The organism is Streptomyces sp. NPDC033229 (assembly GCF_055576875.1).
Window position 1 is genome coordinate 1 of sequence record NZ_JBVIQR010000047.1, and the last position, 42,777, is coordinate 42,777.

Below are 42,777 nucleotides of genomic sequence, written 5' to 3' on the forward strand. Positions count from 1 at the left end.
GGGTCGCCATCGCCTCCTGGGCCGTCGAGCGCAAGGGTTGATCAATAGGGCGCGGGGGGGGGGGGTTCCCCCCCCCCCCCCCCCCCTCCCCCCCCCCCCACCCCCCCCCCCACCCCCCCCCCCCCCCCCCCCCCCCCCCCCCCCGCCCCACCCCCCCCCCCCCCCCCCCCCCCCCCCCCCCCCCCCCCCTCCCCCCCCCCCCCCCCCCCCCCCCCCCCCCCCCCCCCCCCCCCGCGCCCGGCACGGGGCTGCGATTGGCGGTGCGGGGGCCGGCCCCCGAGGTAAGGCAGCAAACGTCCGAATCCTCATGCTTGTCACTCTTCGCAGGTACGAGCCCACCCATGGTCACATGACCAGTGTGGCCGACCGGACTGACATCCGTGAGACGTCGCGCCCCGAGGGGCAGTTCCCGGCTCCGTGCCGGGCCGTACGGCGCGTCTCAACTCGCCTCCGGATGGCGTCCGGTGCCCGCGGCGAGTTCGAATTCGGCACGGGGGTGTTCCAGCGAGCCGAGCGAGACGATCTCACGTTTGAAGAGGCCCGCGAGGGTCCATTCGGCGAGGACACGCGCCTTGCGGTTGAAGGTGGGGACCCGGCTGAGGTGGTAGGCGCGGTGCATGAACCAGGCGGGGTAGCCCTTGAGCTTCTTGCCGTAGACGTGGGCGACGCCCTTGTGGAGGCCCAGGGAGGCCACGGAGCCGACGTACTTGTGCCGGTATTCCAGGAGGGGTTCGCCGCGCAGGGAGGCGAGCACGTTGCGGGCGAGGACCTTGGCCTGGCGGACGGCGTGCTGGGCGTTGGGCGCGCACTCGGTGCCTGCTTTCCCGGCGGTGAGGTCCGGCACGGCGGCTGCGTCGCCCGCGGCCCAGGCGTGCTCGGCGCCGTCCACCTGGAGGGCCGCGGTGCACTTGATGCGGCCGCGCTCGGTGAGGGGCAGGTCGGTGGCGGCGAGGATCGGGGGCGGCTTGACGCCGGCGGTCCACACGAGCGTGCGGGTGGGGAAGCGGGAGCCGTCGCTGAGCTGGGCGACGCGGTGCTCGCAGGAGTCGAGACGGGTGTCGAGGCGTACGTCGATGTTGCGGGCGCGTAGCTCGCGGACGGCGTATTTGCCCATCTCCTCGCCGACTTCGGGGAGGATCCGGCCGGTGGCCTCGACCAGGATGAACTTCAGATCGTCGGGCTTGAGGTTGTGGTAGTACCGGGCGGCGTAGCGGGCCATGTCCTCCAGCTCGGCGAGCGCTTCCACGCCCGCGTAGCCGCCGCCGACGAAGACGAAGGTCAGGGCGGCGTCGCGGACGGCGGGGTCGCGGGTGGAGGAGGCGATGTCCAGCTGTTCGAGCACGTGGTTGCGCAGGCCGATGGCCTCCTCGACGGTCTTGAAGCCGATGCCGAACTCGGCGAGGCCGGGGACCGGGAGGGTGCGGGAGACGGAGCCCGGGGCGAGGACCAGCTCGTCGTAGTGGAACTCGACGGCGCCGGTGCCCTCCTCGTGGGTGGCGAGCGTCTTGACGGTCGCGGTGCGCTTGGCGTGGTCGATGGCGGTGGCCTCGCCGACGATGACCTGGCATTTGGCCAGGGTGCGGCGGAGGGGGACCACGACGTGCCGCGGCGAGATGGAGCCGGCCGCGGCTTCGGGGAGGAACGGCTGGTAGGTCATGTAGGGCTCGGGATCGATCACCATGATCGTCGCCTCGCCCCGTTTGAGCTTCCGCTGGAGTCGCAGCGCGGTGTACATCCCTACGTAGCCGCCGCCGACAACCAGAATGCGCGCCGGTTCCTTCACCAAGGCCCCTCCTCGCGTGTGGCCCGGCCCGAGGGTCGTCCGGCCGGGGTGCCGGGTGCCCCCGGCCGAGCACAGCTCCTTCCCATGACGCACTGCCGACGAGCGTTTGTCCACAGGCCCGGCGGATTGTGTGACCGGCCGCGGAGCTGATCCCTCCAGGAGGAGTGGCGCATTCCGTGGGGAAAGTGCCCAGGTCAGGGGGGATGCGGTGGGGTGCCGCAGTGGTGCAGAATCGTCAGGGATGGGGGCCGTACTCCAAATGGGGGTGGCCTGTGCGGAACTACCCCCTTCTTTCTTGACCGGGGCTCAACTATGTTCGTACTCCGTCGGGGTGTCGAGACGTGCCCCGGCAGTCAGGGCGGGGAGTCTCCGGGGGGAGACGTCATAACCGGGGGAAGTCTTATGCACATTCAGAGCTCTCATTGGTCGGCTGCTGTCGCGACGCCGGACGGCAATGGTGGCCGCAACACGCCGTTGCGTGTGGATGCTCAGCGCAATCTCGAACATGTTCTGCGGGCGGCTCGCGAGGTCTTCGGCGAGCTGGGGTACGGGGCGCCGATGGAAGACGTGGCGCGTCGGGCCCGGGTGGGTGTGGGGACGGTCTACCGCCGGTTCCCCAGCAAGGACGTCCTCGTTCGGCGGATAGCCGAGGAGGAGACGGCGCGGCTGACCGAGCAGGCGCGGACGGCGCTGGGCCAGGAGGACGAGCCGTGGTCGGCGCTGTCCCGGTTCCTGCGCACGTCGGTGGCCTCGGGCGCCGGGCGGCTGCTGCCGCCGCAGGTGCTGCGCGTCGGCGTCGACGTGGACGCCGAGGAGCCGACGGCACGGGTCCCGCATCAGCGTCAGCCGGGCGCCACGGGAGGCCAGTTGCACGAGCTGCGGCTGGTCGAGCAGCGGCCGGTCGTGGTCGAGGAGCGGGAGGACTCGGGTGCGGCGGCGCTGCTCGAGGTCGTCGGCCGACTGGTCGACCGGGCACGGGCGGCGGGTGAGCTGCGGGCGGATGTGACGGTCGCGGATGTCCTGCTGGTCATAGCCACGGCGGCTCCTTCGCTGCCGGACGCGGCTCAGCAGGCTGCGGCGTCCTCGCGGCTGCTGGACATCCTGCTGGAGGGGCTCCGGTCCCGTCCGGCCGTGGGCTAGTTCTCCGGGTGGTTCTGCTGATTCCGGGTCGGCGCCTGTCGGGGCCGGCTCGGGATCCGCTCGGGGCCGGCCCGGCTTCGGTGGTTCCCGGGGGCTGGTAGGTCTGTCCTCCGTCGGGTCGTTACGGGAAGGGTCAGGCAGTCCGTTCGGGCTGTCGGCCGGTTCTTGCGGCTTCCGTGCCTCCTGCGCACTTGGGGCTCGGGAGTACGCCCGAACGTGGGGGTTGTTCGGAAGGCTGCCTCGTTCGGATGACGGCCAGTGGTCCTGTGTGCGAACTCGCCCCGGACGAGTGGTTGCTGGTCCGGATGGGGTCGTCGCGGTGTGCTGTGTGCCACGCTGGCCGGATGTCCGGGTGTGCCTGCGTGTACGGGAGCCTCCGCTATGGGCGTTGACGGGCGGGACGATCCCCTCGGGGACGAGCGTGCGGGTGCGCTTCCGGCGCGTCATGTGCCCAGTCAACGTGATCCCTCTGCGGTCGGCCGGCCCGTTCCTGGTCCGGCCGCCGCCGACTCGTCGGTCCCTAGGCAGGGTGGTTCCAGCTCTGCTGCTTCCGGCCTTGCCGCTGCCGGCCCGGACACTCCCGCTCCGGAGGCTGCCGGTCCGGACGGGCGACCTGGCGTCCGCTCCTCGCGCGGCCGGTCTCATGGGGCCCCTTCGCACCGGGCGCCCTCGCGTGGCGTTCCGGGGCTCGGTGGCGGTCGTCGTGGCTCCGCCGGGCGCGATACCGGACGGGAGGGCGCTGACCGTGACGCCGACCGTCCGGACGCCGATCCTCGTGACGCCGACCGTCGTGGCGCCTCCGCGGGTGGCTCCGGAACCGGCCCCGGTGGCGGTTCCGGGAGAGGTTTCGACGAGCTCGGCGCGTCGGACGGCGAGGGTGCCGCCCCGCTGTCGGACACCGAGTTGGTGGCGCGGATGCGCGCCGGTGACAGTGGCGCGTACGAGGAGCTGTACCGCCGGCACGCGGACGCGATCCGCCGCTACGCCCGCGGTTGCTGCCGTGACGACCACACCGCCGAAGACCTCACCAACGAGGTCTTCACCAGCACGTTGCAGGCGGTCCGGGGCGGGGCCGGGCCGGATACGGCGGTGCGCGCGTATCTGCTGACCACCGTCCGGCGGGTCGCCGCGGCCTGGGGGAAGACCGCCAAGCGGGAGCAGTTGGTCGAGGACTTCGCGGTCTTCGCCTCGTCGGCTGTCAGGGCGGCCAGGGCGGCGGACGACGACACGCTCGACCTGGGCGCGGATGTGCGGGCCATGCGGGAGGCCGAGGAGTCCATGGCCGTGCAGGCGTTCCGCAGCCTGCCGGCGCGCTGGCAGACGGTGCTGTGGCACACCACGGTCGAGGAGGAGTCGCCGAGCCAGGTCGCCCCGCTGCTCGGACTGACCGCCAACGCGACGGCGGTGCTCGCCCACCGGGCGCGCGAGGGCTTGAAGCAGGCCTATCTGCAGGCCCATGTGAGCACGCAGCTGACCTCGGGTGGCGACTGCGCCCGGTACGCCGACCGGCTCGGCGCGTACGCGCGCGGGGGCCTTCGACTGCGGGCCGAGCGAGGACTGCGCAAACATCTGGAGGACTGCGCGAACTGCCGTACGGCGGCGCTGGAGGTCGCGGACGTCAACGAACGGCTGCGCACGGTGCTGCCGGTCGCGGTCATCGGGTGGTTCGCCGCCGGGTACACGGTCAAGGCCATCGCCGGGCTGGCGGTGGGTGCCGCCGGAGCGGGTACGGCCGCGGGGGCGGGGGTCGCGACCGCCGCGAGCGGGGGCGCGGCGGGTTCCGGCGCGGGCGGCAGCGCGGGGGGCGCGGCCGCGAGCGAGGGGCTGGGGGTGCCCGCGAAGATCGGCATCGCCGCCGGCGCGGTGGCCGCGGCGGGTGCGGTGGTCGCGTACGCGCTGACGGGCAGTTCCCCCGCGCCACCGGAGAAGCCCCGCGCCAAGGCGTCCGCCCCGGCGCTGCCCGCCCCACAGCCGACACCGACGCCCTCACCGTCCTCGCCTCCACCGCCGGACCCGAAGCCGCTGGCCGCCTCCCCCAAGCCCCCGGCCCCCACGCCGGCACCGCCCTCGGCCCCGACGCCGTCACCCTCGCCGTCGCCGGAGCCGAAGCGGCCGGTTCCCGTACCCAGTCCCCCGCCGCGCCCCTCCCCCACCCCTCCGCCGACGCCCAGTCCCCCACCGCCCCTCCCCCCGGCCGTCTACCAGGTCAATCAGCTCGCCTACCGGGGTGTCGGCGACGGCAGGAAACCGGAGGTGCGGCTCCTGGAGAGCAGCTGGCTGTGGCAGCGCCACGGGCTGCGGATCGGCGGCACGACGTACCGCCATGGGGTGAGTGTGCACGCGGCGTCGTCGGTGACCATCGACCTGAACCGTTCCTGTACGTCCTACGACGCCATGGTGGGCGTGGATGACATGACGCTCGGCCTCGGCGCGGTGCGGTTCTCGGTCTACGCGGACGGGCAGCAGCTGTGGAGTTCGGGTGTGGTGCGGGGTGGGGACGCGGCGGTGCCGGTCCACGCGCCGCTGTCGGGCCACCGGACCATCCGGCTGGTCGTCCAACCGCAGTCGCCCGCCGACCGGGTGGCGGTCGCGGACTGGGCGCAGGCCGGGATCAACTGCTCGTAGCCGCGGGCGGCAGGTGCCCACGGCAGGCGGCGCTGGGACGTGGCGACACGTTTGCTCGACCCTGACAAATTTTGATCAGCCCCTGCCCGGGCCCGCCGGGATCACCCGGCCGGCCCTGCCCGCCCGTCCCGCCGGGTCCGCCCGTCCCGCCTGGTCCACCGGCCCCTCACAGGCTCGGTCTCGGCACCACCCCGCCCGCCACCGCCCGCTGCCGGGGCGCCGCCGAGCCCGTCCAGCAGGTGCCGCGCCGCGCGAGCAGGCGGCGTAGCCAGATCTCCGTGGAGACCAGCTCCGCCAGGCCGTCCAGTGGGAGTGCTTCGCCCTCGGCCGCCGCGTGGAGTGCGGCCCGTACGACCCTGGCGTCGATGAGCCCGGCGTCGGCGAGCAGGGGCGCGGCGAAGAGTTCCATGAGCGGCTCCACGGAGGCCCGGAGTCCCGCCCGTGCCGCCGCCGCGTGGGCGGCGTGCGAGGTGGCGCCCCAGCCGGGGGGCAGTTCGCGGATGCCGGAGCCGGCGAGGACGGTACGCAGGACCGAGGCGCGCGCCCCCGGCTGTACCCGGAGGGCCTCGGGGAGCGCGCGGCAGGCCCGTACGACCTGGTTGTCGAGGAAGGGGGCGTGGAGGCGCTGGCTGCGGATCTCCGCGGCCTGTTCGAAGACGCGATGGTCGGCCGCGTGGCGGGCGAGTGCGGCGGCGGCGCGGCGTTCGCCGGGGCGTTGCATGAGTCCTGTCGGCCGCACCGCGGCCGCCTGGAGGCGAACCGATACTTCGGCGAGCGCCTCGCCCGTGAGCCAGCGCGCGGCGGGCCCGGGCCGGCACCAGGTGAGGGCGGCCAGCGAGGCGTCGACGGCACCGACGGCACCGCCCATGGCCGCCTCGTCGGCCTGGTGTGACGCGGCGAAGCCCGGGCGGAGCAGTCGGCGGGCGAGCTCCTCCAGGCCTTCGCAGTAGGACGTGCGGGCCAGTCGGCGGGCGGCGCGGTAGACGGTGAAGGGGACGAAGAGGGACTGCGCGGTGGACCCGTCGGCGCGGGCCAGGGCCGAGACGGGTCTCAGGAGGTGGCGCCGCCGCCGGTCCATCAGCAGGTCGGCCAGGCGGGCGGGGTGCGCGTCCAGCACCTGGCGGGCGCCGTGGCCGACGAGGTGGTCCGCGCTGCCCGCGGCCAGCCGGTACCGGTGCCGCTCGGCGGTGACGAGGGCGGGGCCGGGTTCGTCGGTGAGCGGGCCGCTGGTCAGGTCGGCGTACGGGAGGGCTTCCGGGCCCGCCGCGACGACGATGTGACGCAGCCGGGGGTTGGTGGCGATGGCATGGGCGCGGGCCAGCTCGGCCTCGCGTGGCCGCCCGGCCTCCGCGGCGAGGTCGTTGAAGGTGACGGCGAGGAGCCGCTCGCCCGCGCCCGCGCCGAGGCCCGGGGGTGTACCGGGCATGCCGGGCAGCCCGGCGGCGAGCAGTGCCAGCGTCGCGGAGGCGCTGCCGCCGGAGAGGTCGGCGCCGATCCCGGCGGCCGGGGCGCCGCGCGCGGCTCGGCGCTGTGCCGGTCCCATGCCGGGTACGGGGCCGGGGTCGAGGTCACCGAAGCCGTGCTCGGGGGCGTGGCGGGGGGCGGCGAGCCGGGTCCGTACGGCCTCGACGAGGGCCTCCCGTACGCCCTCGACGGCTTGGTCCGGGGCGAGTTGGGGGGCGGCGATGGCGAGTGAGGCCATGGGTTCGTAGCCGGAGATGTCGCGGGAGCCGTCGCGCAGGATCAGCGCGTGGCCGGGCGGTACGCGGCGTACCCCTTTGTAGGGGGTGCTGTCGCCCAGGGCCTCCGGTGAGTCGGGAAGGGCGAGCAGTGCGGCGAGGTGGCCGACGTCGAGCTGTGCCTCGATGAGGTCGGCGAGGGGCAGGGCGGCGGTGGCGTAGGCCGTGCCGCCGGCCCAGGCGGTGTGGAAGACGGGCCGGGCGCCGGCGAGATCTCCGGCGATGGTGACGCGCCGGCCGACCTGGGCGACGGCGGTGTAGCTGCCGGGCCAGGCAGTGAGGTGTCTCAGGGCGCCGCCGCGGGCGGCGAGCAGGCCCACGCGCAGTTCCTCGTCGCTGGCGCCGCAGCGGCCCAGGACGGCGAGGCGGGTGGCGGAGTCGTCCCGGACGACGCGCACCTCGTCGGGTCTCCAGTCGCCGACGGCCCAGAGGGGGCCGGGGTCACCCCACAGCAGCTGGGCGCCGACGGGGTGGACCATGGGCGCACCCGGGTCGTCGGGGTGATCCGGGCGGCTGGGATGATCAAGGCCCGGGGAGTCGATGCCGGAGTACGCGGCGGTGCGCGGACCGGTCCCGGCGGCGGTGCTGCTCCACCCCACCAACCAGCGCATTGCCGCCTCCACAGGCTGTGGACAACCAACCGATAGCAGTCATCATGCACAGTGAGCCACTGGTTGCGACATCGAAACAGGCAACACATCGGTCGCGTTCCGTCCCCCAACTCGCCTGATAGCGGGGTGAAGTGGCGTGCCCGTCACCTCTCCCGTGGCGTGCGTGCGGATTCATGCTGCCACGGGGGAGTGACACCGACCGGGATCGACGTCCCGGAGTCGGGCGGCGTGGCGCACCTGGGGCGGCAGAGGGCGAGCCGGGGCGGGAGCAGCATCCCCGGCACGCACGCGTGGGCGCAGGTAACGGCCTGACGCGCGCGTGGAGTTGGCGAGGGCCCGGATCGCGTGAGCGACAGCGCGAACACCGCCCGGGAGGCATCACGCGCGGCCACGGAAGCCTCAACAGCCGGGCATACGCTCGAATCCGGCCAAACTCCGACCGTCCGCTTCAAGGGGGCGCACTCGCGCAGTGCTTCCGCTCGTACGTCCCCGAACGTCACAGTCCGGGAGGCGCTGACCGCCTCCCGGACCGTTCCGCCGCCCGCGGGGAATGAGGCGGCGGCTTCCCCCAGCCCACTGGATCCAGTACAGCGGGCCAACCCACGCATGTTCCATGGAAGCGCTCCCGCAATGGCCCGGACCAGAGCGCACGGGTGGGCGCACGGCCACACACAACCGGAGCACGTGCCCCTCAATGCACGTACATGCGGACCAGAATCTCGCCATCCGGGACAACGCCCCTTAACGGTCGGGATGCGGGGAACTACGCTGGGTTTACGAATGCCCCGTGCCTATGCCGGGGCGGGCGTCACTGTTGTCGAGGGGTGCGCATGTCCAGGGAGCCACGCGGGCCGAACGAGAAGCTGGGCACTGTCCTCGCCCTCGCAGGGATCAGCAACGCCGGTCTCGCGCGCAGGGTCAACGACCTCGGTGCGCAGCGGGGATTGACGCTTCGCTACGACAAGACGTCGGTCGCCAGGTGGGTCTCCAAGGGAATGGTGCCGCAGGGCGCCGCGCCGCACCTGATCGCCGCCGCGATCGCCGGCAAGCTCGGCCGACCGGTGCCGTTGCACGAGATCGGTCTCGCGGACGCCGACCCCGCGCCCGAGGTCGGGCTCTCCTTCCCGCGCGATGTCGGCCAGGCGGTGCGCTCCGCCACGGAGCTCTACAGGCTGGATCTCGCCGGTCGGCGGGGCGGAGGCGGCATTTGGCAGAGCCTGGCGGGATCGTTCGCCGTCAGCGCGTACGCCACGCCCGCGTCCCGCTGGCTGATATCCCCCACCGACGCCTCGGTCGCACGCGAGGTCCCGGCCGCGGCCAAGGACGGTGAGGCGTCCGCGAACGGCTCCGGGAGCGCCAACGGCAACGGCACCTCGGGGGGCGGCGGCCACGCCGCCGGCAGTGCGGACAGTGGCTTACCGCAGCGGGTGGGGCACAGCGATGTGGCCAAGCTGCGGGAGGCGGCGGACGATGCCCGGCGCTGGGATTCCAAGTACGGGGGCGGTGACTGGCGTTCGTCGATGGTCCCGGAGTGCCTGCGGGTGGACGCGGCGCCCCTGTTGCTCGGTTCGTACAGCGACGAGGTGGGGCGCGCCCTGTTCGGGGCCACCGCCGAACTGACCCGGCTCGCCGGATGGATGGCCTTCGACACCGGCCAGCAGGAGGCGGCGCAGCGCTACTACATCCAGGCGCTGCGGCTGGCCCGCGCGGCGGCCGACGTTCCGCTGGGCGGCTATGTGCTGGCCTCGATGAGCCTCCAGGCCACGTACCGCGGCTTCGCCGACGAGGGCGTGGATCTCGCCCAGGCGGCCCTGGAGCGCAACCGCGGCCTGGCCACCGCCCGCACGATGAGCTTCTTCCGTCTGGTCGAGGCACGCGCACAGGCGAAGGCGGGGGACGCCCAGGCCTGTGCGGCGGCGCTCAAGGCCGCCGAGGGCTGGCTGGAGCGGGCGCGCTCGGGCGACGCGGATCCGCCGTGGCTGGGCTTCCACTCCCAGGAGCGCTTCGCTGCGGATGCCGCCGAGTGCTACCGCGATCTGCGGATGCCCCGGCAGGTCCAGCGCTTCACCGAGCAGGCGCTGGCCCGGCCGACCGAGGAGTTCGTGCGCTCGCACGGGCTGCGGCTGGTGGTGTCGGCGGTCGCGGAGCTGGAGTCGGGCAATCTGGACGCGGCGTGCGCGGCGGGGACGCGGGCGGTGGAGGTCGCGGGGCGGATCTCCTCGGCGCGGACGACCGAGTACGTGCGGGACCTGCTGCACCGGCTGGAGCCGTACGGGGACGAGCCGCGCGTCGTCGAGCTGCGGGAGCGGGCGCGGCCGCTGCTGGTGGCGCCGGCGTGACGGCGGCGTGATGGCGGCGTGACGGTGGTGGCGGCGTGACGGTGGCGGCTCCGGCCGTGGGGCGGTGAGGGTCCGGCGCCGTGGGCACCGGCCCGGGGCCCGGGAGTCCGGACTCCGCGGTTCCGGTCGGCCCGACTACTGGGGCAAATCTGGCAATCCCCGCTGGTGAAGCCCCTCATCCGCTCGGGTTTCGGGCCGTTGTCAGTGGCGCAGGTCATGATGGGGACCGTGGGTGAGGCGCTGAGGGTGCCGAGTGTTCCGGTGCCGGCTGTTCCAGGGAGCGTGCCGGCTGTCCCGGGGAGCGCGGGGAGGTGACGTGGTGACGGCGTACGACTGCGATGTGCTGGTGGTCGGGGGCGGGATCGTGGGGCTGTCCACGGCGTACGCGATCACGCGGGCCGCGCCCGGCACGAGCGTCATCGTGCTGGAGAAGGAGTCCGGGCTCGCGCGCCACCAGACCGGCCGCAACAGCGGGGTGATCCACAGCGGGATCTATTACCGCCCGGGGTCGTTCAAGGCGCGGTTCGCGGTGCAGGGCGCGGCGGAGATGGTGAAGTTCTGCGCCGAGTACGACCTGCCGCACGAGGTGACGGGCAAGCTGATCGTCGCCACGGACCACGCGGAGCTGCCGAGGCTGCACGCCCTGGCCCAGCGCGGCCGGGAGAACGGCATCCCCGTGCGGGAGCTGGGCCGCGCCCAGATAGCGGAGTACGAGCCGCGGGTGCGCGGCATCGGCGCCATCCACGTCGGCACCACGGGCGTGTGCGACTACGGCGCGGTGGCCGCCCGGCTGGCCGGCCTGGCCCAGGACGCCGGGGCGTCGGTGCGTTACGGGGCCGAGGTGCGGGTCGTCGGTCGGCGTCCCGGGGCGGTCGCGGTGCGTACGGCGGGGGGCGAGGTGCTGCGCGCCCGGGTGCTGGTCAATTGCGCGGGCCTGTACAGCGACCGGGTGGCCCGGCTGGCGGGCGACGAGCCGGGCATGCGGATCGTCCCGTTCCGTGGGGAGTACTTCGAGCTGGCCCCGTCCCGCGCGGACCTGGTGCGCGGTCTGGTCTATCCCGTCCCGGACCCGGCGTTCCCCTTCCTCGGCGTCCATCTCACCCGCGGCATCGACGGCACCGTCCACCTGGGGCCGAACGCGGTCCCGGCCCTGGCCCGCGAGGGGTACGCCCGGGGGACCGTGCACCCCGGCGAGCTGGCGGGGACGCTGGCCTACCCCGGCTCCTGGCGCATAGCCCGCCGCCACTGGCGGTACGGCGCGGGCGAGGTGCGGCGCTCGCTGTCCAAGCGCGCGTTCGCGAACGAGGTGCGCAGACTGCTGCCGGACGTGACCGAGGCCGACCTGATACCGGCCCCGGCGGGGGTGCGGGCCCAGGCGGTCCTGCGGGACGGCACGCTGGTGGACGACTTCCTGTTCGCGGAGTCGCACCGGATGGTGCATGTGCTGAACGCACCCTCACCGGCGGCGACGGCGTCGCTGCCGATCGGCCGGGAGGTGGCGCGGAGGGCGTTGGCGGCGATGGGGTGAGAGGTGATCGTCGGGCTGATGGTCGATAACCCCCGCCGGGCCGCCCGCGCCGGCTCGCCCGCACGGCGAGAACCCTTGGCCCACCCGCCCCCTGCCTGCCCCTGTCCCGACACTTTCCGCCGTCCGCCCCACCCCCCGTAGAATCGAACCACTGTGTCCGAGAACCTCACCTCCCCAGAAGCCGAAGCCCAGCCCGGTCGTGACCGGCGCGAGCCGATGTTCCCCGGTGGCCCCGCCGCCGACCCGGCGGGCTCGCACCACGAACGTCGCATCCGTTCGTTCCAGCCGCGCCGCAGCCGGGTGACCACCGGCCAGGGTGAAGCACTGCGCCGTCTGTGGTCGCGGTGGGGCCTGGACATCGACGGCCTGCGCCCCCTCGACCTCGGCGAGCTGTTCGGGGACCCGAACCTGCCGGTCGTCCTGGAGATCGGCTTCGGCATGGGCGAGGCCACGGCCCAGATGGCGGCGGCCGACCCCGGCACCGGCATCCTGGCCTGCGACGTGCACACCCCCGGCCAGGGCAACCTGCTCGGCCTGGCCGAGCGGAACGGCCTGGAGAACGTCCGGGTGGCGAACGGCGACGCGATCATCCTGCTCCGCGAGATGCTCGCCCCCGACTCCCTCGCCGGCATCCGCGTCTACTTCCCGGACCCGTGGCCGAAGGCGCGGCACCACAAGCGCCGCCTGATCCAGCCGGAGTTTCTCGCGCTCGCCGCGACGCGCCTCGCGCCCGGTGCGCTGCTGCACTGCGCGACCGACTGGGAGCCGTACGCCGAGCAGATGCTGGAGGTCCTCACCGCCAGCCCCGACTTCGAGAACACCCAGCCCGACGGCGGTTTCGCGCCCCGACCCGAATTCCGTCCGCTGACGCGGTTCGAGGGCCAGGGCCTGGACAAGGGCCACGTCGTGCACGACCTGCTGTTCCGCCGCAAGGCGTCGTAGGCACGGGCGGGCGGGGGCCGCCGGGGCCTGGCGTAAGCGCCCAGGCGGCCCTGACCTGCAAAAACATCAAACGGTACGGAACGGCACGATCGAGACGATCATGCCGTCGGGACGGGCGGAAAACCGTCCGCTCCCCACTCCACCCCTTCGTTAGGGTCATCGAGTGCACGAGTCCCCGTCCCCACAGCAGTCGCTTCCCGGGCCCATGCCGGCCTACGGGCAGCAGTCGTACGCTCGGCCGGTGCCGGCCTACGAACAGCAGCCGAGCTTCGCCGCCGTACCCGCCCCGGCGCGCTGGCGCTACAAGCCGCGCCGCGCCCTGTGGGACAACAAGGCGGTACGCGCGGGGGCGGTGATGCTGCTGCTCGCGCTGTGCGGCCTGATCATCCTGGCGCTCGTGCGCGAGCAGACCGGCACCGAGGGCTTCCTGGTGGGCCTCGGCCTCGCCGTGCTGCCCGTCCCCCTGCTCATAGCAGCGTTCCGCTGGATGGACCGCGTCGAGCCCAAGCCCTGGCGGAACCTGATCTTCGCCTTCGCCTGGGGCGCGTGCGCGGCCACCCTCGTCGCCCTGCTGGCGAACACCTTCGCCACCAAGTGGCTCGTGAACACCATCGACGTCTCTCAGCGCGCCGACGCCTGGGGCGCCACCTTCGTCGCACCGGTGGTGGAGGAGAGCGCCAAAGCCGCCGCGATCCTGCTGCTCTTCGTCTTCCGGCGCCGCGACTTCAACGGCATCGTCGACGGCGTCGTGATCGCCGGTCTCACCGCCACCGGCTTCGCCTTCACCGAGAACATCCTCTACCTCGGCAACGCCTTCGCCTCCGACCAGAGCTTCGGGCACTCCGGGCTGGGGTCGACGACGGTGGCGACGTTCTTCATGCGCGTCCTGATGTCGCCGTTCGCCCACCCGCTCTTCACCTCGATGACGGGCCTCGGCTTCGGCATAGCCGCGACCTTCGGCCCCCGCCGACCCGTCCTGCGCGTCGTCATCCCCATCGCCGCGCTGCTGACCGCGATGGTCCTGCACGGCGTCTGGAACGGCTCGGCCACCCTCGGCGGCCTCGCCTTCCTCGCGGTCTACGCCCTCTTCATGGTCCCGGTCTTCGGCGTCCTGACCTGGCTGACCATCTGGTCCCGCCAGAACGAGCTGCGCACCGTCCGCGCCCACCTCCCCGCCTACCAGGCCGCCGGCTGGCTCACCCCGCCCGAGCCCGTGGCCCTGTCCTCCATGCGCGCCCGGGGCATAGCCCGCGACGTGGCCCGCCGCCACGGCGGCAAGCCCGCGGCCCACGCGGTCGCCGAGTACATCTCCTTCGCGACGTCGCTGGCCTTCCTCCGCCAACGCGCCTACCGCGGCACGGCAGGCCCGGACTTCACCGCCCGCGAGCAGGAACTCCTCCACCACCTCTGGCAACGCAAGCACGTAGCCCAACCGGCACTGGCGAGCGCGGCGACGACGGTCCCGATGCCGTTCGTGCCCCCGCCGAGCCCGTGGGTGGGTGGGTACCCGGGGTACCCACAGCAGCCGGGCCGACGTTTCTGAAGCGCATCGGCATGCGTTCCACCTTCTCCACCACCCCCGGGTGGGGAATCACCGCCGGCACAATGGTCACGTGCCCGTCATGCCTTCCACGCCAGGCGTCTCCGCCCGCATGAGCCGCCAGGCCAGCCGAGACACCAACCCCGAACTGGCCGTACGGCGCCTGCTCCATGCATCGGGGCATCGCTACCGTCTACAGCGGTCGGTACCCGGTTTGCCCCGTCGAACTATCGACATCGCGTTCCCCAAGGCCAAGGTCGCAGTCTTCCTCGACGGCTGCTTCTGGCACGGGTGCCCGGAGCACGCCACCAGCCCCAAAGCCAACGCCGATTGGTGGCGCCAGAAGCTGGACCGCAACATCTCCCGTGACCGAGAGACGACTGCTCACCTGGTCGCGGCCGGCTGGACGGTGTTGCGCTTCTGGGAACACGAGAACCCGGTCGCTGTCGCCGCAGACATCGCTGCAGCAGTCGCCGCAACGCATGGATCTGATAACGAGCAGTCCTAGAGGCGGCGAGGGTGGGGCATGCCGTGACCTGCGTCCCAAGAATCGAATCCGAGCACCAACGCCACTATTTAAAGTGCAACCATCGTGACAGCGAGTGAATCCCCGTCTCCCAACCGGACCGGACACCAAGGGCTGCAGATGACCGACTGGAAGTTCGACGTCCCCACCACCGGCGCCAAGCGTCTCCCGCCGGATTCCCGATATGTGCAGGCGTTGAGCAGTCAGGGATACGGCTTCGAGGTAGCCATCGCCGACCTCGTGGACAACTCCATCGACGCGGGTGCGAACGATGTCGTCATCCACTTCCTCCGGGACGGTGATCAATTGGTCTCTCTCCTGGTCGTCGATGACGGGCGTGGCATGGACGACCAGGCGCTCGACATCGCGATGACGGTCGGAGGGCGCCGCGACTACGGGCCCAGAGCACTCGGCATGTTCGGTACGGGCCTGAAGTCCGCCTCGCTTTCGCACGCGAACGCCGTCTCAGTCATCAGCACGACGAAGCGCACCAGGACAGTAGGCCGCCGTTGGCTGATGGAGCATGCGCGCTCCGACTTCCAGTGCGACATTGTCGATCCGGACTACGCCCAGGCCTTGATCGACCGGTACGACAACAAACGCCCCATCGAGTGGCAGGGAACCGTCATCCGTTGGGACGGCGTCAAAGATTTTCCCAAGCACGGTGGCGGCGGCCAGACCGACCGGTACCTGCAGCGGACCATCAACAAGTTGGGGCTCCACCTCGGCTTGTATCTTCACCGCTTTCTCGCCCGCGACAACTTCAATATCACGATCGCGGTGGAGGACGTCCGTACCCGCAGGGTCTACCTGGACTTCGGCGTCGAGCCACTGGACCCGTTCGGCTACCCCGTGACAGGTAGCGCCGACTACCCCCGAAGGTTCACCGCCACCATCCCGGGCCTGGACTCGAGCCTTACGCTCGATGCCCACGTCTGGCCACCGAAGTCCAACCTCGACGAGTACCGTGCCGTCGGTTCAGTGATCGATCGCCAGGGCTTCTACTTCTACCGTAATGATCGCCTTGTGCAGGCCGGAGGCTGGAACAACTACCGCCAGCCCGAACAACATCTCTCCCTTGCTCGAGTTGCCGTGGACCTACCCCCCGAGCCGGGTGACCTCTTCCGTCTTACGGTCAAGAAAGCCGGTGTGGAGACATCCCCGGAGTTCGTCACCGCGTTGGAAAAGGCCACCGATCCGGTTGGACGTCCGTTCACCCAGTACCTCAGTGACGCGGAAGCCGTCTACAGGGAAGCCCGCAAGCGGTCCGGAACCGTTCGCAAGCCGGTGATCGGTCCGGGACGTGGCATCGCCCCAGAGGTCCGCGCCACCATCGAAGAAGAGCTTCCACTGATGCCGGGTGAGGAACCGATCTCGATCCTGTGGCAGAGGCTCAACAGCAACGTGTTCTTCGAGCTCGACCGTGAAGACCGCATTGTCACGCTCAACAGCCACTATCGCCAAGCGATCCTGGGTGGTCGGGCCGGAACTCTCAACGATGCGCCGCTGCTCAAGTCACTGATGTATCTGATGCTGCACAAAAGCTTCGAAAAGGAGTACAGCGGCTCCCGGGAGAAGGACAACCTGCAGCTCTGGCAGTCGGTTCTTGTGGCAGCCGCACGCAGCGAACTCGACCGAGTCGCCGATCATGACAGCTGATTCGCGGGCCTCCTGGTCCGAGGTGGAGGAGTACCTGGCGTCGGGTCACGGAGTCTCCTTCCCCCTGGCCGGCCCGGCGTCCCCTCGCGTCGACTACGTAGTGACGGATGACCGCGACATCGCACTCCACCTCCAGTTGGGGCCCAGGCAACGACTTCCCCGCTCTCAGCATCCTCTGATCCGCGTGGAGGAGATCGCCCACCGGGGACTCCGTATGGCTCGGCTGCGGACGACTCAAAGGGAGTTGCTCCGCGACTTCCACGACCTGCTGTGCGCAGTTGCCGACCGTGTCACGGTGGACGGCCGCACGCCCGAGCAGGCATTCGGGGAAACCGTCCGAGCTTGGCGCGCTCTGCTCGACAGGCCCCGGGAACTCAGTACGGAGAAACGAATCGGCCTGATGGGCGAGCTTGCCGTGTTGGCCAACCTGGCCCGGTTCGACGGATGGGCGAGCGCGGTCGAATCGTGGAAGGGCCCCTTGGGCGAGGAACACGATTTCAGCCCCGCCGGGTACGACGTGGAGGTGAAGACCACCGCCTCCGAGAAGCGGGTGCACTCCATCCACGGTCTCGACCAGCTCACCCCCGCCCCCGGACGCCCCCTCTGGTACGTCTCCATCCAGGTAACCCGAGGCGGGCGGGACGGAGTGACTCTCAACGACTGTGTGGAGTCCGTGCAGCGCAAGGTGGCCGAACAGGCGCCGGGCGCACTCGACCGCCTCGACCTGCTTCTGCATCGGCTCTCCCTGCCTCAGGGCCGGGACGACGAGCGGTGGCGGTTGCGCAGCAAGCCACTCGTCATATCCGTCGACCGTCCTTTCCCCCGCTTGGACCGCTCGGTTCTGGACGGACTGGCCCCCGGCGTCGCCGATCGGATCGACACCATCGACTACCGGATCGACGTCACGGGGCTGGCGCCTTCTCCGGACCTACCGGCTGCCCTTTGTGACGGGTTCGAGTTCGCATAAGCGCACCGGCACCCTCCGTCTCATGACCATCCGAGGAGAGACCGTATGACCGTGAGCAAGATCGCCTCACTTCAGACACTCCTGTCCTTGCATCACACCGTCCTGGCCGGGATGCAGGCGGGCGTCCCCATGCCTCTGTCAGAAAGCATCGAGTTCTACGCTCGCATGCAGTCCGCCGTAGTGGACTCGTCCGAAGCGACCTTCCGTGACGCCCTTGCCGGCGACAGCGAGGAGGCGGGCGCTCTATTGCGGTTGTGGCGCAAGCAGCTCACGGAATGGGACTACGCAGCTGGCGCTGCCACCGACGTCTGGTGCGCAGGCACCGAGGCCCGCACCGACGAGCGCCGCACTATGGTGTTCGACCGCCTCGGCCTGGAACCGGCAACGCGCAAACTGCTCGACACGGAGATTCCCGTGAACAAGCAGACGGGTCCGGTCGTGATCAGCCGGGAGTACGCCCCGTGGCGCGGGCGGGGTGCCCCACGGGGCACGGACTGGTACTGGCCGGCCTATGAGCGTTACCTGCGCGACTCCAAGGGCTGGTCGGACGGCAGGGTGGCGGACCTGGGGGAAGCTGCCGAACGCGTCGTGGAACGACTGGCCGATCCCACATCTGCCGAGGCATACCAGTCCAAGGGGCTGGTCGTCGGGTACGTCCAATCCGGTAAAACCGCCAACTTCACAGGTGTCGTGGCCAAGGCCGTCGACGCCGGCTACCGTCTGGTCATCGTTCTCGGCGGCACCCTCAACCTGCTGCGGGGCCAGACTCAGCGGCGGCTCGACATGGAACTGGTCGGCCGGGAAAACATCCTGCGCGGCACCATGGAGACCGAGTCCGACTACGCCGACGACCGTGATTGGTTGCGCGGCCGCTTCCTCAGTCATGCCGGCCTGCCTTCCGAACGAGGCGGATTCGACATCGAGCGGCTGACGACGCGCGACGACGATTACAAGTCCCTGGCCCAGGGGATTCGCGCACTCGAGATCGAGAAGCGGGAGAAGTCACTCCCCCTGTACGACCCACGCAATTTGGACCAGGCCGCTGCCCGCTTGATGGTGGTCAAGAAGAACAAGTCGGTACTGACCAAGCTCGTCAAGGACCTCAAGAAGATCAGCGGGCTACTCGGTGAGATCCCGACGCTCATCATTGATGATGAATCGGACGAGGCGTCCGTCAACACCACCAACCCACGCCGCAGCGGCAACGCCGAGCGCACTGCCATCAACGAGAAGCTCTCCGAGTTGCTCGAGCTTCTCCCACGCGCTCAGTACGTCGGTTACACCGCCACTCCGTTCGCCAACGTCTTCATCGACCCCAGCGATTCGACAGATATCTTCCCCAAGGATTTCCTGATCTCTCTGCCACGCCCGAAGGGCTACATGGGGGTGCAGGACTTTCACGACCTCGACTCGCACATCCCCGAGGACGAGCGCACCTTCGCGAACTCCAATGAGCTGGCCTATATCCGGTCGATCGACGCAGCCGAGGAGGAGGACGACGACTCCTCACTACGTCGCGCCATGGACATGTTCGTCCTCACCGCAGCGGTGAAGATCTACCGGGAGTCGCAGGACCCGCACGTGCCGGCGGAGGCCTACCGCCACCACACCATGCTGGTCCACGAGTCCCGGCTCACCGCCGATCACCGTGAGCTGAAAGGGCGCCTGCTGCGCCTCTGGGACGAATCCGGCTACACGAGCGCCAGAGGGCATGAACGCCTCCGAGAGCTCTTCGAGTCCGACCTGCTCCCGGTGTCCCGTGCGCGGGCCGACGGCTACGCCGTGCCCGGCAGTTTCGACGAGCTCGCCCCCTACATCGGTGCCGCGACAGCCCGTATTGGCGGCGATCTCAACCCTGTCATCGTTGTGAACGGGGACAAGGACATCGAGCGTGGCGAGGCCGACTTCGAGCGACGGTCCATCTGGAAGATCCTGCTGGGTGGTCAGAAGCTCTCCCGCGGCTTCACCGTCGAAGGCCTGACAGTCTCGTACTATCGGCGTCGCGCGGGCAACGCCTCCGCAATGATGCAGATGGGGCGCTGGTTCGGGTTTCGTGCGGGCTACCGCGACCTGGTCCGCCTGTGGATCGGACGCAACGAATCAGCAGGCGCCAAGGAACTCGATCTCTATGAGGGCTTTGAAGCCATCTGCCGCGACGAGGAGTCCTTCCGTGATCAACTCGCGAAGTATGCAGTGCTTGTCAACGGCCACCCCCAGGTCACTCCCGCCCAGGTGCCGCCTCTCGTTTCCCAGCATCTGTCATGGTTGAAGCCGACCAGCCCGAACAAGATGTACAACGCCCGTCTGATGGAGGTGCGCTCGCCGGGCGAATGGCAGGAACCAACTGCCTATCCCACCCAGTCGGCGGCACTGCGGCACAACACTGGGCTTTGGGCGCCGGTTCTTGAAGGTCTGTCGGCCACTCCCACGGCCTTCGCCCACCGTGAGGCAGCAACCGGAAGGCTGCACAAATTCAGCGCGCTTACAGGGGTTCTCGCACCTCATGATCTGCTCGTGCTGCTCCGGTCCCTGAAATGGGGAGTCGAACAGCAGTTCGCACCCCATCTGACCTACCTCGAAGCGATCACAAAGGTGACCGGTCAGGTGAATGATTGGCTCGTTCTCGCGCCACAGCACTCCACCGGAGGAAAACGTGCCGCCCTTGCGTCGGACCGTACCTTCTCCTGGTTCGGTCGCGATCGGCGTCGCGGCCCTCTCTTCGGCGCCATAAGCGAGCCGAAGCACCGCCCCGCCGCCCACCGCATCGCCGGGGCTTTCCCCTCCTGCGGTGACACCGAGACCGAGCGGTACGTCGCCGAACGTCGCGGGGTGGTCACCCTGTACCCCGTGGTGGAGTCCGAATATCGGACAGCGGTCGCGGAGACCGGACGTCTCGACCCCAGCAGGCTGGTGATGGCCTTCTCGTTCATCGCCCCCGCCTCGGCGACAGGAACCGACAACAAGGTGGTTCGTTTCACGACCATCAATTCATCAGACGAACCGATCATCGAGGTTCAATCTCGAGGTTTTTAGAGGCAATCCTGTCGCGGCATGCACCTATTTGAATCAGTACTGGTCCCAGGGAAAGATAACGATGCCCCCTATGCGCTTCACATCGTTCGAGATCTGCGCAGGTGCGGGTGGACAGGCACTCGGCCTGGAGCAGGCAGGCTTCGATCCGGTGCTGCTCATCGACAACAATGATCACTGCTGCAGGACCTTGCACCGGAACCGCCCTCACTGGGACGTCCTGCAGGCCGACGTCATGGAATTCGACCCTGCAGAGCACGACAAAGTGTACGACGTGGATCTACTGAGCGGTGGACTTCCACGCGTAAAATCCGCCGCGACCATTCAGCGCGCAGATTCGGACATCGAATGGAAACTTCTTCAAGCCGCGGTATGGATGGCCCATTCCGTACAGCCCCGCGCCGTGTTGCTCGAGAATGTGCCCGAACTGGTCACCTCTGAGAAATATGCATCGGACCGTGAGTGGATCGAGGAATGCCTGTCCGACCAGGGATACCGCTGCTCGTGGCAGGTGCTCAACTCAGCCGACTTCGGAGTCCCGCAATACCGAAAGCAGGGCTTTCTCGTGGCTCTGCGTGAAGCCCACCACTCCGCCTTCCACTGGCCCGAGCCCAATGGCACGGCCGCTCCGACAGTCGGTGAAGCCCTCGGCGCCTCCATGGCTTCCAGAGGTTGGCCCGGAGCGAGCGCCTGGGTCGCGGCCGCGAACAGGCCTGGCCCTGCCCTGGTAGGGGGCTCGGACAAACGCGGTGGGGCGGACCTTGGGCCTACCGGACAGAAGAAGGCGTGGGCCCGGCTGGGGGTGGAGGGCAAGAGCATCGCCGACGACGTCCCGGGGCCCCATGACCCGATCGACCTCCGGCCGATGCTCGACGTCCGACAGGCTGCCACACTCCAGTCGTTCCCCGCTGATTGGACCTTTCACGGACGCAAGACCTCCGTCTATCGCCAAGTGGGGCACGCCTCCCCTCCGCCTGTCGCCGAAGCCGTGGGCAAGCGGATCGCGCAGGCCCTGAGCGGATGACAACACAGCGCCCCAGGCGGGGCGGGTGGGTTAGTGAACCACCCGCCCCGCCGGCTACACTCGTCGACATGGCCGCCGACAGCACCACCGAACCCATCAGCATTGTTGATCTCTTCGCTGGATGCGGTGGCTTCACTCAAGGGTTTCATTCCCTCTCGACAGCAGGCTCAGAAACTCCGGCCTTCCGCTCGGTCGCCGCCGTCGAGCACGATATCGCCGCAGCATCCACCTACGCCTTGAATTTCGCCGAAGGGGCGGGTGGCATTGACCACATCCACGCCGGTGACATCGAGACGTGGTTTCCTGAAGAACTTGGCATTCAGGCCGAAGTGATCCTCGGCGGGCCTCCTTGCCAAGGTTTTTCCGGGCTAGGCAAAGAAGATGCCGACGATCCGCGAAATCAATTGTGGCGCGAATACCTGCGCATCGTGAACACCATTAAGCCGAAGATTTTTGTGATCGAGAACGTGGACCGCTTCCTGCGGTCCCCTGAGTTTGCCCTACTGCACGCTGCGACGGAGAAGCCCGACGGGGATCTGCGCGACTACCGACTCGTCGAGTTCTCAGTCCTCAACTCGGCCGACTTCGGTGTCCCACAGGCCCGTCGGCGGGCAATCGTCATCGCGGTTCGACGTGACCTGCAGGGCCTGGCGGAACTCCGGTATCCGCCGCGTACGCACGCGAAGAACGCTGTGGCCGGCGACTCGCTTCTGACCGGGACCGAAATGTTGCAGCCCTGGGTGAGTGTCGGCCCGGAGGTTTTCGCGAAGACTCCTTACTGGGCGCTCACCACGTCACTCCCCGCCGGCAGCTGCGCCCCACTCGGGAAGAGTCTGCCAGGGGTTTTCGAAACCACCGATCTTCATGTCGGACGCCGCCCGGTCGAACTGTCGGTACGGCGCTACATGTCCATTCCTCCCGGCGGCAACAGACACGACATTCCCGACGAACTCTCCACTCCAAACTGGATCGCTCATCGGACCGGTTCACACGACGTCATGGGACGCATGTACTGGGACCGACCGTCCGTGACCATCCGCACGGAGTTTTACAAACCTGAGAAGGGGCGCTACTTGCACCCCACTGCCCACCGGCCGATCACGCACTACGAAGCGGCACTGATCCAGGGCTTTCCTCCTGAATTCAAGTGGTGCGGCAGCAAGGTCCAGATCGGGCGGCAGATCGGAAACGCCGTACCTGTCGGGCTGTCACGGGCCATTGCGGGGGTCATTCACCAAGCTTTGCGAGGCTGACGCCGCCTCGTGACGCGCTCCCCTCTGCTTCCTTGCGCTGGCGGACGGGTGCCGCCCGCAACAGTTCCTCGAAGTAGCTCGTCAGACGGTCGACGGATTGTTGTGGAACAGGGCCGTCGTCCGGACCCTCAGGCAGTCGGTCCCACGGCACGGACGCACTCCACTCGGCATCCCTGATCCAGCCCATGAGGCCGTCGAGATGCAGTGGTTCGTCCGGGGCGAGCACCTCGTACATCAAAGTGGATCCTGCCGCGTTGACGGCTGAGGACAACGCATTCACTTTGTCGCCGAGAAGCGACGTTTCGGCTGCCGTCAAAGACTCGAGGACGCGAACCAGGGCGCGCGCGGTGGGGCGATGGTCGACGACAGAGAGCCGCAGCGTCGTGTTCACCATGTCCTGATTACTGCAGGCCACCTCCGCAGGCCTGTAGTCCTCTCCGTCACGGAACATCTCGGCAGCCCACCACAACCTGGCAAAAGCTTGTTTGTAGTGCGGGCCGAAGAAGCGATCTCCGGTCGCGGACGGGCTGCCGCCGTCCTTGCCGGCAGCCCCCTTGTGCCGCCACACGACATAGTCCGGGGCAACAATCATGGCAAGGTAGCCCCACAGCTCCGGCTCGGCTGCCTCGGCCCGGGTCATCCTGATCGTGGCATGCAACCGTGGAGCCAACCAGGCATCCGCCCGTGTCCGTCGATCGGCGAATCGTCTCATCGCTTCATCGAGGAGCACCCGGACGGGAGCTATAGCCCACCTGACCCCGGAGTCGGACATCGGCTTGCTCTCACGGATCAGGGCTACTCGTGGCGGCTCATCGACGCCACTGCGCACCCCTTCGGTGAGATATCTGCTCACAATGGGCCCGGGAAGCAACGCCAACTGCTCCGGAAGGTACGTGTCGGTCCGGCTCATCGGCGGGCCCCCTCATCAACACGATCGAGTACGCGCACCGCGTCTCTCAATCCCTTCGCCACCTTGCTGCGACGAGCTGCTGCGTACTGGATACTCGCCTGCATCTCCGACCAACTCTGACCGTCGTTCCGCCGTTTGTGTACTTCGTGCAGAGCGCTCTCCAACGATGCCGCAGGTACGACCTCCGGAAGCATGGACCGCAGGACTGCCCCTCGCCACCCGGAAGGAAGGCGGGGAGTTCCGTCCTCGTCGAAGTCGAGGTCGGTGACAGCGGAATGGAACATGGCCGTCCATGCTTCCTCTGCGATCTGGGCTGCTACGACGTCCCGCATGGCCTTCTCCACCGGGCTGCCGGATCCGTTCAGGAGATCGATGACGCCCTCGAAGGCAGTGTTGAGGCGTACGGTCGGCATCTCACCTGTCGCGTCCACCAACCACGGTGCCTCCTTGTACGGCCTGAGCCATTGCTCGGGCCCGTCACGGAAATCGATCTCAATGATGTTCAGCTCCCGCTCGCGACGGGGTTCACGCGCGGCCAGGTCCAAGTACCACGGCCTCTCCGTGCCGCCGATCACCCGTCCGGGTACGCCTCCGACGGTGGCGACCACAGAGGCAGTCAGCACTGCTCGATTACGGTGCATGGCCCGGGTCATGTGGACCCTGCCCGTCCAGGCCCCTTGCGGTGTGGGCGCGAGCCGCGTCACCGAGCGCGCGTTGGTGGCGCCTTCAGCGAGCACCGCTACACACACCACGTCTTTCCAGGGGCCTTCTGCGATCTCCCGTTCCGGCAGCGTGACACGTACTTCGAAGCGGGCTTCGTCCCAACGCGCGCGCTCGACCTCATGCAGCGCGACTGTCTGCTGTTCTCTGGAGACCCTGGAGTACGGGAGGTCGTGACCGTCGATCCTCGCACTCGCGACCTCCAACCGGACGTCGCCTGCCAACGTGCGGTAGGAAACCGTAGACCTCATGCCATTGCTCCACGGGCCGTCTGGAGATCGACGACGAGTCGTGCCAACGTGGCCGGCACAGGGTGACTGGCCGGGTCGGTGACACCAGAGAAGTAAGCGCTTCTCACTCCGGGCTCGATACGTAGAATTCCGTTCTCGATCCGGCAGTTCTCACCTGCCGAGAGTTCTGCCCACGCCAACACAGGCCGGCCTCCCGACCGCACATCGAACTTTGCAACAGGCGTGGCCAACCAGGGATCGTCCCGCTGCGGCACTCGCAACTCCGCCTCGATGTGCCAAGCTCCCGTCTCGTCCACAAGAGCGGACAGACCACAGATTGTCGGCGGGCTCTCGCTTCTCCGACGGCTGACCTCGACGCCCAGCCGCAACCGCTCCCTGAGAGCCGCCGGGCCGGTGTCATTTCGGGACTCCTTACGACCGACGATGCTGCGGACCGCGTTGTCCATCGCGCTACGAAACTCCGCAAGACGCGTCAAGGCGCCACGTGCGTAGACAGCTGCCAGCTCGTCCGTCCGGTCCCACTTGTTGTGCTCGGGTGGCTCGGAAGCACGGAGGAAGGCTTCCGCCAGTCTGACGTCCTCCCCCTCCCGCCCAGTCGCGTAACCGGCGAGAAGGACAGCCTGGAAGGGGTCCGTGCCGAGCGGAATCTCACGCGGTCGCCGTGTCTCAACGGTCATTCGGTTGCCGCGCATGCACACCAGCCTGTTGTACTCGTTGTCGGCGCCGTCGGCGGGAGTCACCAGCAGCACCGCTTCGTGCGACACGCCTTTCCCTGCCGGGGCACCGTCGGTACGCAGGGGAGGAACGCGCAGTTCCACGGTGGTGAGAGCTACCTGATCACTGGCCGTCAGAACGTCCACTGTCTCGCGGTCCAAGTAAGCCTTGAGCGCCCGCGTCTCCGCAGGGCGATGCGCGTGGGGATCCACCCGCTCCTCGGGAATGACCTCCTTACCGTTGCGCAGCGCCGTCACCGAAGACTGAAGCAGTGGCAACGTGGAGCGCCCAGAAGTCATGGCTGCCCAAAAATTCTTCGCCAGGGCACCAACGAGTTTTGCATGCATGTCCGCCAGACCGAGGGAGTCCTTCTCCGCATCGTCACCGGCATCGTGGGCGCCGACGATCAGGAACGAAGTACCCGGTTCGGCGTTCTCACGTTGCAGATACAAGCGCTTCGTCGTCTCCTCGTCCGCCCACCAGGACCGGGAGACCCCCTTGTAGGCGGGGACGGTGTCGGGCTCGCCCAGCCACGCCGGGCCGGCATACGGAACGCCGTCGACCTCACGCCACGGCAGGTCCAACCGCCCGATGAGCCGCCGCTCGGTCCGCCCTTCGTGCGGCTGCGAGAGTGTGCTGTTCATCAGCACCAATCCCAACCGGCTCGTGGCCCAGAGCGTTGCCTTGCCCAGGCCATAGGAACCTCCGGCCCGCCCGCCGTTCTCCTTGTGACTATCGAGTTGCCGTCGCACGACAGCAGCAAATCTGCCGTCGTCGTACTCGGAACCGGTCAGCCCCGATGCGTTGTAGTCGTCGATGCGGAGCAGCAACAAGCTGCTGGTGTCACGGAGCCGCCGCAAGCCCTCGGCCAGCACCCGGCCGACCTTCTGCGGGTGCTGCGCCGCCGCGTCGTAATGAGCTTCGAGATCATTCCAGTGCAGAGCCTCGAGGAAGTTGCTGAGGTATTCGCCCGTGAGCTCGTGCAGCGTGTACCGCACACGTACGGGGCGACTCTGGTCAAGCCTCTCATCAAGACTGTTCTGGGTGGCCTCGCGCGCCAGGATGGCCAGATCCGCGTCGAATGCGAAGGCTGCGGCGTTGCCGAACTCCCGTCCGCCATCGGCATGGGCCCTCCGGTGGTACCACCTGGCGGCCATACCTCCTGGCTCCGGTTCACCCATTGCCGTCGTCGCGCCCGGCTCCAGTTGCAGAAACTGCTCGATGGCTCGCAGCTTGTCCGCCCGCGGCATGGCCCGGTTGTTGACCCACGCCGAGACTGCGGCGCGACTCACATCCAGAGCAGCAGCCAACTGGCTCTGGCTGACCTGCTTCCTCTGGAGTTGTCGTTCGAGCCAGGCGCCGAAGGTGTTGGTCTCGCTCATGGTGCTTCTCCGCATCGCCGCACTGTGCACATCAGCACCACTGAGGTTAACTTTGACGCTTGAGCGGCGTCAATTTCCAGTTGACGACTTGGCGCGCGCCCCCGCGGCATCATTCCTGACGGCCGGCATTTTACGCCGGCATTTTGTAAACCCAGGGTTGACGGCGCCGCCGGGGAGGGTGCTACGGTTCCTGACGTCCCACCAGACGATCACTCCAACCCCTAGGGGTTCCTGCCTGGAAGGCTGCGCTCATGGCCGAGCAGAATCGCGTCGAGTACACGGTCGAGGTCGACGAGGAGAGCCCGTCCTCCGTCACCGTTCATCACGCGAAGGGGGGCACCTCGATCATCGTCGACCCGGGGGCCGATACCGTCCGTATCTCGTTCAACCGCGCCCTCTAGGCACTACTGGGCCCCTTGCGAGCGCACAGACGGTCGCCCTGTCTCCCTCCGGCAAGTCCCCAGCCGGAGGGAGAAGCGCAAAACGGTCCCCACAGAGCCCGACATCTTCCTCAAGCCTTCGGGTGACCCGGCACAAGGCCACGCCATATCGTTCACCGCGTCCGGCAGCGGGCATAACAGGTGCCGCCCCAAGCCGTAGCGGCGACCTCCGCCCTCATCGAACGTGCCCTCAGGGAGTGCGTCGAGATCGCCTCCCGATCGCACCACTCCGCCATGCGCAACTCCAAGAACCCTGATGGCACCGTGCTCGTCTCCTCTCGCAAGGCCTGTGCGGACTTCGTCCGGGCCACGAGGATCGTCCGGCTCGGCTGAGAGCTCCCCATCACTCCTGTTACTCGGGCCCAGGACGACCGCTATGTCGTTCTCCGAGCCGGCAGCGGATGCAGCATGTGACAGCCACAGCGGCGGTACCTAACCATGGAGGAGCGAGCAGCCGAATCCCGAGCGTGCTATGAGGGAGGTGTCATGTACCGCAGGCCTCCGGTGGTAGCCACAGACGCATGGTTCAAGTCCTCGTACAGCGGGGCCGGTACGACGGAGTGCGTCGAGACCGCCTTCCGCACGCACCACACCGCCGTCCGGGATTCCAAGAACCCCGACCGCGCCATCATCTCCTTCCCTCACCGCGCCTGGGCCGACTTCGTCGGGGCCATACGGATGGGGCGGCTCGACTGAGGGCGGGTGCCGCCGCCGCAGGCGGCCGGGTGGGTCGGGGACAGGAAGACCGCTATGTCGTTCTCCGCGCCCGGCAGCGGGCGTAGTTCGTGCCAGCCCAGGCGGTGGTACGTCGCCATGGTGGCCGAGGCTTTGCGGGCGGTGAGGAGCCAGGAGCGGGCGGCGGGGGCGTCGGTGGTGAGTTCGGTGAGGAGGCGGCGGCCCAGGCCGTTGGCCCGGGAGCGGCGGCGGACGGCCAGTTCGTCGACCTCCAGGGCGCCCATCAGCAGGTCGGTGACCCGCTCCGGGCCCAGCTGCGCCGTGACCTTGCCGTACGCCCGCGCCGTCGGGAACGGGTGCTGCGTGAGCCAGCCCGTGGCGAAGCCCTCGATGCCCGCCGACGACTGGGAGACCGCCGCCCGGAAGCCGAGTCGTTGTGCATCAGTGGTGAGGCGGGTGCGGAAGTGACGAACGGATTCCTCGTCCTCGTTCCACGGGGGTGCCGTGAAGACCTCGGCGTACGCCTCGACCAGCGCATCAGCCAATCTCAGGACATTAGGCCCGTACCAGATCACCTGTGCGCTCCTCGGGTCGAAGCCTCCCTCAAGTACTGAATCTACGCGGCGTTAGCCTCTTGGGACCGAGCTTTTCCTTAGCCTGGAGGTGCCTTATGGGTCGGATTCCGACGTCTGTTGTAGCCGCGAGCGGGCTTGTGGGTGGTTACGGCGTTGCCCGCTGGACCAAGCAGCGGCCGCTCGGCGGGGTGGCGCTGGCCGCCGCCGGGGCCGTGGCCGCGCGGCAGTGGGCGCGGTCGGCCGGGGCCGGGAAGGCCGCCGCGCTGAGCGGGCTGTACGTCGCCGCGTTCGCCGGGTCCCATCCGCTCGCCAAGAAGGTCGGCGCCTGGCCGTCCGTCTTCGCCGTCGCCGGTGGGGTCGCCATCGCCTCCTGGGCCGTCGAGCGCAAGGGTTGATCAATAGGGCGCGGGCCGGGGCCTTCCGCCCCGGCCCGTAACCGTTCCCCTTACGCCGACGCCTCCGTCAGACGCTTCAGCTCCGTCTCCGTCAGCGTCACGTCCGCCACCGCCAGCAGCGCCGGCAGCTGCTCCACCGTGCGCGCGCTCGCCAGCGGGGACGCGACCGTCGGCTGGGCGTTCAGCCAGGCCAGGGCCACCGTGGCGACCTCGGCCTCGTGGGCCGCTGCCACCTCGTCCAGGGCCGCGAGGACGCGGCGGCCGCGCTCGGACTCCAGGTGCTTGCCGGCGCCCTCCGCCCGTGCGCTGTCCACGGTCCTGCCCGGACGGTACTTGCCGGTGAGGAAGCCCGAGGCCAAAGCGAAGTACGGGACGGCCGCCAGGCCGTGGCGGGCGGCGACGTCGGCCAGGTCGCCCTCGTACGTGTCGCGCGAGACCAGGTTGTAGTGGGGCTGGATCGCGGCGTACTTCGCGAGCCCGGATTCGTCGGAGAAGGCGAGGGCCTCGGCCAGCCGGTCCGCGGTGATGTTGGAGGCGGCGATCTCGCGGACCTTGCCCTCCTTCACCAGGGCGTCGAGGGCCGTGATGAACTCCTCCACCGGCACCGACGGGTCGTCGAAGTGCGTGTAGTAGAGGTCGATGTAGTCGGTGCGCAGCCGCCGCAGCGAATCCTCGACGCCCGACTTGATGGCGTTCGCGGACAGCCCGCGCTTCTCGGGTTGGCCGCCGCCGACCTTGGTGGCGAGGACGATGTCGGCGCGGTTGCCGCGGGAGGCGAACCAATTGCCGATGACGGTCTCGGATTCGCCGCCCTCGTTGCCCGGTGCCCACACGGAGTAGATGTCCGCGGTGTCGATGAAATTGCCGCCCGCCGCCACGTAGGCGTCGAGGACGGCGAAGGACTCCGCCTCGTCGGCCGTCCACCCGAAGACATTGCCACCGAGGGCGAGCGGGTGGACGGAAAGGTTGCCGATCTTCTTGTGAATGTCAGCCATGGGGACACACAACGCCCGGGCAGAAGTTCGTATTCCGTCCGGTTCCGGTTCCGGTACGCCCTCGCGCGGGCCCTTTCAAGCCTCCGCCGTCACCGCCCCCGCCTCCGGCGTCGGCGGATCCGGCGGCCCCGGAGGCGACGACTTCGTCGCCGTCGACAACGGCGCCGCGATGTCCTCCAGCGAGCGGCCCTCCGCCGGTACGGCCAGGAACGCCGCCACCAGCCCGGCCAGGCACATCAGCGCCGCACCGATCTGGAAGGCCAGGACCGTGTCGCCGACGACGCCGCTCGCGGTCAGCGAGGAGAACAACAGCGGGCCGCTGATGCCGCCCGCCGCCGTGCCCAGGGCGTAGAAGAAGGCGATCGCCATGGCCCGGGTCTCCATCGGGAAGACCTCCGACACTGTGAGATAGGCGCTGCTCGCGCCCGCCGAGGCGAAGAAGAGGACGACGGCCCAGCAGGCGGTGAGGGTATTCGCGCTCAGATGGCCGCCGTCGAAGAGCGCGGCCGTGCCGAAGAGGAGCACACCGGACAGCAAATAGGTCGACGAGATCATGATGCGGCGGCCGACGGTGTCGAAAAGCCTGCCGAGGAACAGCGGACCGAGGAAGTTACCGACCGCTATCACCGCGAAGAAGTAGCCGGTGCGGGACGTGGACACGTCATAGAAGGTGGTGAGAATGGCCCCGAAGCCGAAGGTGATCGCGTTGTAGAGAAACGCCTGGCCGATGAAGAGCGCGAGGCCGAGAACCGCCCGTCGCCGGTACTGGGAGAAGACCGTGCGGGCGATCGTGCCGAAGCCGATGCTCTCGCGCTGGTGGATCGTGATCTGCCGCGTGGGTGGCGGCAGCACCTCGCCCTTCTCCATCTCGATGCGTTGCTCGATGGAGGCCACCAGCACTTCTGCCTCTTCACCGCGTCCATGGATGAAGAGCCACCGTGGGCTCTCGGGCACATGGCGCCGTACGAGCAGGATGGCCAGCCCCAGGACGACGCCGAAGCCGAAGGTGATCCGCCAGCCGAGGTCGGCCGGGAAGATGTTGGTGTCCAGCATCAGGATGGACAGCAGCGAGCCGCCGATCGCGCCGAGCCAGAAGCTGCCGTTGATGATCAGATCGACGCGGCCCCGGTAGGTGGCGGGGATCAGCTCGTCGATGGCGGAGTTGATGGCCGCGTACTCGCCGCCGATGCCGAAGCCCGTCAGGAAGCGGAAGAGGAAGAACCACCACGTGGAGAAGGAGAACGCGGTCATCGCGGTCGCCGCCAGATAGACGGCGAGCGTGATCATGAAGAGCTTCTTGCGGCCGAAGAGGTCGGTGAGCCGGCCGAAGAAGAGCGCACCGACGCAGGCACCCGCGACGTACAGCGCCGCCGCCAGGCCCGTGACCTGCCCGGAGGTGATGGACAGGCCGCTGCCCTTCTCGGAGAGACGGCCGGCGATATTGCCGACGACCGTCACCTCCAGACCGTCCAGGATCCAGACGGTGCCGAGGCCGATCACCACCGTCCAGTGCCACCGGGACCAGGGCAGCCGGTCGAGGCGGGCAGGCACGGAGGTGGTGATCGTCGCATTCGTCACACACCCCGAGTTCCCACTCGAACCTGAAGCATTCGCGGCAAAGGTGTGGTTATCGGGACCGATTATCGACGTCGTACGGGACTGGGCAGCAGGCGTAGGGCTTCTACGTTCGTACGAGCTCTTTCCCGCCTTCGCCCCTTACGAACCGCATCCAGCCCTTACGGATGCGGGCCTCGGCCCCTTAAGGCTGCAGGCCTCGGCCGCGCAGCCACGACAGCGGGTCGACCGGCGAACCGCCGCCGGGCCGGGTCTCCAGGTGCAGGTGGGGGCCCGTGACGTTGCCGGTCGCGCCGACGCGGCCGATCACGTCGCCCGCCGAGACCTGGCCCGAGGTGACCACCATCGAGGACAGGTGGCAGTACCAGATCTGGGTGCCGTCGTTCAGCGTCAGCACGACGCGGTAGCCGTACGCGCCCGCCCATCCCGCACTGGTGATCGTTCCGCCGCCGACCGCCTTGACCGGGGTACCGGTCGGGGCGGCGAAGTCCGCGCCGGTGTGGTTCGCGGACCACATGTCGCCGGCCTGGCCGAAGCCCGCGGTCAGCGTGTACGAGCCGACGGGGAGGGAGTACGAGCCCGAGCTGTGGCCGCTGCCACCGTCCGAGGACTCCGACCCGCCGTCACTGCCGGATTCGCTCGAAGATTCGTCAGAAGATTCGTTCGAAGACTTCTCGGCGGCCTTCTCGGCCGCCTTTTCCGCTTCCGCCTTCTTCGCCTCGGCCGCCGCCTCGGCTTCCGCCTTCTCCTTCTCGGCCGCGGCCTGCTCCGCCTTCTCGGCCGCCGCCTTCCGGTGGGCCTCGGCGGCCTTCTTCGCCTCGGCCTCGCGGGCTTCCTCGTCACCGAGGTTCTGCTGGTGCTCGGCCTGCTGGAGGATGCGGGCGCGCAGCGCCTCGCCGGCGTCGGACGTGCCCCGGGCCGCCTCCTCGGCGGACAGTCCCGCCTGGGTCAGCGGCTGATCGGCGCCGGGTGCCTGCGCCGCGGCGGAGCCGGAAGCGGAGTCCGTCTTCTTGTGGTCGTCATCCGCCAGCAGCGCACCGAAGCCGGGGATGTTCTGGGCCACGTCGGGCACGGATATCGGCGCCGCCGGGCGGTCCTGGGCGGTCGCCATGCCGCCCGCGCCGACCGCCGCGATCACGCCGACGCCGAGGACCGCACCGCTGCGGGCCATCGTGCCGCCGCGCTGCTTGACGACGCGGTGTCTGCCACGGATGGGGGCGACGGACTCCGCGGTGGGGTTCCACACGTCCCCGGGCTCCCCGGCCGGCTCGGCGGCGGCCATGGGGGTCACGGTGGGTTCCACGGCAACGGCGGGCTCGGCCGCGGGTGTCAGGGGAGTCATGTACGCGGGCACGATCGAAGGCTCCGGCGCGTAGGTCCCGTACAGCTCGGACGGCTCCGGCTGCTCGTAGGACCCGTACGGGCCGTACGACTCGTACGGACCATCGCCGAGGGCAGGCTTGTTGGACGCCACGAGGGCGACTCCTTTCCTTCCTTCTCGCCTACCGGGTTAGCTGACGGGTTCGGAACAGGAAGGTCTCCTACGGGCCGGAGTACGGCCCGATTCACCCCAAGTTTGGTGGTTCCCCGGTTCCCGGTTGTCGCTGGTGGTGCAGGTGGTGCTGTGCCCGCGGGATTCGGCGAAGGCGCACGGTGCCGCCTCTTGCGGCGGCTGTGACGACCGCGCTGCGTTATCGAACGTTAATAGACATGGCTGGCGGATTCCAAGCTGAACGCCCGAACCCACCGGCTTTCGGGGCCTACTTCACAGGACACGCGGGCTTCACAGGAGGCGAGTTACTGCGCGCTACCGGAACACCACGGAGTTGATCGACCGTCAGTCGATATCCGCGGCGCGCACCGATTCAAGATCGATTACGGTCGCCAGGAGAAGCGACGGGAGAAGTGGTGGGAGGAACGGCAGGAGACGCGTGCGAGGAAACGTGTGTCCGCGTGGACGTCACGGTCGCGGTGAGGGTGCCCCGCGCGGCGGCCACGGGGTGGTGGAGGCCGTCACCGCGCCGGATCGCCAGCAGGGCCATGTCATCGGCCGTGTGCCCGCCCGAGTGCTGCGCCACGTCCGCGGCGAGTAGGTCAACAAGCGCGTCCGGGCTCCGGAACTGCCTGCCGCGCAGCCGCTCCTGCGGGACGTAGAAGACGCCGTCCGCGTCCCGGGCCTCCGTCACCCCGTCGGTGAACAGCAGCAACGTCGAACCCGCCGGGAACTCCCGCTCCTCCGCCCGGTCCGGCCACCCGCCCAGGTCCCCCATGCCGAGCGGCAGCGCGGGCACCTCCGGATACATCTCGGCCACCCGCCCGTCGGCGTGCAGCAGCAGCGGGGGCGGGTGGCCGCGGTTCACCAGGCGCAGCGTGTTCGCCCCGGGCGGCACTTCCGCCAGCACGGCGGTGGTGAAGCCCTCGGCCTGATCCAGGTTGGCGCGCCGTCTGCCCTCCCGCCGCAACGCGTGCTCCAGCCGTGCGGCGAGCGCCTCCAGCGTGCGCTCCTGCTCGGCGGCCTCCCGGAAGGCGCCGATCACCACCGCGACGGCCTCCACCGCGCCCAGGCCCTTGCCGCGTACGTCGCCGACGATGACGCGCACGCCGTGCGGGGTGTCCTGGACGGCGTAGAGGTCGCCGCCGATCCGGGCGTCGGCCTGGGCCGCCACGTAGCGCGCGGCGACACGCAGCCCGGCGATGCGGGCCGGCGGCGTCGGCAGGACCGCGCGCTGGGCGGCCTCGGCGATGCCGCGCACGGAGGCAAGCTGCTGGTCACCGTGGCGCACGATGCGGTTGAGGCCGAGGGCGAGGAGCGAGACGGCCATGACCGTGGTGACCTCGGTCGCGGACTCGGCCGTGTCGTGTACCCGGTGGTAGACCGCGAGGGTGATGGCCGCTCCCACGGCCGCCAGGGCGGTCGCCGCGGTGGCGCGCAGGGACAGCAGGGCCGCCGCGATGAGGGGGGCGGAGCAGAAGAAGGGGGCGTAGGTGAAGCGGGGCGGGGTGAAGTAGTCGAAGGCGGCGCCGCCGACGATCAGGAGGGCCGGGAACCATCTCGCTGCGCGGCGGGCCGTGGTCCAGTGGGACTCCCCGCTGTTCCGCGGCGGCGGGTTCCACGGGGGGTTCGAAGCCGGGCCTCGGGCCGGGCCGCAGGCCGGTTCACGTGCCGGGTCGCGTGTCGAAGCCGACCCGGGCTCGCCTCGCTTCCCCACCGTGCTCTCCTGACCGGCCGTCCCGCGCGTATCCCCTCAGCCTCGCGTGCGACGCTCGCGCGGGCGAGTGGGGCTGCGCCGTTGGTGGGCGGGGCGGGGCCCGGATACGCCTGGGGGCTGCGGGCCCCCGCCTGCGGCGGCGAGCGCCGCTCGCCTGTCCGGCGGATCTTCGGCCGCGGGCCGTCCTGGCCGCCTGCGGCGGCGAGCACCCTGCGGGCGCGTCCTCAAACGGCCGGACGGGCTGGTTTTGGCTGAGCTCAGCCAAAACCAGCCCGTCCGGCGTTGAAGACCGTGTTGACGACCGTCAGGTCACTCCGTACGCGTCACGCCGCGGACGGGCGACGGCCACCGCCGCCCGTGCCGCCGCCACCGCTGCGACGGCCGCGGCCGACCGCGTTGCCCGGGCGGGTGCCGGAGCGGCGGGAGCCCTCCGTGCCGTTGCCGAAGCCACGGAACGGACGGCTGCCGCTGTTGCCCGAGCCGCCCGTGGCGGAGCCGGAGGCGTCCGTGCGGGTACGGCCGCGGCCACCGCGGCTGCCGCGCGAGCTGGACGACTTGCCGGTGCCCTGCGGCTGGGCCGGGGCCGGGGGCGTGATGACGACCGGGACGCCGCTGGGCTCGCGGGCGCCGGTGATGCGGGCGAGCTCCGGGTCGGTCGGGTACGTCTTGATGACGTTCGGCGTGATCTGGGCCGTGGTCATCATCCGGGACATCTCACGGCGCTGCTCGGGCAGCACGAACGTGACGACCGTGCCGGACTCGCCGGCGCGCGCGGTACGGCCGCCGCGGTGCAGGTAGTCCTTGTGGTCGGTCGGCGGGTCGATGTTCACGACGAGGTCGAGACCGTCGATGTGGATGCCGCGCGCGGCGACGTTCGTCGCGACGAGGGCGGTGACCTGGTCGGTGCGGAACTGGTCCAGCGTGCGGTTGCGCTGCGGCTGGCTCTTGCCACCGTGCAGCGCGGCGGCCCGGACACCCTCGGACAGCAGCTTCTTCACCAGGCGGTCGGCGCCGCGCTTGGTGTCCACGAACATGATCACGCGCCCGGCGCGGGCGGCGACCCGGGTGACGGAGTCCTTCTTGTCCTGGTCCGTCACGTGGAACAGGTGGTGGTCCATCGTGGAGACCGCGCCGACGGAGGCGTCGACGGAGTGCGTCACCGGGTCGGTGAGGAAGCGACGGACGAGCCGGTCGACGTTGCGGTCGAGGGTCGCGGAGAACAGCATGCGCTGGCCGTCCGGGTCGACCTGGTCGAGCAGCTTGGTGACCTGCGGCAGGAAGCCCATGTCGGCCATCTGGTCGGCCTCGTCCAGGACCGTGATCCGCACGTCGCCGAGCTTGGCGTCACCGCGCTGGATGAGGTCCGCGAGGCGGCCGGGGGTCGCGACGAGCACCTCGGCGCCGCGCGCGAGGGTCTGCGCCTGGCGGCCGATGGACATGCCGCCGACGACCGTGGCGATCCGCAGGTTCACGGCGGTCGCGTACGGGCTGAGCGAGTCGGTGACCTGCTGGGCCAGCTCACGGGTGGGGACGAGGACCATGGCGAGCGGGCGCTTGGGCTCCGCTCGGCGGCCCGCGGTACGGGCGAGCAGCGCCAGGCCGAAGGCCAGGGTCTTGCCGGAGCCCGTGCGGCCACGGCCGAGGACGTCGCGGCCGGCGAGCGCGTTGGGCAGCGTCGCGGCCTGGATCGGGAACGGCTCGGTGACGCCTTCGCGGGTCAGCGTGGCGAGCAGGCCGTTCGGCATGTCGAGCGCGTCGAAGGTCTCGACGGGCGGCAGCGCGGGGGTCGTGCTGACCGGCATCTCGAACTCGCCCTGGAGGGGAGCGGCGGCGGGCTTGCGGCCCTTGGACTGGCCGCCACGGGGCTGACCGCCACGGGAGGACTGCGGGCCACGCGCGCGCGACGGGCGGGCGGTGCCGCCGTCGGCGGAGGACGAGCGGGCAGGGCGGGCTGAGCGGGTCATTCGGGGACCTTCCCTCAATGGGGTGGCACGCCCGAGATCAAGGACTTCGCATCGCGAGGCCGTCCGGGACGGACGGCGGCGGAAAAGCCTGGGCGCGCTGGTGCGGGGGCAACAATGGGGCCCGCACCCAGTGGTGCGGGCCCCATTGCGTTAATGCTCTATGCGATACCCGGTCGAGTCATCGGGCCGAAAGGCCTGTCAATGACTCAATCGACCGGGCGGGCATCCGATCGTCAGGCAGCGACGATGTTCTCGGCCTGCAGGCCCTTCTGGCCCTGCGTGACGTCGAAGGAAACCTTCTGGCCCTCGAGCAGCTCACGGAAGCCGGAGGAGGCGATGTTCGAGTAGTGGGCGAAGACGTCCGGGCCGCCGCCGTCCTGCTCGATGAAGCCGAAGCCCTTTTCAGCGTTGAACCACTTCACGGTGCCAGTAGCCATGTCTATCTCCTTAATGGGATGGGCCCCATACCGGAATAGACCGGCAAAAAACAAAAATGCGCCTTCGGTTACAAAACCGTCAGGCGCACACGAGTTCATGGGTACCACAACTGCAACTTGAAAGACCATAGCACACACAGGCGGCCCCCCGTAACCCCCACCGCCGCCCCGGGTTCTCCGGGGTCCCGCCGTGGGCCGCCCGGCTACAGCTCCACGCCCTGCGCGCGGGCGTGCCGGTCCGCCGCCACCTCGGCCTCCGCCTCGTCGAGGTAGACCTCGCACACCAGCCGGCCGTCGGCCGTCAGATTGTGCTCCAGCTCCCAGAGGCTGACCTCGCCGCCGCCCTCCAGCAGAAACGCGTGCTCGTAGAAGCGGCACCACGTCGCGTCCCGCCCCGCACCCCGTCGGCGCGGCTTGGTGATCAGCGCGATGTGGTGTCCGAGCGCCCCCTGGAGCAGCTCGCGCACCACCTCGCCGGGCCCGTCCGCGTTCTCCGCGCGGCGCAGCAGGCGGCGGGCGTGGTCGGGTGAGGCGTCGCAGACGTACTCCCGGTGGGGGCGGGTCGGCCCCATCGCGAGCAGCAGCTCCTCCGCCAGCCAGGCGGGCAGCTCCTCCGCCTCGGTGCCGGGGCCGATGCCGCCGCCGATGCGCTCGTGCACCCGGCGCTCGGCCTGGTCCAGCGCCTCCTCCCGGGCGTACACCTCGTAGAGGAAGCGGTCGTCCGGCCCGGTGTCGTGCTCCAGCTCGTACAGCAGCCGGCTGCTGCCGTCGGAGAGCAGGAAGACATGCCGGTAGGTGTTGCAGCGCAGCGGCCGCGGCTCGTCATTGCGCTGGCGGTAGGAGCGCAGCTCCGACTGGTGCATGAGCGCGGTCCGCAGCCGGTCGAGCAGCGGCTCGTCGAGCTCGAACCCGTTCTGCGCCCGCTTCAGCAGCTCCTCCACCTGGTCGGCGGGCGTCGGCTCGCCGCCGCCCACCCCGGTCCGCGTCTCACCCTCGCCCTCACCCGCTCGCGAATGCTCCACGTCTCCGCCTCCCGACCCTCGCCTCACCCACCCCGCGCACTTACCGTAGCGGCGCGAACACACCTCGGGGGCGGGAATTTCACTAACTGGGCGCGGTTCAACGGGGTTTCGGACGGGAATAAGGGAAGAATGTCCGGGAAGGGGACGTACGCCCGGGCCGACCGCCAGGTCGCGCCACCCTCTCGCCACAACTCCCCGCCATACACAGGCAGTCACGCGGGAACCCGTCCGTCCGGCAGGAAACTCCGCTGGTCGTCGCCCTCGGAGCGCGTAACCGGGCGAGGTCGGCAGGATGGCGCCGCAGCCCTCCGTCGAACGACCGGGCGGCCCCGCGACGGCCACGCCGGGGCCCGGAAACGCCGGAGCGCCCCGCCCGGCAGAAACCGGACGAGGCGCTCGATCGCAGGTCAGGGGGCGTAACCCCGACCCGCATGCGGTAGGCCGTGTGGGACTCGAACCCACAACCAATGGATTAAAAGTCCACTGCTCTGCCAATTGAGCTAACGGCCCGCACCCCGCAGCATAGCCCGGCCGACCGCCGGAGCCCGAGTCGTATGCGCCGGGGCCGCGTCGCGGGTGTCGGAAGGGGCGTACACAGAAGGGCCCGTACGGCACAAATGTGTCGTACGGGCCCTCAGATCAGCTGTGGTTATCAGCCGTTGCGCCTGCGGCTATCAGCCGTTGCGCTTCCAGCGGGGCTTGTCGTCACGGCGGCCGAAGGAGCCGGTGGCGGTGCCGCCACCGCGGTGGTCGTCACGACGGCCGGCCGGACGGTCGCCACCGGAGCGGTAGCCGCCGGTCGAGGGGCGGTCGTCGCGACGGTCGCGGTTGAACGGGCGGTCGCCGCCGCCGGAGCGGAAGCCGCCACCGGAGGCCGGACGGTCGCCACCGGAGCGGAAGCCACCACCGGAGGACGGACGGTCGTCGCGGCGGAAGCCGCCACCGGAGCGGTCGTCACGACGGTCGTCGCGGCGGAAGCCGCCACCGGCGGGGCGCTCGTCACGACGCTCGTCGCGGCGGAAGCCACCGGTCGGGCGGTCGCCACCGGAACGGAAGCCACCACCGGAGGACGGACGGTCGTCACGACGGAACCCACCGGACGGACGGTCGTCGCGGCGGAAGCCACCACCGGCGGGACGCTCGTCACGACGCTCGTCACGACGGAAGCCACCACCGGAGGCCGGACGGTCGCCACCGGAACGGAAACCACCGGACGGACGGTCATCACGACGGAAGCCACCGGACGGACGGTCGTCGCGACGGAAGCCACCCGAAGAGCGGTCGTCGCGGCGGTCGTCACGACGGAACCCGCCGGAGCGGTCGTCACGACGGTCGTCACGGCGGAAGCCGCCCGAGGAACGGTCGTCGCGGCGCTCGTAGTTGCCACGCTCGTCACGCGGCGTCGACGCGGACTGCGCGGGCACGGCGGCAGCGGCCTCTTCGGCCTTGGCCTCGTTGGCAGCGGCCTCGGCAGCGGCAGCCACGGCGGCCTCCGGGTCCTCGCCACGCTCGCGGGCGGCGCGCGCCACGAGGCGGTCGGCCTCCTCGCGGAGCTCGGTGGCACGGCGCTGGACGCGCTCCACCTGGCGGTTGAGGTCCTGGAGCTCGCGCTCGGCCTGCTTGGCGGCGTTGGCCGCGGAGTCGGCCTGGACCTCGGTGAGCGAACGCGCACCGGTGATCTTGGCGACGTCCTCGTCGAAGGCGCCGGCGCCACCGACGATGTGGCGCGAGGCGTCGACGCCCGCGTCCTCCATCAGACGGAAGATCTGCTTGCGCTGGTGCGGCAGGGCCAGAGAGACGACCGTGCCGGACTTGCCCGCGCGGGCCGTACGGCCGGAGCGGTGCAGGTAGTCCTTGTGGTCACCGGCGGGGTCGACGTTCAGCACGAGGTCGATGCTGTCGACGTGGATGCCACGGGCGGCGACGTCGGTGGCGACGAGGACGTTGACGTGGCCGCCCTTGAAGTCCTCCAGCACGCGGGTACGCGCGCCCTGGGTCATGCCGCCGTGCAGCGCGTCGGCGCGGACACCGGAGTCGAGCAGCTGCTCGGCGACGCGGTCGGCACCCAGCTGGGTACGGACGAAGATGATCGTGCGGCCCTTGCGGGCGGCGATGGCGGCCGTGACCGGCGCCTTGTCCTTCGGCTTCACGACGAGGACGTGGTGCGTCATCGTGGTGACCGCGCCCTGGGCCGCGTCCACCTCGTGGGTGACGGGGTCGACCAGGTAGCGCTTGACGAGGGTGTCGATCTCGTTCTCCAGCGTCGCGGAGAACAGCAGACGCTGACCACCGGACGGGACCTGGTCGAGGATCTCGGTGACCTCGGGCAGGAAGCCCATGTCGGCCATCTGGTCGGCCTCGTCGAGGACGGTGACCTGGACCTGGTCGAGGGTGGCGGCACCGCGGTTGAGGATGTCGCGCAGACGGCCCGGGGTGGCGACCAGGATGTCGACGCCGCGCTCCAGGGCGTAGATCTGGTTGCCCATCGACGTACCGCCGCAGACGACCTTCATCTTCAGGCCGAGCACGTCGCCGTACGGCTGGAGGGCGTCCGCGACCTGCATCGCGAGCTCACGGGTGGGGGTGAGGATCAGACCGCGGGGGCGCTTCTTCTCGGTGCGGCCACCGGACAGCTGGGACAGCAGCGGCAGACCGAAGGAGAGGGTCTTGCCGGAGCCGGTGCGGCCACGGCCGAGGATGTCCTTGCCGGCCAGCGCGTCCGGGATGGCCGCGGCCTGGATCGGGAAGGGCGCGGTCACGCCGTTCTGCGCGAGCTTGCGGACGATCGCGTCGTCCAGGCCGAGGGAACCGAAGGTGACCGTCGGCTCGGCGGGCTCGGCGGCCTCGGTGTCGTCGGAGTCGGCGGCGATGTCGGTGTCGACATCGGCGACAGCGTCGACGACGGGCGCGTCGATGAGGGTGTCGGTGGTGGTGTCAGCGGCAGCCTCGACAACGATCTCGTCGTTCTCGGGCATGACGGTCTGCTCAGTGGAAATGGACATGCGAAATGCGAAACCTTCCGGAGTTTCGGCACGCGCCCAAGCTCCGTGTCGGCTTCACAAATGACCGCCTCGATGCGGTCAGCCACGGCAAGGTAAGGAACGCGCCACACGGCGCGCTTCTGTCAGGCGCCGGGCAAATGGGATCAAACGATCTACCACCATACGCACCCACCACCACATAGCGCAAGTCCCCTTCGGCGGGACCCGTCGAATGAACATTCGACAGCATGCACGGCACCCCCTCTGACCTGCTGCTTTCATTCCCGCAGCGGACGCTGATCGGCCGCTACGAGGCAACCGGTCCCGCCTGCGGAGCCGGCTGCGGAGCGGGCGGAGTCGTCTCCGCAGGGGATGTCGGCGCGGGGGGCGAGGGCGGGCTGCTCGGCGGCTGCGAGGCCGGTTGGGACGGCGGCGAAGGCCGCCCGGGCTGCGGCTGCGGGCCCGGCCCCGGGCCGCCCGGCGGCTTCGGCCGCTCCCCCGGCCTGCCCGGCTTCCCCGCGGGCGGCGACGCGCCGGCCGACCCGGCGGACGGGGAGGGGGAGGAGGACGCCGCGGACGCCCCCTTGGCCGCGGGGCTCCCGCTCGCACCGTTCGGCACCTTCGCCCCCGGCCTGCCCGGACGGCCGTCCACCGCCGGCAACCCGCCGTCCGGCCGGGTGCCCACCTCTCGCTGCTTGCCCGAACCGGACGGCGTCACCCGGTCCGGGTCGCTCACGCTCATGCAGCCGCCGAGGGCCAGGGCCGCGACAGTCACGGCGGCGATACGGGTGAACGTCACGGCTGACGCCAGGGCTGGCATTGCGGGCATGAGCGGGACCGCCTTCGGGTCGCGGGGGGACAGGCCCCCTGCCCAACTGGCCCCGCCCCGCCCAGGACACGCGCGGCGCGCCGCCACCCGACCGGCGTAGCGCGCCCGGCACCCGGTCCCCTCAGCCGTAGCCGAGGGCGTGCAGCCGCTCGTCGTCGATCCCGAAGTGGTGCGCCACCTCGTGAACCCACGACATCCCGTCGTACACCTTTCCGAACCCCGGATTAGGGTGACGGCGGAGAAAGAGGGTTCACATGCCACCGCTTGAGACAGTGACGCAGATCATAGCGACGCTGCGAGCAATCCTTTACCTCCGCATCTCAGATCTAACGGACACATCTACGTCCATCGCCCGCCAAGAGAAGGCAGGGCGCGCGAAAGCGGCAGATCTGGGCGCTAGCGTGACGAAGATCTACAAGGACGTAGACAAGTCCGCGTATCACGCGTATGTGGAGCGTCCCGACTGGGAGGCGGCTCTCACTGCCTTGCGGGACCGCCTTGCGGACGTCCTGATCATCTTCAAGGTGGACCGGGCGACACGTCAGGGCATCCCCCAGGCCGCAGAGATCATCCGCGTTGTCTATGAGACCGGCTGCCGCTTCATCTCCATCGCGGACGGCATCGACTCCAACAACGAGGGCTGGGAACTTCAGCTCTCCATCGCGGCTCACCAGGCCCACCGCGAGAGCAAGAACACGGCGACGCGGGTCGCCGACATGCGCGCGGACGAGCGGGACTCGGGTCGGTGGATGGGCTCCCGTCCATACGGCTTCATCGTCACGCCGGAACGAAAGCTGGAGATCCACCCAGCGGAGGCAGATGTCGTCCGGACGATCGTCCGGAAGCTCCTCGGCCAGGAGCCAGAGAAAGAGGCTATGACACTGCGAGCTGTAGCCAGATGGCTACTGAGACTGAACTCGTGTTGTCGCAGTGAGTTATCTGGGGTTCGGGGTGAGCCCTGTCTCGGTGAGGCAGCCTTCAAGGAGGGCGGGCCGGT

Annotated in this window: 33 protein-coding genes, 1 tRNA gene and 1 riboswitch; of the genes, 18 read left to right on the top strand and 16 right to left on the bottom strand. The window is 69.8% G+C overall.

The annotated features are described in order from the left end of the window. Positions 1-439: 439 nt before the first annotated feature. Positions 440-1,783: an NAD(P)/FAD-dependent oxidoreductase gene (locus ACZ53N_RS30355; protein WP_469144040.1), complete on the bottom strand. Its 1,344-nt coding sequence runs from the start codon at positions 1,781-1,783 to the stop codon at positions 440-442. A gap of 402 nt (positions 1,784-2,185) precedes the next feature. Here ACZ53N_RS30355 and ACZ53N_RS30360 point away from each other — a divergent pair, with 402 nt between their 5' ends. Both ACZ53N_RS30360 and ACZ53N_RS30365 read left to right on the top strand, forming a co-directional pair. Continuing rightward, the gene (locus ACZ53N_RS30360) at positions 2,186-2,923 is read left to right on the top strand and encodes a TetR/AcrR family transcriptional regulator (protein ID WP_469144014.1); all 738 of its coding nucleotides are present in this window, start codon (positions 2,186-2,188) and stop codon (positions 2,921-2,923) included. Between the two features lie 915 nt (positions 2,924-3,838). After that, positions 3,839-5,548, top strand: a complete 1,710-nt coding sequence (locus ACZ53N_RS30365) for a sigma-70 family RNA polymerase sigma factor (RefSeq protein WP_469144015.1) — start codon at positions 3,839-3,841, stop codon at positions 5,546-5,548. Positions 5,549-5,714: 166 nt separating this feature from the next. Here ACZ53N_RS30365 and ACZ53N_RS30370 read toward each other — a convergent pair whose 3' ends face one another. Next, positions 5,715-7,766 (bottom strand): asparagine synthase-related protein, encoded by a 2,052-nt coding sequence (locus ACZ53N_RS30370; RefSeq protein ID WP_469144041.1) that lies wholly within the window; start codon positions 7,764-7,766, stop codon positions 5,715-5,717. Between the two features lie 962 nt (positions 7,767-8,728). Here ACZ53N_RS30370 and ACZ53N_RS30375 point away from each other — a divergent pair. The 10 genes from ACZ53N_RS30375 to ACZ53N_RS30420 all read left to right on the top strand — a co-directional run bounded on the left by ACZ53N_RS30375 (position 8,729) and on the right by ACZ53N_RS30420 (position 22,706). After that, positions 8,729-10,237 carry an MFS transporter gene (locus ACZ53N_RS30375; RefSeq protein WP_469144016.1) on the top strand — a complete coding sequence of 503 codons (1,509 nt, stop codon included), beginning with the start codon at positions 8,729-8,731 and terminating at the stop codon, positions 10,235-10,237. A gap of 319 nt (positions 10,238-10,556) precedes the next feature. Next, positions 10,557-11,765 carry an L-2-hydroxyglutarate oxidase gene (lhgO, locus tag ACZ53N_RS30380; protein ID WP_469144017.1) on the top strand — a complete coding sequence of 403 codons (1,209 nt, stop codon included), beginning with the start codon at positions 10,557-10,559 and terminating at the stop codon, positions 11,763-11,765. Positions 11,766-11,981: 216 nt separating this feature from the next. Further along, positions 11,982-12,707, top strand: coding sequence for a tRNA (guanosine(46)-N7)-methyltransferase TrmB (gene trmB / locus ACZ53N_RS30385; protein WP_469144042.1), 726 nt, complete (start codon positions 11,982-11,984; stop codon positions 12,705-12,707). 205 nt (positions 12,708-12,912) lie between these two features. Further along, complete coding sequence (locus ACZ53N_RS30390) at positions 12,913-14,250, top strand: PrsW family intramembrane metalloprotease (RefSeq protein ID WP_469144043.1); 1,338 nt, start codon at positions 12,913-12,915, stop codon at positions 14,248-14,250. Between the two features lie 79 nt (positions 14,251-14,329). After that, positions 14,330-14,755, top strand: a complete 426-nt coding sequence (locus ACZ53N_RS30395; protein ID WP_469144044.1) for a very short patch repair endonuclease — start codon at positions 14,330-14,332, stop codon at positions 14,753-14,755. Between the two features lie 138 nt (positions 14,756-14,893). Then, a complete protein-coding gene (locus ACZ53N_RS30400) occupies positions 14,894-16,432 on the top strand; it encodes an ATP-binding protein (RefSeq protein ID WP_469144018.1) in 1,539 nt (512 codons plus the stop codon). Next, entirely contained in the window at positions 16,422-17,399 is a 978-nt protein-coding gene (locus ACZ53N_RS30405; RefSeq protein WP_469144019.1) for a PD-(D/E)XK motif protein, read from the top strand. The genes ACZ53N_RS30400 and ACZ53N_RS30405 overlap by 11 nt, the downstream gene beginning before the upstream one ends. 45 nt (positions 17,400-17,444) lie before the next feature. Beyond that, positions 17,445-20,432, top strand: a complete 2,988-nt coding sequence (locus ACZ53N_RS30410) for a Z1 domain-containing protein (RefSeq protein WP_469144020.1) — start codon at positions 17,445-17,447, stop codon at positions 20,430-20,432. 70 nt (positions 20,433-20,502) lie between these two features. Continuing rightward, on the top strand, positions 20,503-21,453 hold the full coding sequence (locus tag ACZ53N_RS30415) for a DNA cytosine methyltransferase (RefSeq protein ID WP_469144021.1): 951 nt from the start codon (positions 20,503-20,505) through the stop codon (positions 21,451-21,453). Between the two features lie 68 nt (positions 21,454-21,521). Next, complete coding sequence (locus ACZ53N_RS30420; protein WP_469144022.1) at positions 21,522-22,706, top strand: DNA cytosine methyltransferase; 1,185 nt, start codon at positions 21,522-21,524, stop codon at positions 22,704-22,706. Here the strand turns inward: ACZ53N_RS30420 and ACZ53N_RS30425 are convergent. Genes ACZ53N_RS30425 through ACZ53N_RS30435 form a run of 3 tightly spaced genes read right to left on the bottom strand, consistent with a single transcriptional unit; the run spans position 22,681 to position 26,683 of the window. Next, positions 22,681-23,616 (bottom strand): DUF6339 family protein, encoded by a 936-nt coding sequence (locus ACZ53N_RS30425; protein WP_469144023.1) that lies wholly within the window; start codon positions 23,614-23,616, stop codon positions 22,681-22,683. The genes ACZ53N_RS30420 and ACZ53N_RS30425 overlap by 26 nt on opposite strands. After that, the gene (locus ACZ53N_RS30430; protein WP_469144024.1) at positions 23,613-24,587 is read right to left on the bottom strand and encodes a hypothetical protein; all 975 of its coding nucleotides are present in this window, start codon (positions 24,585-24,587) and stop codon (positions 23,613-23,615) included. Before ACZ53N_RS30430 ends, ACZ53N_RS30425 begins: the two co-directional genes overlap by 4 nt. Beyond that, a complete protein-coding gene (locus tag ACZ53N_RS30435; protein WP_469144025.1) occupies positions 24,584-26,683 on the bottom strand; it encodes a helix-turn-helix domain-containing protein in 2,100 nt (699 codons plus the stop codon). The genes ACZ53N_RS30430 and ACZ53N_RS30435 overlap by 4 nt, the downstream gene beginning before the upstream one ends. Positions 26,684-26,934: 251 nt before the next feature. On the opposite strand from ACZ53N_RS30435, the gene ACZ53N_RS30440 reads away from it, so the two are divergent. From ACZ53N_RS30440 to ACZ53N_RS30450, 3 genes are all read left to right on the top strand, one after another. Next, complete coding sequence (locus tag ACZ53N_RS30440; RefSeq protein ID WP_469144026.1) at positions 26,935-27,084, top strand: hypothetical protein; 150 nt, start codon at positions 26,935-26,937, stop codon at positions 27,082-27,084. Positions 27,085-27,264: 180 nt separating this feature from the next. Then, entirely contained in the window at positions 27,265-27,456 is a 192-nt protein-coding gene (locus ACZ53N_RS30445; RefSeq protein ID WP_469144027.1) for a DUF397 domain-containing protein, read from the top strand. A gap of 153 nt (positions 27,457-27,609) precedes the next feature. Then, positions 27,610-27,819 carry a DUF397 domain-containing protein gene (locus tag ACZ53N_RS30450; RefSeq protein ID WP_469144028.1) on the top strand — a complete coding sequence of 70 codons (210 nt, stop codon included), beginning with the start codon at positions 27,610-27,612 and terminating at the stop codon, positions 27,817-27,819. Here ACZ53N_RS30450 and ACZ53N_RS30455 read toward each other — a convergent pair. Beyond that, entirely contained in the window at positions 27,765-28,343 is a 579-nt protein-coding gene (locus ACZ53N_RS30455) for an N-acetyltransferase (RefSeq protein ID WP_469144029.1), read from the bottom strand. The two genes, ACZ53N_RS30450 and ACZ53N_RS30455, sit on opposite strands and share 55 nt — an antisense overlap. Positions 28,344-28,468: 125 nt before the next feature. Between ACZ53N_RS30455 and ACZ53N_RS30460 the strand changes: the two genes are divergently transcribed. Beyond that, complete coding sequence (locus tag ACZ53N_RS30460) at positions 28,469-28,768, top strand: hypothetical protein (RefSeq protein WP_469144030.1); 300 nt, start codon at positions 28,469-28,471, stop codon at positions 28,766-28,768. 50 nt (positions 28,769-28,818) lie between these two features. Here the strand turns inward: ACZ53N_RS30460 and ACZ53N_RS30465 are convergent, their stop codons facing one another. The 9 genes from ACZ53N_RS30465 to ACZ53N_RS30505 form a co-directional block, all read right to left on the bottom strand. Continuing rightward, entirely contained in the window at positions 28,819-29,763 is a 945-nt protein-coding gene (locus ACZ53N_RS30465; protein WP_469144031.1) for an aldo/keto reductase, read from the bottom strand. A 75-nt stretch (positions 29,764-29,838) separates the two neighbouring features. Next, positions 29,839-31,341, bottom strand: coding sequence for an MFS transporter (locus tag ACZ53N_RS30470; protein WP_469144032.1), 1,503 nt, complete (start codon positions 31,339-31,341; stop codon positions 29,839-29,841). A gap of 181 nt (positions 31,342-31,522) precedes the next feature. Beyond that, complete coding sequence (locus ACZ53N_RS30475) at positions 31,523-32,812, bottom strand: M23 family metallopeptidase (RefSeq protein ID WP_469144033.1); 1,290 nt, start codon at positions 32,810-32,812, stop codon at positions 31,523-31,525. Between the two features lie 10 nt (positions 32,813-32,822). Continuing rightward, a riboswitch (cyclic di-AMP (ydaO/yuaA leader) is annotated at positions 32,823-32,991 on the bottom strand. A gap of 212 nt (positions 32,992-33,203) precedes the next feature. Beyond that, positions 33,204-34,547: a PP2C family protein-serine/threonine phosphatase gene (locus tag ACZ53N_RS30480; RefSeq protein WP_469144034.1), complete on the bottom strand. Its 1,344-nt coding sequence runs from the start codon at positions 34,545-34,547 to the stop codon at positions 33,204-33,206. A 323-nt stretch (positions 34,548-34,870) separates the two neighbouring features. Further along, positions 34,871-36,511 (bottom strand): DEAD/DEAH box helicase, encoded by a 1,641-nt coding sequence (locus ACZ53N_RS30485; RefSeq protein WP_469144035.1) that lies wholly within the window; start codon positions 36,509-36,511, stop codon positions 34,871-34,873. Between the two features lie 233 nt (positions 36,512-36,744). Then, positions 36,745-36,948, bottom strand: coding sequence for a cold-shock protein (locus ACZ53N_RS30490; RefSeq protein WP_130878768.1), 204 nt, complete (start codon positions 36,946-36,948; stop codon positions 36,745-36,747). Between the two features lie 203 nt (positions 36,949-37,151). Next, positions 37,152-37,970, bottom strand: coding sequence for a DUF6227 family protein (locus ACZ53N_RS30495; protein ID WP_469144036.1), 819 nt, complete (start codon positions 37,968-37,970; stop codon positions 37,152-37,154). A 437-nt stretch (positions 37,971-38,407) separates the two neighbouring features. Beyond that, positions 38,408-38,480, bottom strand: a tRNA-Lys gene (locus ACZ53N_RS30500). A gap of 164 nt (positions 38,481-38,644) precedes the next feature. Beyond that, positions 38,645-40,972, bottom strand: a complete 2,328-nt coding sequence (locus ACZ53N_RS30505) for a DEAD/DEAH box helicase (protein WP_469144037.1) — start codon at positions 40,970-40,972, stop codon at positions 38,645-38,647. Between the two features lie 227 nt (positions 40,973-41,199). Here ACZ53N_RS30505 and ACZ53N_RS30510 point away from each other — a divergent pair, with 227 nt between their 5' ends. Next, positions 41,200-41,880 (top strand): hypothetical protein, encoded by a 681-nt coding sequence (locus ACZ53N_RS30510; protein WP_469144038.1) that lies wholly within the window; start codon positions 41,200-41,202, stop codon positions 41,878-41,880. 21 nt (positions 41,881-41,901) lie between these two features. Here the strand turns inward: ACZ53N_RS30510 and ACZ53N_RS30515 are convergent, their stop codons facing one another. Further along, positions 41,902-41,976: a metallopeptidase family protein gene (locus tag ACZ53N_RS30515; protein WP_469144045.1), complete on the bottom strand. Its 75-nt coding sequence runs from the start codon at positions 41,974-41,976 to the stop codon at positions 41,902-41,904. Positions 41,977-42,052: 76 nt separating this feature from the next. Between ACZ53N_RS30515 and ACZ53N_RS30520 the strand changes: the two genes are divergently transcribed. Continuing rightward, positions 42,053-42,777 (top strand): recombinase family protein (locus tag ACZ53N_RS30520; protein ID WP_469144039.1); only part of this gene is annotated, 725 nt, incomplete at its 3' end.

What these genes read in the sequence shown, in the direction of transcription:
- ACZ53N_RS30395 (WP_469144044.1), top strand. Translation starts at nt 14,330, where the DNA reads ATGCCTTCCACGCCAGGCGTCTCCGCCCGCATGAGCCGCCAGGCCAGC.
- ACZ53N_RS30365 (WP_469144015.1), top strand. Translation starts at nt 3,839, where the DNA reads ATGCGCGCCGGTGACAGTGGCGCGTACGAGGAGCTGTACCGCCGGCAC.
- ACZ53N_RS30510 (WP_469144038.1), top strand. Translation starts at nt 41,200, where the DNA reads ATGCACGGCACCCCCTCTGACCTGCTGCTTTCATTCCCGCAGCGGACG.
- ACZ53N_RS30390 (WP_469144043.1), top strand. Translation starts at nt 12,913, where the DNA reads ATGCCGGCCTACGGGCAGCAGTCGTACGCTCGGCCGGTGCCGGCCTAC.
- ACZ53N_RS30485 (WP_469144035.1), bottom strand. Translation starts at nt 36,511, where the DNA reads ATGACCCGCTCAGCCCGCCCTGCCCGCTCGTCCTCCGCCGACGGCGGC.
- ACZ53N_RS30410 (WP_469144020.1), top strand. Translation starts at nt 17,445, where the DNA reads ATGACCGTGAGCAAGATCGCCTCACTTCAGACACTCCTGTCCTTGCAT.
- ACZ53N_RS30490 (WP_130878768.1), bottom strand. Translation starts at nt 36,948, where the DNA reads ATGGCTACTGGCACCGTGAAGTGGTTCAACGCTGAAAAGGGCTTCGGC.
- ACZ53N_RS30375 (WP_469144016.1), top strand. Translation starts at nt 8,729, where the DNA reads ATGTCCAGGGAGCCACGCGGGCCGAACGAGAAGCTGGGCACTGTCCTC.
- ACZ53N_RS30460 (WP_469144030.1), top strand. Translation starts at nt 28,469, where the DNA reads ATGGGTCGGATTCCGACGTCTGTTGTAGCCGCGAGCGGGCTTGTGGGT.
- ACZ53N_RS30440 (WP_469144026.1), top strand. Translation starts at nt 26,935, where the DNA reads ATGGCCGAGCAGAATCGCGTCGAGTACACGGTCGAGGTCGACGAGGAG.
- ACZ53N_RS30430 (WP_469144024.1), bottom strand. Translation starts at nt 24,587, where the DNA reads ATGAGGTCTACGGTTTCCTACCGCACGTTGGCAGGCGACGTCCGGTTG.
- ACZ53N_RS30360 (WP_469144014.1), top strand. Translation starts at nt 2,186, where the DNA reads ATGCACATTCAGAGCTCTCATTGGTCGGCTGCTGTCGCGACGCCGGAC.
- ACZ53N_RS30465 (WP_469144031.1), bottom strand. Translation starts at nt 29,763, where the DNA reads ATGGCTGACATTCACAAGAAGATCGGCAACCTTTCCGTCCACCCGCTC.
- ACZ53N_RS30415 (WP_469144021.1), top strand. Translation starts at nt 20,503, where the DNA reads ATGCGCTTCACATCGTTCGAGATCTGCGCAGGTGCGGGTGGACAGGCA.
- ACZ53N_RS30450 (WP_469144028.1), top strand. Translation starts at nt 27,610, where the DNA reads ATGTACCGCAGGCCTCCGGTGGTAGCCACAGACGCATGGTTCAAGTCC.
- ACZ53N_RS30405 (WP_469144019.1), top strand. Translation starts at nt 16,422, where the DNA reads ATGACAGCTGATTCGCGGGCCTCCTGGTCCGAGGTGGAGGAGTACCTG.
- ACZ53N_RS30420 (WP_469144022.1), top strand. Translation starts at nt 21,522, where the DNA reads ATGGCCGCCGACAGCACCACCGAACCCATCAGCATTGTTGATCTCTTC.
- ACZ53N_RS30425 (WP_469144023.1), bottom strand. Translation starts at nt 23,616, where the DNA reads ATGAGCCGGACCGACACGTACCTTCCGGAGCAGTTGGCGTTGCTTCCC.
- ACZ53N_RS30400 (WP_469144018.1), top strand. Translation starts at nt 14,894, where the DNA reads ATGACCGACTGGAAGTTCGACGTCCCCACCACCGGCGCCAAGCGTCTC.
- ACZ53N_RS30370 (WP_469144041.1), bottom strand. Translation starts at nt 7,766, where the DNA reads ATGGTCCACCCCGTCGGCGCCCAGCTGCTGTGGGGTGACCCCGGCCCC.
- ACZ53N_RS30505 (WP_469144037.1), bottom strand. Translation starts at nt 40,972, where the DNA reads ATGTCCATTTCCACTGAGCAGACCGTCATGCCCGAGAACGACGAGATC.
- ACZ53N_RS30435 (WP_469144025.1), bottom strand. Translation starts at nt 26,683, where the DNA reads ATGAGCGAGACCAACACCTTCGGCGCCTGGCTCGAACGACAACTCCAG.
- trmB (WP_469144042.1), top strand. Translation starts at nt 11,982, where the DNA reads ATGTTCCCCGGTGGCCCCGCCGCCGACCCGGCGGGCTCGCACCACGAA.